This window comes from Nodosilinea sp. LEGE 07298, from assembly GCF_015207265.1.
In the GTDB taxonomy this organism is placed as follows: domain Bacteria; phylum Cyanobacteriota; class Cyanobacteriia; order Phormidesmidales; family Phormidesmidaceae; genus Nodosilinea.
The window spans coordinates 1-57671 of sequence record NZ_JADEXE010000006.1 but is presented as its reverse complement, the minus strand read 5'-3'; the positions used below and the strand labels follow the sequence as shown (position 1 = coordinate 57671).

The window sequence follows — 57671 nt, the reverse complement described above, 5'->3', positions numbered from 1 at the left end:
GATCAACCTCAATAGTGTCCGGCGTATAACCCTCACCCCGTAAGGCTTTGATGCCCTTTGACTCTAAAAAGCGTCCGGCGTTCCGCTGTTGCTTGCCGACACACTCAGCCGCTTGGGTTTGGCTCATCCGGTAGCTGCCATCGGGCATCTGAAACCCCGCAATCGCAACCGGGCCAATCGCAGCAGCCTGGGGACTGTTGCTGGAGCACTTCCCCCTGTGGGCCTCATCCGTCCGCCCTATGGTGCCGGTGCTGGCCGGTGAAGGAACAACCTCAGGGCTATCCAAAGCAAAGCACTGCGATCGCTCCTTATACTCCAAGGTCGATTGCGTGTTCTATGGTGAACAAACCAGCTTTGAGGACACTCGCTATGGCGACTAACGAAACCTGGATCATCTACAGAGCAGACGGGTTGAGTGCCCCTGGATGGGAGGAGCGCAAACTGCTGCCCGCTGGAGGGCTCACCTCTATCCTGGCGGAGGAGCATGATTACTCCGACTCAATGCCCACCGTTGGTGAGCGGGTGCGAGAGTACGCCAACCTGGCCGACCCCGGCAACGGTGTCACCCACGGCAAGGATGGGGACTGGGTCGTGGCTGAGGTGCAGCAGTTCAACAGCCCTGACACCGACACCAGGATTGTCGTCTGTGTGTGCAGCTACCAGCCCATTGAGGCCCAATGGCAGGAGTTGCGACGCGGTGCTCCTATTACGGCTGAGTCCCTCGCTGCGGTGGCCACCTAGCGCGATCGCACCCTTACTCTCACATCCCCCTACAGAACCCCCATGGACACCGCTGGCCCATGGGGGTTCTGTGTCGATACCCCTGATTAGCCCTATGGACACCCGTGCAACGTCAGCCGCCACTGCCCGGAGGCTTTTTTATTCTCGACAAGCATTTTAGTTCATCTGTACTATACTGCTCTAACGAGTTCCACTCCGAGGTTCAAATCCTTAGCACACGCGGCTTTTACAGGTGCTCTACCGCTGTTGCGCTGAAGGACGTTTTCCATTGTTTATCGTCACTGTCCCCGCTGGGTTCCCCTCCCCAGCGGAAGACTATGCTGAGGGGCCTCTCGACCTAAACCGCTATCTCATCCACCATCCTGCCGCGACCTTCTTCGTGCGGGTCAAGGGCGACTCGATGATCGGGGCGGGTATCTTCTGTGGTGATCTGCTGATTGTGGATCGGGCGCTGATGCCTAACCACGGCAACGTGGTCATTGCTGTGGTCAATGGCGACCTGACGGTGAAGCGTTTTCATCAAGAGTCCGGGCAGATCCTGCTGATGCCTGAGAATCCAGACTATGCCCCTATCGTGATTGACTGCGATACTGACTGGCCCATCTGGGGCGTGGTCACCCAGCCCTGTCAAGGTGGCCAAGCTATTCCCGAAACGCCTATAGGTTAAGGGATTTGGCCACAACTACCAGGGAGTGAACTCCTTGGCTCACAGCGAAAGTCTGCTTTAGCAGACTGGGGCAGCCAGCCCAAAATCCTCTTAAGAGGATTTCGGCTTTGAACCTTGGACTTTTAGTCCTAGGCCCAGCGGTAAATCCAGGGGATCGGCCCCTGAATCAGCCCCACCTTGACAGGGCTGGGCGTGGTCACCCTACGGCCTAGCCCTCAGGCACCGCAGCCGATCAGCCACGGGCTCATCCTGGGCACCGCTATCCAACTCGCCTACGGTTGGTGGCCTGCGCTCCTCCTGGGCTGGGCTACCTAGGTGCGTGGGAGGCAGTGGCCGCGTTCACGAAGTGTCCCCAGAGGGGAATCGCACGGGTGCCCTAGCCGCTGACCTGGGCCACCTGGCGCTAGATATCTAAATCAATGCAACGCAACTTTGGGCCAGGTGGCGATCGCGCTCCTGTCGCGACCTGGCCCCCTCGGTGGCCCCGCCTCAAATCGGCAGCGCTTTGCCGTTTTGAGGCGGCTCTAGCGGCGGTGGAGCTAACAACGACTAGCATGGAGGTAGCACGAGGTGGTGAGCCATGACAGTTGCTGTTGACAAGCCCCAAACCTTTACGCATTCCAGTCTCACCTGGGAGCAATTTAAGGCGCTGCAAGCGGCCTTTGCCGACTCTCCAGGGGTGCGTGTGTCTTACTACCAGGGAGAGGTAGAGCTATTGTCTGTATCCCCAGAGCACGGCATTATCGCGGGCAATTTGGGCTTCTTGCTAGAGCTATGGCTGCTAGAGCAGGGTATCGACTTCATTGCCACCGAGGATATGACTGTGGAGCAGGAAGGCATTGTCAGTGCCCAGGGTGATAAATCATATTGCTTTGGCGATCGCACTGAACGCCCTGATCTTTCTATTGAGGTAGTTATCAAAGGTGAGGGGCAAACCAAGCTGAAACGGTATGCAGCCCTGGGGGTTCCTGAGGTGTGGTTCTGGCAAAACGGCCAGATTGTTGTCTACCAGCTTGTGGGACACACTTATCAACTCGCTGATGCTAGCCAGTTTGCAGCGGGCATAAACTTGAAGACCCTGGCAGACTGCGCCGCCATAGAGAGCCGTACCCAGGCGTTGCAAGAATTCAGGAGAGGGGGGAATTGACATCTCGACGGAGAATCATGCTGCGTTGGCGCTCTTTTTGGGACGGCCCCTGCTGGTGCTGGTCGCCTGGCCCAGGGGCAGGGGTCAAGGACACCACTGACTAGACCCGGTAGCAGGCCGTGGCAGAACGGTGCGGCTCCCTCCCCTGTGGGCCTCCCCCTGCCCTTAATATGGTGCGTCGGCGGCAGGAGTTGTTGTCGATGCCGATGCCAACCCCTTGTGCTGACCTGGCTCTGATTCGGCAGCTGCTCGGCATCGCCGAGGTCAGGACGGTTCTAGAGCTGCGCGGGGTGGCCTGCTTGCCCCTGGAGCTATGCCCTCAACCCCGAAAGAGCTGTTGTGTCTCTCGCGGCTTTGGGCGGCCTGTCGCGTCTCTCGCTGAGCTGAAGCAGGCGATCGCTTCCTACGGGGCCACAGCTGCGGCTAAGCTCAGGCGCGATCGACAGGTGGCTCAGACCATGCAGGTGTTCATCACGACTAACCGCTTTCACCCCCAGGAACCGCAGTATGACAATTCAGAGCAGTAAAAAGCCCCCGGCACAGACCAGGGACTGAGGTGAAATTCCATGGGGCTATTCTACCCATCACCCATGCCCCTAACCTCCTCCAGTCCGGGCTACGCCTAACTCAACTAGCAAAAAACTCCAGGTTGACCGATATAGATTTATTGACTGCTATAATTAAGCCTTGTAGATGATGCCGCTCACTAACGTACCGTTCCGACAACAGCTATGGCCTCTCTATCCCAAACCTTCGACACCACCCGTGCCGAAATCGTCGCCGCGATGGAGGCGCGCATCGATAAGGGCGATCGCACGAAGTTGACCAAGAAAGAACTGGAGGAGTTGATCGCTATCCTCGTGGCCAAGCTGGTGGAGATGAATGCCCTTGGCACTGACACGAAGGCGGCAATCGATCACCTCTGTGCGGCGGAACAGGAGCTTTTGGAGAGGACCTATCCCCGCAGCAGTATCAATTCGGTCTATTTCCCTCGCTATACGAAAGCGATTAAGGCCGCGATTGAGGCGGGGCGTATTACCCTCAATGGCAAAAACTCGTACCCTCGGCGGTGGGCGAAGCGCAATCCGCTGCCAGGGGAGCCCAGCAGCGGTTCTGAGGCGCGACACTATGCCTTAGACGGGTTCACCTACCCGATTGAGGTGCAGGCCCAGCTCAGAGCCGCTACCACCCAAAATGCCAATGCTCGACAGGACGATCGTCAACCCGTCGACCTCGATGCCTATATGGGCAAAGTTAATGTCCTGTTGGCCTCGAATGACCCGATCGACTTGATCATTGCGATCGCTGCCGTCACCGGACGACGACACACGGAGGTCGTTAGCCTCGGGCAGCTCCAACCTCATGTGGGCGAGATGGCTCAGCTGATTCCCCAGGGGCATCCTTACTTACTGCGCTTTACCGGGCAGCAGAAGGCCGCTAAGGCGGCCTATGACTTGCTAACGCTGGTGCCTGCCCAGGATGTTTTGCTGGCGATTGAAAAACTCAGGGCCACCGCTGACATTCATGACCTGGATGGGGTCGCCTCGGAGGATCCCAGGATGGAGGCGCTCAATGCTCGCGTGAATCGGCGGGTGGTCAAGGTGCTCGGTGAGGTGCTGCCGACGCCTCAAGGGTTTACCAATATTTCGATCCATCGCTGCCGGGCGGTCTATGTGCCGATCTCACTCCATTTCTTTTGCCCGGCCAATATGGCGGAGCAACGCCTGGCTCAGCATCTCCTCGGCCACGTCCTGCTCGATGATACGACCACCGGCAATGCGTCGGTGACGGGGCATTACTACCAGTATTATCTCACTCGAAATGGGAAGCCGCTCACGGCTCGCGGGGTGAAGCTGGCCGCGAGTGGCCCGATTCCCTTGCCGCCTGATGAGCTGGATGCACCGGTTGAACAATCCTCGATAGAAACCCAAGGAGCGCTGATTGTGGCTGATTCTCTTCCTGCAAAAACAACGTCTAGTCCGCAGGTGAATGGGGCTGGGGAGGGTGACCCGGTGTGGGCGACAATTTCATCTCAGGCGGCAACAATTTCAACTCAGGCTCAAACCATCTCGGCGCAGGCGGCGACGATTGACCGGCTGGCTCGCTCTGGCGGCGGGAATGGCGATGACTCGGAATTCAAGGCGTTGAAGGTTGAACATGCGCGGCTATTGGCAATGCTGGATGAGTTGAGGGCGATCGCTGATGACCCTAATCAGCTTCAAGCCGCTCAGCGCTTCTTTGCTTTCAACTTTGACCTTGAGGGGGAGGGCAATGGGGCTGAGCCAGCGGTGGGGGCACCGGCTGCGTCTAGACCAGCTCGGGCTGAGGAGGAGGACAATGGCCACGACAAGGCCCAAGGCACTAAGCCCTATCAACGTGGGGTGAGGCTGCTTGAGATCGCTCAACTATGGGCTCAGGAACATCCTGATGCGACGGTTAAGTTCTCCGGGGCCTTACTTAAGGCGGTGGGCGTTCATGCCGCCGCCATTAAAGCCATTACCTCTGATCTTGAGGATGACATTGAGGCCTTCAATAAGTCCCTCGGGGATGATTCCCTCAAAACCCACAACAAGGGGAGAACCGAGCCCTTCCTCAAATTCGCAGCCGAAAAACTCCAAAATGAAGGTCTCTATCAACCCCGTAGCTAAACCACAGCTTCGCTATCAAATCAGGTGTCATCCTCATTGCCGTCATCATCCAGTTTAACTAAGTGAATGTGCTTATAGCCCAGCTTAATTTTGAACACGTCGCCCGTCTTCAGCCCCATCTCTTGGGTATAGGCTGCGCCAATCACAATCTGGCCATTCTTGTGCACCGTTAGGGTGTAGGACGCTTCTCGGCCCCGACCATCTGAACCCTTCTGGGGTTCAAGCTGAATGCCTTTAGCGGACAACAGGGCATCGTAAAACTCAGATAGGTTCACACGGGTCTGACCATCTTTGCTGACGGTGTAATACCCGCATTCCTTAGCGAGTTCCCGCTTGCTCCGGCCATCATTCTCTTTGACCTTGGCTAGAAGATCTTTGCCAACCAACACGTCTTTCTCTTTTACTGCCATATCTTAGAACGCCCAAAAAATATAGGTCAAAATCCTAAACAATCCACAGGAAATGATTCCAGAGGCTTTTAAAATTTCTTACCTACTTTATCTAATAACTTGAATAAAAAGTCAGAGGTTCTCATCCTCTATAGCTCAGATGGCGCGTTGCTCTAATCATCCTCGACGATCCCCAGCCAAATTTCGATGCGCTCCAGTCGGCGATCTACCGTTCCGCCACTAGCGCGGACGTCGGTAAGGGCTGTCTGAAACCCGCTGCCTCGAAAAATCAGGTACTGAAGCACTCCCATCACTGCTGCACCCAGCAATAACCATACTACCGCCGCTCTCCATTGCCCGAGTTCAGTCCAGATCGACGTTCCGCTTCCGCTTCTTTGGCTGGCGCTGCGCTGAATCAAACGACGCAGCGCCTGCAATTCCGCCTTGACCTCGGTTGCGCTCTGCGGATCGTTGTTCAGCTGGTGCACCTGGCTCCCGAGTTTCTCCATCTCCACTATCAAGCTGGGCAGTGATGTGGCTAAGGTCGTGAATGGCCCTTCCGCCCGCTTCAACATCACTTCTGATGACACCAAGTATTGACTGAACCTGACCAAGTGTTCGCCGAGTGTCCTGTAGCCGCTGCTCACCTCGGATGTCTCTTGGGTGCGCACCTCCAGCAGCCGCGATAGGCTCTGCGTGATCTCCTGCCATTGATCCAAACTCACACGAATGTGGGCAACGTCCTGCTGGTGAACTCGCTCTAGGGCTTCCATCCGCAGCAGCAGTTCATGCAGAACGGTTTCAATACTGGCGATATCCTCAACGCTGTGCTGCCCCATTTACGCCGCCTCAACCATAGGGGTTGGTAGACCAAGCAATGGCCCTGCAGACTCGATCTGAGCCCGACTACGCCGAACAAACGACCGTGCCAACAGCTTGTCACCTAAGGGCAGGCTGTCAAGGGATGTGAAGGGGGTGTAGCTGGCTTGGATGGCCTTGAAGGTGGTATCGGCTAGTCGAGGCAACTCAATTTCTACCCCGCCATACTTCTTGACTCGCTTTCGTTCTTTCGACTCCTCCCATAACGAAAATGAGTCTTTCACGCCTTCAGTGGCAAAATACTGGTTCTTAACCACCACCCAGCGAACCGTGTCACCGCAAAAGTCGAGCATTCGGCTCATTGACTCTATCGGCGCGTAGCTGGCGCTGATCACGCTGATGAGCGTCACGCCATACCCCATCTCGCCACAGGCCGGAATCAGGTCGAAGACATCAATTTGCTCCCGCAATCGGGTGCTTGAGGCGGCGGGCATGTCCAAAATCACCACGTCTGCGGGGCAGCGATGGGCTAAGGCTGGCAGACGACTGGCCACGGATGGATCCACTTCCCCTGACAGCAGCGTTACCAGTTTTTTGCCGCCATCTAGCGACAGGCAATCCACGGTCGGCACTGCAAAGCGTTCTGGATCCGCGTGGAATGATGAAAACTCTGGGTTCTCCTGGTCGGAGTCGATACCCACTACTTTTGCCTCAGCTTGATCTAAGGTCGCATAAAGCAACCGGGCAAACAGGGTTTTACCCGTTCCACCCTTCGCACCATTGATAATATTGACCGTTCTATTTGACATGGAATAAGCCCTCTAAACAGCAGGTTAACTCTCTACAAGTGAACAGGCGGTATGAAGCCAGGTCGCCGTGGCACCTGAAATCCTCCTTCTTCAGCCGCCGCTTTTTTTCTGCCTTTACGGGGAACAGCAACAGTGTCTTTTGGTATGTCAGCAGCAGCCTCTAGCTTAATCGCTTCAGCTTCAACTACATCAACAGATTCAACTACAGGCAGTGGCTTGGCTACACTTGGCTTTCTCTTACTCCTCTTCCTTTTCTTACCACTAGTGGCAGCCTTGATTGCGTAGTAGTAACGTTCCAGGGTAGATGGACTAATAGAAATCTTTTGACCTGTGACAGCCTCAAACGAATTTACTACTTGAGTGGTAACAACCTTCCAGTCACTCTTATTCCTCCTAAGTAGTGCAATCGAATTAAAACACGTATCAACAACCTCATAGGCTGTCATAGCACTACTCAAGTCTTGCTGCGAATTGGCAAGAATATGTTCATTGATTTTTTCCTTGAGTGGCTCGTCTACAGCCATAAGAACACCTTTGGTTACTTAAAAGTCATTGGGCAAATGTTTACACTGTTTATCAGTGGGGCTTTCATCCTCTATTTAGTATCCTACCAGCAAGTCTTCCGGTTACTAGTGGACTTCTATTCAGTGTCTTTCCTGCAAGCTTTTCATCATCTATTCAGTGTTTCTCAGTAGGGTTTTCATCATCTATTGAATGTCTCTCCGGCAAGCTTTCCGGTTATTGGTGGCATCCTATTCAGTACCTCTCGGTAGACTTTCAGTTATTGGTGGCCTGCTATTCAGTGTCATCCAGCAAAGATTTCATCATGTATTCAGTATCTCCTCAGCAAGATTTTCAATTATTGATGGACATCTATTCAGTGTCTCTCAGTAGAGTTTTCCGGTTTTGGTGGCCTTTTACTCAGTATCATCCAGCAAAGGTTTCATCATCTATTCGGTGCCTCTCGGTAGACTTTCCAGCTATTGGTGGCTTTCTATTCAGTGTCATCCAGCAAAGGCTTCATCATCTACTCGGTGTCTCCTCGGCAAGATTTTCAATTATTGATGGACATCTATTCAGTGCCTCTCAGTAGAGTTTTCCGGTTTGGGTGGCCTTCTACTCAGTGTCATCCAGCAAAGGTTTCTCATCTATTAGGTGCCTCCTCGGCAGGATTTTCAATTATTGATGGACATCTATTCAGTGCCTCTCGGCAGGGTTTTCATCATCTATTCAGTTTTATCCAGAAAAGATTGCATTACCTATTCAGTGCCTCTCGGTAGACTTTCCAGTTATGGGTGGCCTTTTATTCAGTTTTATCCAGCAAAGATTTCATCATCTATTCAGTGACTCTCAATAATCTTTCATCATCCATTCAGCTTCTCGCAATAAGATTTTTATTGGCAAGTAGTGATTACACAATCACCTTTTTGTTCATTTATACTGACAACAGCAACAGAGCATTTCCTTCCATGATTTGCATGATCATGATCTGGAGGACTACCTTTCTAAACTTGCTTTTGATCGTAGCTTGCGAATATCTCCCCAATATTTTGCCCCAACTTCTTTGGGCAAAGATTTATTAACCACCCTTATGCCAGTCATGTCTATCTCACGCCCTAAACGCATCGTTGTCTACGTTTCTGAGGCTGAGGCCAAGGCCATCAAGCAGGCGGCTAAGCCAACCAAATCGGCAAGCTTCCTCCGCAGGCTGGGCCTATGCCCCCCACCCGTGTTAGTGTCCCATCGAGATCTCTACAGCCACCTCAGCCGATTGAATAAGGCATTGGCTGACCTGGGGGAACGGTATGCCGCCACAGCACCCGACTCTCTCCTCCAAGACTTGAGAGAGCTACACCAGTCGAACCTTGAAATACAGCGCACCTTAACCCCCGTCATTCAAGGCGAGGACAATTATGATCATCAAGATGGTTAAAGGCAGCAACGCCCACGGGCTTTGTTCTTATCTGCTCGACCCGGACAAGGTCAGTAGCGCCAAACCCATCATCATCTCCAACATGGCTTGGAGCACCCCAAAGGATTTAGCTTGTGAATTTGATTGGATCGTCTCTCGCCCTCGGATTCGCCAGGTAAAGCAGACCATGGCTCACCTGATGGTTAGTCTCCCACCGGACGAACACGTTGATACCCACCAGATAGCCCTTATCTCCTTGAAAATCTTAGACAGCATGGGCCACGGGGGCTGCCCCTTCTTTGTCACCGAACATCACGACAAGGAATCGGCCAATGGCGTGCAGCATTGGCACATTGCTACCACCGCCATTGACTTAGAAGGAAATCGCGTCAATGACAGCTTTACCAGGCTTAACCTTCAACGTCTTGCTCGACAGCTAGAGCAGGAGATGGGCCTCAAACCTCTCGCTGTTGCCCCACCAAGCCAGCGCCGTAACCTTACTACTGGGGAATGTCGGCGCAAAGAACGCACGGGCGAAACCTTGCCCAAGGAAATGCTCTGGGATGAGATTGACCGTGTTACAAATGACCGCTCCACTTTGGCTATGCTGGTAACCCGGCTCAAAGCGAGGGGGATTGAGGTTCACCTGCGAAACGCTTCAGCTCCTAGAGATGGGCCTGCCTTTATCGGTATTTCCTATTCTGTTGATGGCCATTCTTTTGCCGGTCGCCGCCTGGGGCCTGCCTACTCTATCAATGGTCTTCAAAAGCACCGACAGATTGAGTATCGCTCCGACCAAGATGTCGTGCTGACTCAAGTAATGGCGATGAATCAGGCCCAGTGTCAGCAGCTCCTCACTGGTTATGAAGCGCTTCAGCAGCTCTGGAAGGAACGTTACGCTCATTATTCTAAGGTCGCCCAAGGTGGCTCTGGTGAGCCCCAGGGGAGACAACTCGATGCCGACGTTGCCCGGCTGGCTGCCTCAGAAGGAGAATCCACTCTCTCCGTTGTGGGGATACTCCGGCAGGGGCAAACGGCGCAAGCCCAACGCCTGAACCAGGGCCACTATGCGGCGCTAGAGTACTGCCAAGCCATCACTCATCAACTGACTCACGGCCAGAGTGCCCCTATATTTCAGTCAACACGAAAAGCCCTAGATATTGAGCTTTAGCTAAAGCTTCAATGGCTGGCAGCACGCTGCCGAGCTTTCTGAGCTTACCTCGAAAAAGGAACCCCCTGATTCATCAGGGCGCATAACCTTGTGTCGCCTATTCGGATCAGAGCATTTTTCTCCTCAGAACTGAGGCCTTCCAAGAGCGGCAGGTCTTTCATGCCAAAAGTCTACCACCCTCGCTCATTCGCCGGTATCCGTCAACCTAATTGAGAAATTACTGGCTTTTTATGACTTTTCCTTGCTTGCAAAACGGCTAAATCATCAAGAAACCAATGATTTTGCCGTCACCCAGCTTCAAAGAAAAAATCATGACTTTTCACGCTTTTTTCTTGTTGTCATATGAAAACAAAGATTCTACATTTTCAATCACAGGCAAGATCGAGTCATTGAAAAAGCAATGCTTATTCACTCTTGCTCAAGAAATCAAATTTACGGAGCGAAAGAACTCAACAAAAAGCATTATTGGAAAGGCATTTGCTGCTTGAAAAGTTTAAGTACTCCATTGTCAAAGCTGTGTTTTAAAATCGCTTCATTAAATTTATCTTCAATGAATTGCTCCGATCATTAGTTCCAAGAAATTGATTATTAATTAGTTGAAAGCTTGAACCTCGAATTTTGTTATGAAGTCTTGAAAATTACGGCTTCAAACTAGTGACTTTTGCCAAAAAAGTATCTTTGAAAGGCACGTTTCATCGATACTCATGCATTCAATATTTACTCAAATGCAAAAAATGATGCTCACAAAAACTTCGGATCTCAGCCTTCTTCAATCTTTTTATGGTACCGAAATTTTCCCTATCCCAGACGTTTTAAATATACAAGGACAGCGGTGCCTGAATGGGTCTGTATCAATTGAGGGAAATAAAGTATCTTCTGTCACTATGATCGCGGCATCTTTGCTCACTACTGAACCTGTCATTTTGAAACACTCGCCAGACATGCTAGATCACCTAGTGCTTTGTCAGTGTTTAGCACAAATGGGTGCTGATGTGACTTATATGGAACAAACACTGCAACTCTCGTGCCGCCAAGTCCATCTAGAAAATTCACTGCCTGTCGAGACGTTCAACTCTGTACACGGAACGATTTACTTGCTGCCAACGCTCCTCATACGGCATGGCTGGGTACAGCTCCCTAGAAATCAAGGTGGATGCAATATCGGTGTGCGTCCCATAGAGCCGATGGTTGAAGTTTTGCAAATGCTAGGTGCCAAAGTTGTTTTAGGAGAAACAATCGAAGCCTCTGTTCCATCCAGTGGACTGAAAGGTTGCCATATCCAACTCAACTTGTGTTATGGAGTGAAAAACAACAAATTTATCTCTAGTGCTACGAAAACAGCCTTATTAGCAGGTGTCTTGGCTAATGGCGAAACTGTTATCGAAGGTGCTTACTGGGGGCGTTTCATCATAGACCTTTGCTCTTTTCTGCGCTCAATGGGAGCACAAATTGAAGGTGAAGGAACACGCTGTATTCGTATTCAAGGGGTTACATCCCTCCACGGAACCCATTTCACTGTACCGAGTGATCCTCAAGTATTGAGTACCTACATCGGTGCTGTTGCTGTTACAGGTGGACAAGTTCACTTTCAACAGGCATCGCTTACAGGTATGGATGTTGAGGTAGCAGCCTTTCGCTCTATGGGAATCAGCATTGAGCAGAATGCAGATACTATAGTCGTCATCTGCAAGGAGCGTCTTCGTCCTGTCGTCTTGACGACCGAGACACTACCCACTGATGTTGGCCCAATCTTTGCTGTGCTGATGTCGCTTGCAGACGGGCCTAGCAGTTTAGAAGAGGTAATTTGGGAGCATCGCTTTGGCTATGCCTCACAATTGAGGTACATGGGTGGTCTAAACAATGAGCATCAAAGGACGCTCTATTGCACAGGCGTTCCAACATTACGTGCCGCGCCTGTTCATGCGCCTGATCTGCGATCTGCTGCTGCCTTAGTCTTGGCAGGGCTATCTGCTCAAGGGACAACCCAGATCACTGGCACAAGCCATTTGGTTCGTGGTTACGCGAATTTACCGCAAAAGCTCAATGCTCTTGGCGCAAACATTCAACCTGTTTTTGGAGATTTGGCATGAAAGTTCTTGTAATCTGGCCTCCAGATATCCCTACGTATTTTAATGCTGGTCACCACAATACGCTTTGGGAAACTAGTAACTATTTACGGAAGTTACCTTATATTTCCGAAGTGCGAACTGTTGATGCTGGAGTGCTCAGTTGGACTTGGGCGGCAGTAGCACGAGAACTGGTTCGGGAGCCTGATGTTCTAGCTATTCATAATGAATTTGATACAATTCAGGGAATAAAGACGCTTATTGCTTACTGCCGTGAAATTTCACCGCAAACTCGCATCATTACCTTTGGTCGGGCTAGTAGTAGCATCCCTGGATTTTTTCAGCGCTATGAAATCGATGCCATCGTTGCGTCTGGCGATTGGGAGGTAGGGATTGCACAATTTACTGAATGGTTATCCGGTCTGCGTCAGCAACAGGATCTCACTGGCTTGCTCCTACGAACTCCTTCTTCAGGGGGGTACATTAACACGGGACAAGGTATTTACCTGCCTGCTGAAGAGTGGGCGTTTCCCAATCCGCCAGAGGTTCCTTGGCACCAATACAACCGTCTCTATCAGGATGCCACTCTAGAATTTAGTGGGTTATCAGGGCAGCGCGAATTACCCATAACAATCTCACGCGGCTGTCCGATGGGGTGTTCCTACTGCCTGGTTCCGCCAGCACAAGGACTGAAAGAGCGCCGTCGGAGCGTGGCTTCAATCTTGGCTTACGCTGATCAAGCTCGACAATTCTATGAGTTTGACTACATCTCAACCTACTCTCCCACTTTTACACTCAAGCGTGATTGGGTTTTAAACTTTGCTAAAGCCATTGAAACCCATCCCGCTGGATATGCTTGGAAAACTTGTACCACGCTTCATCATTTAGATGAAGCCTTGGTTGATGCGATGGCACGCTCACGTTGTCTGCGAATTAGTGTTGGGTTAGAAACTTTAGATGCAGGAGCTATTGCGCTCTTGCCAAAAGCAAAGCGTACAACAGAAAATCGTCTGCAAGAGGTGGCGCGTTGGTGTCGCGAACGTGGAGTTGAATTGAATTGTTTTGTCATGCTAGGGATGCCAGGTCAAACTCAAGAAGGCGTTGCCTACACCTTTAAACTTGTGCGGGAAGTTGGTGCCCGTCTGCGACCTACAGCTTACACTCCATATCATGAACTTCGGGCTGATATGGATGAAGAAACTTTCTTATCGCAGTGCCGCCAGATCGTTAGTAGTGAGATTGTTGAGGGATTAAGCCGTCGTGACTTTTACCGTCTTGAATTTGGTGATCGGGAAACTGTACTTTCCGAATTAGTCTCCGCTGTCACAACTTAAAGGAGGGTCTAAACAATTCTCCATTTTAGCTTCTATCCTTTAGTGACAGAAACTCCTGAAACCCTTATGGATAAAGGATTTTCGCCGACACAGCAGATTTGGGTCTTCTTAAGAGATCGAACGAAGTAATGGGTTTCAGAGTCTATTTTGACCGCCTGGATCGTCCATCATGAGACTCAAAAAAGCTTTTTTCACCACTAAGGCTTCTGCCCTTTCAGAATTCTGCCCACTTTGAAATACCAATCATCAAATCAAGGAAAGGGTATACTGCTGGTTTTGTTAGCTTCTGTCATGCTATCAATGCAAAATGTTGTTGCTAAAGTGATCTTGAGGGAGCAATACCTCTTTGGACACTTTCAAGTCGGCGGTTGGATTGCTCCGACTTTAGGCAACTCGCTTCTTGTTCTCATGATGCGAATGTTGCTGATGGTTCCCCTATTAGCTTTTTTCGTAGGGCCAAGGTTGTATCCGCTTCTCTGGCGAGATTTAATTCAACTGACTCAGGTGAATCGACTCGGTTTACTGGGTCGGATTGTCGGTAGTGGGATCTTTTTATTTTTGTCGCAATGCTTCATGTATGTTGCACTTGGCAATATACCAGCAGGTATTGCAATCACCATGTTTTTTACTTATCCCACAGTTACTTTACTGCTAACTTGGCTACTGTTTGGTGAGCGTCCGAACTGGAGTACAGGTCTAGGAATGATTGTCCTATATTGTGGATGTTTTCTCTCAATTCCTGCTCCTGAGAGTCTAAAAACCGCTAATCTTTTGCTTGGTGTAGGAACAGCAGTGACAGCAGGAATAGCGTTTTCAGTAAATGTTGTTTTAACTCAAACTTGCTCTCAAAGATTTAATTTTCATCCTGTTCCATTTAGTTTGGCAAACATTTTGACAACCCTTCTTCTGTCCATTTCTAGTGTCGTGACTTTTAACTATATACCCATAATTGTCAAGCTTTTCCCAATCGCCAAATTTACTGTTGCTCCTGGCATGTGGATCTCATTATGGATCAGCGTTTTAATTTTGGCATTAGTTACGGTTGCCGGTTACTTATTAAATAACTACGGAATTCTTCTTATTGGTGCTTCTTTTTCATCTACTATTGGGTCAACTGGACCTATTTTCACCTCTACCCTTGCTTGGTTTTTTCTTGGAGAGATACTACGAATTCATCAAGTAATTGGAATGTTAATTGTATCTATTTCAGTTGCTTTAATTAGCTTCCAAAGGATTAACGTTCAAACTCAATAATTAAATTTTGACAGTCAATATGATTGTTTTTGAGAAATGGTTTACAGGATGGCTAAAGCTATATAGCTATCGTTTAGCTGTCTTGTTAATAAGAAATTTTTAGTTTTCGTGGAGATCTATCTATGAAATATATCCTTGAAACTACTCCTGTTTACAGATCAATATTTACAGGCTTTGGTGTTTGGTGCCATAGAAATTTTCCCCATGCAGATAGCTGGAATTATCATTTGAGCCCTGCGACTTTAAACGAAATTTACAATGCGGTGCAAGAGGTTCGTCAAACTGGTAGAAATCTCGAGAGTGTCATAGAGGAAAGTTTTTCAATTCCATCCTTTGAAGAGGAAGCTATTAAAGTACTGCAAGAGCTTAAAACTGGTTGTGGCTTTTTAGTTTTGCAAGGATTGCCTGCTGAGAAATACACTGATGATGAAATATGCATGGTGTATTGGAGCCTTAGCAATTTTCTAGGAACAGTGTTAGTGCAAAATATTCAAGGGGATCGGCTGTACTCAGTTTTTGATAAGGGATACAGCCAGGATGACTTAATATCTAAATCTGGAGTGCGTGGTACCCAAAGTAGAGCACCTCTTGCCCCTCATACCGATTCAGCACCTCTGTTTCGGAATCAATCTGTTGACGTTGTTGGCATGTTTGTTCTTAAACCGGCGAAGACTGGTGGTGACTCCCTACTAATTAGTGCTAAAACATTGCATAACATTATTCTGGAGAAATCTCCAGAACTATTGGAGCGTCTTTATCAATCTTACTACTTTGATCGTAGGGCTGAGTTGCAGCCTGGAGAGACTCCAGAAACATTGCTTGCTCCAATTTTTTCATACAAAAATTGTTTAAGCGTTCGCTATTCAAAAATTCGTATTTTCAAGGGCTATGAAGCAGAAAATTTGCCTATAGATTCTGTTACGCTGGAATCTATAGGAGTGATTGAATATCTTATAAAACAGGATAAAATTGCTATAAGTCTTCAGCTAAACCGTGGTGAAATGTTACTCGTCAATAACTACTCTATCTTGCATGGTAGAACTGCTTTTGAGGATGATCCACAGCCTGAAAAAAAGCGTAGGCTAATGCGGATCTGGTTGTCTTCAACCTTTTAAAGGGCTAATTGAATTTTCAATAAAAAGTGCCGACATGACTTCCACCTCCCAAACGTCGCTTAATCCTCACATTTTTTCTCAAAATCCCTACCGTTGTAAACTAGATTTTGGGCAATGGGGCACGGTTCAGGCTTTAGCAAGAAATGATATTGTCGTCATTGTAGATACGCTCAGTTTTTCTACAACTGTTGTGACTGCTGTGTCACATGGGGGGCTAGTTTACCCCTGCTCTATCACTGAGGATTCTGTAGTGCTTGCACAACGATTGGGAGCTGAAGTGGCAGTCAGACGCAGCGAAGTTCCTCATAAAGGACGTTTTTCCCTATCTCCCCTAACTTATGTAGAAATAACAGCAGGCACAAAGATTGTTATCCCCTCTCCCAATGGAGGAACTTGTAGCAGCTTCGCTCAAACTGCTCCTTGCCTTTTTATTGGGTCGTTTGTAAATGCAAAAGCGATCGCTAACGCTATTTCCCAAATGTTGAAGACAACTGATTTATGTGTAACGATCATTTGCTGTGGGGAACGAGAGTCAGCTTTATCTGACTATGGAGAAACGAGAATGGCAATTGAAGACTATTTAGGCGCAGGAGCTATTTTCTCCTACTTAGAATATGAAAAGTCTCCTGAGGCTTATGTCTGTGAAGGCGCTTTCTTCCATGTCTGTAAACAATTAGAAGCTATACTGTTAGACTGTGGTACTGGCAGAAAACTTTGCGAATTAGGCTTTGCTGCTGATATACAACATGCCTCACAGTTAAACTTGTATAACAGCGTTCCTAGAATGGGAGTTGAGGGTTTTTTGGGGTGATTTCCTTAAGCTATGTAAACCTCTGCGCGAGTCAGTGTGAGTAAAAAACCTAAACAGCCAGCAGTTTTTCAAGCTATTGTTTTTGGTGATTCGATTGCTCCCAGAACTTTTAGAGTCGATTTTTGAGCATCTGTCAAACCTGTAACATCTGTAATATTCATCTGTTCGTAAGGTCTGACAGACTTGAAAATCTTAATGCACTCACCAGTTGCTATATTCCAAATCTGAAGTGATTCATCTTGGCTCACAGTGGCAAGAAGTTGAGTACTGGAGTTGTAAGCAATTGAACGTGCTGAATCTGTAAGAATATCAAGAGTCTTAAAGCAATTTTCAGTGCTGATATTCCACACCCTCACGCTTTGATCAGCACTGCCGCTAATAAGCGTATCTTTATCAGCGCCAAAAGCAACGAATCGAACCTGATCTGTGTGGTTTGTCAATGTTTTGAAGCATTTGCCTGTGCTGACGTTCCAAAGTTTTATGACATGGTCGCCGCTACCACTGGCGAGGGTTTGACCATCGGGACTGAATGTGACTGACCAAACTCGACTAGTATGTCCTTGCAATGTTTGCTGTACTTCTCCAGTGTGGACATTCCAAAGCCTTACTGTATCATCCTCACTGCCACTGGCAAGAGTCTGTCCGTCTGGGCTGAATGTGACTGACCAAACTTGACCAGTATGTCCTTGCAATGTTTGTTGTACTTCTCCTGTATAGACATTCCAAAGCTTTACTGTACTATCCTCACTACCACTGGCAAGAGTCTGTCCATCTGGGCTAAACACAACTGCGCGGATACGATTGGTATGACCCACGAAGGTTTTAAGACATTCTCCAGTCCGAACATTCCAAAACTTAATAACATGATCTCCGCCACCACTAGCTATAGTTTGACCATCTGGGCTGAAAGCGACAGACCAAACCCAATTCATATGCCCTCGTAAGGTTCTGCAACATTCCCCTGTGTATACGTGCCAAAGTTTGACTGTATATTCCTCACCACCACTGACAAGGGTTTGACCATCTGGGCTGAAAGCAATAGACCGCAGCCAGTTAGTATGTCCTAAGAGTGTCTTATAACACTCTCCTGTGTTAGCATTCCAAAGTTTGACAGTGTGGTCACTACTACTAGCCAAGGTTTGACCATCTGAGCTAAAAGCAATAGACCGCAACCAGTTAGTATGTCCCAAGAGTGTCTTATAACACTCTCCTGTGTTAACGTTCCAAAGCTTCATTGTTTGATCGTCACTGCCACTAGCTAGGGTTTGACTATCTGGGCTGAAGCTGACTGACCACACCTGACCGGTATGTTTGTGTAATGTCCGTTTGCATTCACCAGAGCGAACATCCCAGAGTTTGATAGTTTGATCCTCACTAGCACTAGCCAGGGTTTGGCCATCTGGGCTGAAGCTGACTGAGCGAACACGACGACAATGTCCCAAGAGTGTCTTATAGCACTCTCCTGTGTTAGCATTCCAAAGCTTCACGGTTTGATCGTCACTGCCACTAGCTAGGGTTTGACTATCTGGGCTGAAGCTGACTGACCACACCTGACCGGTATGTTTGTGTAATGTCCGTTTGCATTCACCAGAGCGAACATCCCAGAGTTTGATAGTTTGATCCTCACTAGCACTAGCCAGGGTTTGGCCATCTGGGCTGAAGCTGACTGAGCGAACACGACGACAATGTCCCAAGAGTGTCTTATAGCACTCTCCTGTGTTAGCATTCCAAAGCTTCACGGTTTGATCGTCACTGCCACTAGCTAGGGTTTGACTATCTGGGCTGAAGCTGACTGACCACACCTGACCGGTATGTTTGTGTAATGTCCGTTTGCATTCACCAGAGCGAACATCCCAGAGTTTGATAGTTTGATCCTCACTGCCACTAGCTAGGGTTTGACCGTCTGGGCTGAAGCTGACTGACCACACTTGACCAATGTGTTCGCGTAGAATTGCCCGGCATTGCCCTGTCAAAATATTCCACAAGCGTACCGTTTTATCTTCACTACCGCTGGCGATCATTTGACTATCTGGACTAAAATTAATTGTCCAAACCCAATTTGTATGTCCTTGGCAAATTAGCAGTTTTTTTCTGCTGCTCGGCTGCCAAATGCAAATCTTCCCATCAGTAGCTCCAGTCGCCAAACATTCTCCATTTGGACTAAAATCGACTGACAGGACAACACTCAAAATTTCATTAAAAATAGATTTATCAAAATTACATCGAGAGAAGTTAACATTATGTAAATTTGTTCCTTGAAGATAAGCTTGCCAAATTGCTAATCCGGAAAAATCATAGTTATGTAAATCAACTCCTAGCTGTTGCAATAGGCTGATGATGTTACTGGCTGCGTAGCTTGCTGACAAAGAAACATCTTCTTTAAGCTTTAAAAGTATTTCACATAGTTTTTTTTCAATTTCGGATTCAAATCCCATTAACGATTTTAACTTATTAATAATAGGTTTTATAATGATACTTTTCTGACTTTCCCGAATATAATCTTTAGATTGAGCCTTAACAAGAGCATACCTCGCCAGCATAAAAATTTTATCAGTTCTAATTTCTTCACAAATTTGTTCGGCAAGGATTTCAATAACGTATTCCATAATTACAGGTTGAAGTGTGTAACCCAACAAATTTCTTTCGATTAAGGAACGACGGTTGATCGAAGATATCGCTTCTAATAAATTTGACTTCGAGGTTATTAAAATAGTATCTTCTCGTAAAGTGTCCATTGAGATCGCTTCGCAATTAATGGCAAGCCAAAACATGACATCTTTTTCAGCTTCTGATAGACGATTGAACTGCTGATCTAGTAAATCTCTAACACTATCAAAAACTATTGTGTTTTGTGATAAAAACTCGGATACGCTGCTATTGAAAAGCTCTTTAATAGTTGTTGAAGCTATTTTTAGTAAAAGTGGATTTCCAGCGTAATTACTTATCAGCAATTTCCATTCTTCTTCTGAGCTTGTAAAGGAGCCTTTTGATTTTAAAATTTCATATCCTTCTTGTTCACTTACACCCTTTAATTGTAATGTACGAATAGGTAAAGCTTCTCCTTCAAAGGCTGAAAACTCTAATGGCTTCTCTCGGCTTGTTAATATCAAACAGCTTTTGTGGAAAGTTTCTCCTACTCTTTTTATGAGTTCGTTAAAACCTTCGTATCTTTCCCGATAGTAACCTGATTGCTCTCCAATCTGGAGAATTGCTTCTAAATTATCAAGTATTATTAGACATCGATAACTACGTAGATAATCAATAAGTCTTGTCATCCTTTTGTGCAGATTGTCCGGAAGATTTACTTCTGTTTCATTGCCATTTGATAAACAACATATTAAATCTGTCACAACATCTTTCACGGGCGGAGCATTGCGTAACGATCTCCAAATAATATATTCAAATTTGTCTTTTATCTGCAATGCAAATTTTACAGAAAGTGTTGTTTTGCCAACTCCTCCCATTCCTAATATTGCTATTAAACGGCACTGTTCATCTAAACTCCATTTCTGAAGAGCTTTAAGCTCTTCTGCTCTCCCATAAAAAATAGAAGCATCAACAGCTTCTCCCCAATCACAGCGAGTTGAAATATCTATACTTGCGTGGTTTAAAGCTTCAGCTTCTTCTTTGGGAAAATCAAATTTTTGTTCTTGTCGATTATCAATATTATTCTGCAACCCTGCTTTTGCATCAGTCGTCATTTCTGTTTGCAGTGGTTGTGTATGATTATTAGACTGTTGAGATGTTTTCCTGAAAACAGATTTAAGATTATTTTTAGTGACTCTCGTCTTCACAGCTTTAGAAATTAATTGCCATAGTTTATAGCCAACATCTCGAATATAGGCAGCATCATAACCTGTGCTTTCTGCTATCTCTTGATAGGTTTTCCCTTGCCAGGACTGTAGAAATACTTGCTCTTGAACATCGGTTAAACATACTGTTGATAAAATTGTATCCAAAACTACTAATGGTTCTTCACTCATGGTTCCTCTCTGTTTTTTATTCATTTAATAGTTTAGTCAAGACAGCCATGTCTCTTCAACAGTGTTTTCTAGTCATATCAGCGCATCTACTACTTTAGTAAGTTGCAAAATATACTGGTTTACTCAGTACAGGGACAAAAGTTGTATTGCCTGATCAAATTCAGTAACCCGGAGGGCGAGATCGCAGAAGGTGCGACGCAGAAAGTCACAGCCGTGGCGGAAGAGACTTTTGGCCCGGCGCTCATGGGCTTTGAGCGTAATGGGGTGCTGCTGGTGTTGCCAGAGTCCGGTGAGCATGGCCCAACAGAACGCCAACGCCAGCAGAGCTATCAACTTGCTGAGGCGCTCAGCATTGCGGAAGTGGGTCGATTCGAGGTTGAACCCTCGGGTTTTGAGCGCGGCAAACAAGGTATCGATGCCCCATCTCAAGCGGTAATCTGCCAGTGCTCTTGAGGGCGGTGGCCGGTCGCCACAATCAGCAACTCACCATTGTCCAAGCGGGTGGCGACGACGTAGACGCGACGACCCCATACCCATCGTTTGCCCGAGAGTACCCGAGACTCACCGACCTTTAGGTTTGCAAAGACCCGTTCGCCCCGCTGTCGCCGTTTGCCCTTCCGCCTGAGGCGGTCGCTGTGACGCAGCCTCAGGCGGAAGGGCATGACCTTGGGCAAGAGTAAAAAGCTACACCACGCTTTGCCCACAAACTCTCGGTCGCCGGTTAGGCAGTGAACCTGGGCATCGGGGAAGAGGCGCTCAAAGCGCTCCAGTAACGCCATCCGTTCGTCACTGCTACTATTGCCACGCTTGTCTAGCAGCGTCCATAGCCCACTGTGACAACAATAGATGAGACAGCTTAGCCAGTCCCAATTAGAGTAGAAGGAACGGTTATTCCGCATGTCAGACTCTATGCCATCGCAGCTCTTAAATCCTGAAAGCAATGGAAAAGCCGCCCGCCCAGATCCTGAAGTTCTAGAAAAACCTGTCCGCCGTAAATTCACCGCCGCGTATAAACTCGCCATGGTTGAAGCGGCAGATCGTTGCACCGAACTGGGCGAAATCGGAGCCTTACTGCGACGAGAAGGGCTGTACTCATCGCAGTTGAGTACCTGGCGCAACCAGCGACAACAGGGGCAACTGCAGGCGCTGGCTGATGATAAGCGGGGCTGCAAAGCCACCATTCCGCATCCGGTTCAACAAGAGCTGGCGCAATTGCGCCGAGAGAATCAACAGCTGCGCCATAAAATGCAGCAGGCCGAACTGATCATCGATATCCAAAAAAAGGCTCTTGGCCACTTTTGGTGATGTGTAAAACTGGCACCTTTTGCGGTTCTCGAATTACAGCCGTTTAGCTGGTCAAAATGAACCGCTTCTCCAGCAACTCCAAGTTGGCTCGCCCAAACATCTGCCGTTTCAGCATTTTGAGCCGATTATTCTGCCCCTCTACCGGTCCATTGCTAACCTCTAATGTCATCCCGGCTTTGACCGCGTCATAATCCTCCTCCAGACCTTTGGCGAAGCTTTGAAACGCCTTGATTGAGCTGGTCTTAGCCGCCTGCAGCCAATCATCCAGCTGACTGGGAAGCCGCTGCCGAACGAGATCAATAAAGCCTTGGGCCAGCGAGATAGCCCCCGATAACTCGGGCTGTTGAGCGAGCTGCTCTAATAAGCTATCGTCTTCAGCTGTCCGGGTTTCTGGTCGCTGTAAGATCAGCCATGCTGCTCGACGAGCACTTAGGGGCTTTTGAGGAGAGGTTGAAAGGGGAGGGGCTGGCCCCCGACCCGACAAATCGTTAAGAGAGTCCGGGCTAGGTAGGCCCGAAGCCGGTAATTGACGCAGCTGATGGGTATAGCGGGCCAGGGTCGAGTAACTTCCCGGATAGCCCTGCTGTTGGATCAGGTGAAAGAGAGCTTTGGTCTGCTGCTGTCCCCGGTTCCATTGATCCTGAATGTAGGGTTTATAGGCGTCCATCCCACTGCCCTGTTGCCGAATAGTGGGTTGTCGTTCAGGAAAGGTTGACGCGGCCAAATACTTGTAGACCGTCCGTTTGCCAAGACCAAGATGGTGAGCGATGTCTTTAATGGCGTATCCTTGCTGCCGTAAGGCATGGGTTTGCTCATACGTCTCCAAACGATGAGCTCGGTTGAGCGCTTTGGGAGACTGTGGATCCTCAGGTAGGTCTGAGGAATGCGGAACCTCGAGACCATCCGCCTGACGCTGGTCTTTTTCAACCTGCTTGAGGACTGAGTAGTGTCCCTTAAACGCTGTTTCCAACGTCTCTTCGAGATTGTGCAACAGATGAAAGCGGTCTGCCACTTGAATTGCTTCCGGTGCACCTTGGCTCATCCCTCGCTTGTACGTCTTGGAACGATCCCGAGATAAGACTTCAACGCCAGGATGCTCTTTGAGCCAAGTTTCAAGGGTTTCTGCCGTGCGATCTGGCAGTAGCGCAATCGGCTGGTGCTGCTCAAGATCCACCAAAATCGTGCCATAGTTGTGCCCCTTGCGTAGGGCAAAATCGTCTACCCCTAAGATCTTTGGGGTCATTAGTTGCGGTAACGGCAGGCTCGCAATGACTCGCAGCATTGAGTTACGACTATGCCTATAGCCAACCTGTTCGCTCAGTCGAGCCCCAGCGGCACCCCCCAACGCTAGGGCGATGGCTTTGAGATGATTAACATAACGAATGGTGCGCCTGGCCCAAGGGGCCACGATTCCGGGTAAGCGTTCGGTAAAAATCCGTCGAGGACAGGTGTCATTGAGGCAGAAAACCTTACAGACTGTCAGCACTATCGTCAGACTGAATTGGACAACAGGCAAGTCTTTCAAGGTTCTGTCGTAGTGGCTATGGATACGGTGACTCGGGCGATGACAGAGAGGACACTGGGCTACGGTCTGGGTAGAGGCAAGGTAAACCGTGACCTGCTGGGTGGCCGTATCCAAATCCCAGTGCTGCAAGCTCAACTCAGTTTGGCTGGGGAGTAGATGTGAGATGAGGTCCATAGGGTTAACAAACGCGAGAATGGATCCCCCTATTGTCTATAGCTCTCCCTAGATGCATCACCAAAAGTGGCCAAGAGCCCGAAGTTCATGCGATTTTGCAACCGTATCGTCAACTACGCCTATTACCAAGCCGAGGGCATCTCCATTGGTTCGGGTGAGATTGAGTCAACCGTTAAGCAAATTGGGCGTCGCCTGAAAATTTCGGGTGCGCAGTGGGACGAAGACAATGTGCAACAAGTGCTGCATCAGCGGTGCGCGTATCTCAATGGCTACTTCTCAAGGTGAGTCTTGCAAGACTGGGATGCACCCTGGCAGTCGGCCAGGAGGTCGTCCAGCATATCGTCGATGCGGTTCGGTTCTTTCTTCTTGCGTACCATGCTGCGGTCTCCTGAAATATCGGGATTCTAGACCGCTTACACAAAATTCTGATCAGTCTCTAATTGTTGAAAGATAAGGGGCAGCTATCCTTAAATTGCCCCTTCTATAATTCTCAAAGTGGCGGCACTGGGAATCAAACTCAGTTCAAGTAGGTAGGTAAGCATAATTAATTGCGAGAAGGGATTTGGGAGCTCGCCCTTAGGGATGAGGCTTCACCCCCTTCACCCCCGCCAACCTCTTCAGCTTAATTACACCCAGTTACTTAGGTACTTACGAAACTACTTTGCCCACTGTTGTTACTGTGTCAGTTAGTTCCGCAATATGTTGTAACTCGGTATAGGCCAGTTGCCAAATTTGACCATCCCAACTTGCCCTTTATTTCCATCTTGCGGTATAGTCCAACTGGTTACAGATAGTGAGTTCATTTTCATGGAAACCTCGGGGAGAGAATTTAAAATTTATCACTCCTCACTGTCACAATCCTTTGTTCATGCAATAACGCCATAGGGGACTAATGATAAATCCAAGAATAAATAGAGATCAGAGCAACTTCGGGACGGCGGTTCAATCTATTCCTCTCAAGGCTTCTTGGTTTCAACAGCTTGATCTGGCTGCAATTGCACAGCAATATTCAACACCTCTTTACATCACGAATCGAACTCACATCCTGAGTAATCTCCAGGCATTTAAGGACATTCTAGGAGAGAATAAATATATATATTTCCCAGTTAAGGTTAACCCATGCCTTACAACCTTCAAAATACTTGCTCAGCAAGGATGTGGTGCTGACTGTGCATCATCTCGTGAGGTTCAGTTAGCTCGCTTAGCTGGAATACCAACCTCTCAATTAAGTTACTATTCCCCAGCGCCCGATCTAAACCTGGCTGTCACTCTACTTCAGGACAGTGGCAGTGTCATCATTGATTCGATATCAAAGTTGGCACTACTCGAAGAAAAATTAGGCAATGTCCCTTTTTCTGGCAAGCTATTTTTGCGAGTTAACCCTCCACTCTATAAAAGCTATGGTGCAGAAGCAGATTACCAAAAATATACCTCACATGGAAGTCTAACAAGTCAATTTGGCATCCCCACCGAGGAAGTTCTATCATTTCTTAACTCTACAAAGTTGCCATTCTCTGGACTGCATGTTCATGTGGGAACTCAAATGGACAATGTTGAGGTATTTCAAGAATGCGTAGATGTTTTACATGAATTATGCGATGTGATCCACGCTTTCACTAATCACATCATCTCAGATCTCAACCTGGGAGGGGGACTAGGTCTCGCAAATCAGGAGGAAGATCATTTCCCTTCAATTTCCGACTTAGGTGATGCCTTAAAAAGTAGATTTCGGCCTGAATTCACCTACAAAATGGAACCAGGCAATGCCTTATTTGGTAATGCTACTGTACTCTTGACAAGAGTTGTAACCCGTAAATCGACCCGAGGCAAGGGCTGGGCAATTGTAGATGTTGGCTCTGATCAACTCTTAAAAGTCACTCTGGCTGGATTTGCCCAAGATATCTATCGTGCTGATGGAACACTGCTCCCCAAATCAGGGACGGACAGTATTGCTGGACCTCTTTGCTTTGCTGGAGATGTGCTACTTCCTGAAACAGATCTTACAGAAGTAAAAGAAGGCGATTTGCTATTGTTATCCAACGCTGGTGCTTATTGCCGTTCAATTGGAAATCACTTCAATGGATATTCAGAACCGGGTACTCTGATGGTAGATGAGAGCCATGAAATAGGCTTGGTCTATGCCCATGAAGATCCCTATTGGGAACCCATCATTCAAAGTTTTCAGCCTCAATATATACCTCACTCTCTAGAAGAGTCAGATCCTCTACCTCAAACATTCAGTGAACAACAAGTTGAGAATATCCGAAGTGTTTACCTGAATAAACAATGTGGCAATGATATCTATTCATTTCATGACTTTACAAGGGTTGCCAATGGCCATTATGAGATGAAGGTTGAGGTTGATTCAGCAGTTGCTTTTATCTCTCTCCCCACAGTTACAAGAATTGTTTCTGATGCTGCTGTCGCAGTCACTATCGATAGCCTGGGGCTAAAGGAGAAAAATATTTCCGTCTGGGGAAATCGTTGCACCATTTCCCTAAACGGTATTTTGCGTTCGAAACGGCGACATCTTCTCAACCTCTATCTCACACCGATGATAAGTTCACCATCTTCCAAAAACCATGAGCTTATCGCCTACTGGCAACTAGGAGAGGGCGTTGGCCACGGGAATTTTTTAGTAGTTTTTTAGATCTACATTAACTGAAAGAGTATCTTCCCAATCCATAGGTCTGGGAAGATACTCTGTACGACAAATTTGTGAGTCATGGAAGCGTGCTAGATAGACCTTCCCAAGCGGGTATCTAACAGTAAATTTTTGGCACATATTGTGCAGGTCATCGAAATGACAACAATTACCACAGGTATTATTTTTATTATTCATCTCTACCTCGAGAATTGATCTTTGGCTATTTAGCACGTAATACCAATCCAATGTGAAGACGAGCAGTAACGCTCAGGCTGGAGCCCTTTCATTGTCAGGGCTTTCAAGCGCTGGGTTATGCTCATCCTCATATAGAATTGGTATAACCCTACCTACAAATGTGATAGGTTCAGATGTATAATCAGAAATTCTTCAATTTCGTCAACTTTAAACTTCGTCGCCCAGTCAATGATTTTTTGTAGAAATTGAGCATTTTCTGGCTGAGTTTGGGAAATCAGCTCAACATATTGGATCAGCTTTTTTAATCGTCCTGACTGAACCAACTCCCAACAATGCTTCAAAGTATCAATGGGTGGTATATTCGTTTTCTCTGAATATGCATCAGAGTCAAAAGGACTAACACATACGTTTTGTGCTGTGAAGTCAACTAAGCAAGCCTCTCCTGCCAGAGTACTAAGCAATTTCGTCTGATTTTCTATGATGGTCAAATCGAGTGTAAACGAAAAGATACTGCCCGCTCCCACACGGCTTTCAACCTGAATAGAGCTGCCCATCGCAGACAATATTCGCTGACTAATATTGAGTCCTAATCCTGTTCCCTCTGCTTTTCGCCCTAAATCGCCAACTTGTTCGAACGCATGGAAAATTCGTTCCGTGTCCTGGGAGGATATTCCAACCCCAGTATCGACAACAGCAAATTGGATTCTGGCAACGGGACTGCGCAAATGTCTTGTCTCTAAGTTCTTTTCTACCATCACCGACAAGGTCACTTGGCCAGCATCTGTAAACTTAATAGCATTGCTCAAAAGATTTAGTAGAACCTGACGAAGGCGTTTGGCATCTACAGAGACTTTTATCGGTAATTCTGGAGAAAACTCTCTCCTTAAAAATATTTTTTTTTGACTTGACTGTATTTGACACATATCAGCGATTTCATTTAGAAATAAAGATAAATTTACTGATACAGGTGAAATAGTTAAGTGACCGGTCTCAGTTTTTGAAAAGTCTAGGATGTCGTTAATCAGAGTAAGCAGATGATTCGCACACTGATGAATGACCTCAATGCCTCGAGCTTCGTTTGATTCGGGAACAGAAGTTCGCTGGAGGATCTGGGTATAGCCTAGTATTCCGTTAAGAGGTGTTCGTAGCTCATGGCTCATATTTGCAAGAAACATACTCTTTGCACGATTCGCTTGATTAGCCTCATCTTGAGCTTTTAGTAGTTCCTTCGTTTGCCTTATAAGGACTTCATTAGCCTCTTTAAGATTTTCCTCAGCATTATTACGAGAAATTGCCCCTCCAAAACTATGAGCGATCGCCTCTAAAACAGCCACCTCACTTCGGGTCCAATAATGACCATTCTGGCAGTCATCATACCCCATAAAACCCCAACATTCTTCCTGGATCATGATAGGTACAACCACAAGCGAAAGAATGTTTTGCGGTTTGAGGATTGCTTGTTCCACCTCAGGAAATGTACAAATCATTCCAGAAATAGATTGTCCTACTGATAATATTTCATGCCAACGAGGACAAACATCTAAAAAGGGAAGATTCTGCAATTCAGGATTATCAATTTGCGGAGTGATTCCATACTTAACCCATTCCCATTTCTGACTCATAAGTGGGACTTTGGTCGTAGGATGGAAATGTAATCTAAATACATAAACACGGTCAACCTGGGTTGCATTACCCAAAATTGCAAGGGATGACAGAATCGATTCTTCATAATTTTTGATTGTCAAAAGTGAACGTGTGGCCTCTGAAACTCCCACTAATAAACGTTCGGAAAATGCAAGTTCATCTTCAATTACGTTGCAAGGCATGATTATTCCCAAGCTTAGCCACTTATATCAGTAATTTCTCCCTAACCAGCCTCCTACCGCCAGATAGATTATGCACACATCAACTGGTTAGCTTGATCTTTCAGGCATTCATCAATTTCAAGCTTGGTCAAAGGCTTAGAAAATAAGTACCCTTGCGCTTTATTGCAATTTAGCGTTTTGAGGTGCTCCAGCTGTTCTAGAGTCTCTAACCCTTCGGCAACAACACTCATATTGAGAATATAAGCCAAACCAATGATAGTTTTGACAATTTCTTGACTTTGGATATCGTTTTCAATACGACTAATAAAAGAACGATCAATTTTGAGTTCATTCAAAGGAAAACAGTGAAGATAACTCAATGAGGAATATCCTGTCCCAAAATCATCTAGACTAAGCTTGATTCCCCGTTCTGAAAGACTATTGAATAGGGTTAATAGAGGCTCATGGTTATCCATGAGGAGACTCTCGGTGATTTCCAGTATCAATTGATGTCCAGGAATTTCATTGACATTCAAGATTTCATCCAGAGTGTCAATAAAACCAGGACTTTGGAGTTGCCTGCCAGAGAGGTTAACACTCATGGTATAAGTAGACACTTCTGGAAAACGAGTTTTCCACTGTTTTAATTGAGAGCAGGCTTGCCAGAGAACCTGCTCTCCTAAACTAACGATTAGGCTACTTTCTTCAGCGATAGGAATGAAGATTTCTGGAGCAATATATCCTCTCTGGGGGTGCTTCCATCGAGCTAGAGCTTCGAATCCGATCATGCGCTGAGTTTGTAGATTCACAATGGGCTGATATTGGAGTGTAATTTCCTGGCGATTCAGTGCTATCCTTAAATCGCGTTCAAGTTCGAGATGACGGACGGTTTCAACATGCATGGAATGTTTAAAGAGCTGAGAACAAGACTTCCCCCCTTTTTTTGCCTGATACATTGCGATATCAGCATCTCGTAGAAGTTCTTCGGCATTGGAGTAGTTTGAGCTAGCGATTACAACTCCTATACTTGCGGATGTAAAAAGCATCTGATCTTCAATCTCAAATGCTTCGTTCAATTGGGAGTGAATGCGTTCTAAAATAGTAATGGTATCTTCCGGATTTGAAAGATTCTTCAGAAGAACAGTGAATTCATCTCCTCCAAGTCGAGCTATGAGATCAAAAGGGCGCAGGGACTGTTGTAAGCGCTTAGCAACCTGTTGCAATAGTTGATCGCCAATATAGTGGCCAAGGCTATCATTAATACTCTTAAAACGGTTTAAATCGATAAATAAGACCGCAAAATTTTCGCTAGGAAATTTTTTGATAGAATTTAGAAGTTGATTAACTTGGCAAATGAAATTATTGCGATTGGCTAATCCAGTCAAGTTGTCATGGTTGGCTTCATGAATCAACTGATTTTCAACACATTTTTGATCGCTTATATCAATTATAATCCCATCGACTCGAGCCGCTTGCCTCTCAGTGTAGTTACCATCTATTTGGGCTCGGATTTTAAGCCATCGTATATTTCCAGTTGTGTTAAAAATTCTATATTCAAGACTGATAGAGGATTGTGTCTTAAGAAGCTGAAACGCTTGCTTCAGGAGGGCTTTATCCTCGGGATGCACCATATCAAACCAGAGGTGGGGCGCAGCAATTAGCTCGTTGGCGGAATAACCAAAAATTTTTTTTGCTGCGAGATTGAGAAATATAAATTGGGATAAATCAAGTGTTGCAGACCATACGACTTCTTCCAAGGAGTTAAGAATTCTTTCTATCCGCGCTTCACTCTCACGGAGATGCATCTCCGTTTGTTTCAAACGGAGATGTGTTTTAACTCTGGCAAGTAATTCTTGTTCTTGAAAGGGTTTTGTAATGTAGTCCACTGCTCCTAGCTCAAAACCCTTGACCTTATTGCTAGTATCTGCCAATGCCGTCATAAAGATGATTGGAATTGAAGCCCATTCAGAGTTCTTTTTAATCAGTTGGCAGGTTTCATAGCCATCAATCCCAGCCATCATGATATCAAGAAGGATGAGGTCAGGGGGACTGTGTTGGATTTGCCGAATTGCTCGTTCTCCAGATAAGGCGATCGCAACCTCGTACCCGGCATCATTCAATGTTTTGGACATCACCTCTAGGTTGGTGAGGTTATCATCGACAATTAAGATTAGCTGAGGACTAGTCGGTTGCATCATAATTGCCTCTTATCATCTGCAATTACCAGTTTTAGGTGGCTGAATGTTGTCAATAAGTTCTGGGTATCAGTTATGTGGATGACGGTGATTGAGTGTCACTCCTATGCAGCTGTCGATAGCCAAATGACATCGTGACAGGTTTGGAATCGCTGACGCATCGTGGCTCGGTATTTGGTTGTCTAAATAGACTCTTCAGAAGGTACGAATAATTTGTGACTTATGCACAAATAAGTCCGTGAATCCCCCGAAAAAGCTAGAGACTAGACTCGAAGAGGAATTTGGGCACTAGCTTTTAACAAGCTAGCTTTTGGATTCGAAAATCCCCTTCAGTAGGATTACGGAATTAAATCAGTAAGGGAGCACGCTGGTTGACTGACAAAAGCTGAGTTCAGGCAGGTAGATACCTTGCTGTGCTGTAGTTTCAGGGAATGAAAGGAAGAAGAGGGAGCCAGCGTTCTAAGCTTAGATACCACTCAAAACAACGATCGCTGTGAAAAAAACTCCCCCTCTACAATGCCCTGAACGATTGGCACTGGGCTGTTAAGAGGTGATGAACTGAAAACCTTGCATTGTGAGGAGTTCGCGGGTCGAGAGTGGATGCTCACAATAGCCCATGAGCATCGCAGGTGTCGTCTTCTGGCCCAGTCCCCAATGTGGTCGCACCCAGTTAAGGATCAAGCGTTGGACGTTCAAAGCCCGCTGTAACCCCTGCACTCGTTTGGCGTAAAGATTCTGTCGTCTACGATAGGCACTTGCCCGTCGTCGCAATGCACTATTTTGCGCCTCGTTATGGTTAGCATGTACCTCACTCCCTGCACTGATGGCCGTGAAGGGATGTTCCGCTTTGACCAACGCTACTCGTCGCTCGTGCGGATATTTGCCGATGGCCACGCTGAGATCTCGCAGAACTTTGACGGCAATCTCTTCTCAGAAGAGGGCTCCCCTCAGCAGTCCACATGCCTACAAGCATCTCCGTCAGGGTGCTGACTAAGCAGTCCACATAATTCACAAGCAAAGGAAATGACCTTGCCTCGAGAAAGTGGACATTCCCGAAGAGTCGATAACGAAGGAGAACGTTCAGATAACCCAAAAACCGCGCAGGACATTTACAAACGAGCAAAAAGCAGAGGCTGTTCGCATTGTGGGCCAATCGGGTAAACCGGTCAGCCAGGTTGCTCAGGAGATGGGTTTGACCGAGAGTGCGCTACGCAAGTGGGTGAAACAAGCCCAAATTGATCGCTCTGGTGACAACACCAAAGGGGCGTTGACCTCTGCTGAACGTCAAGAATTAACTACGCTGCGTCGAGACCTAAAACGGGTGCGAATGGAGCGCGATTTCTTAAAAAAAGCCGCGACCTTCTTTGCTCGGGAAAGCTCAGATCGTACGCGCTAATCCAGAAGGAGAAGGCGAATTAGCCAATTGCCCTAATGTGCCGAGTCTTGAAGCAGTCCAGGAGTGGCTATCACGCTTGGTGCCACCGCCTCGCTTCCCGTAGAACCCAGGAGAATGCGATCTTGTCTGACCAGATTCAACGCATTTATGACACCAGTCGCCAAAGCTATGGTTCCCCTCGGATTCAATCGGCCCTGGTGGCTCAAGGCTGGAGCGTCAGCCGTCAACGGGTGGTGCGGTTAATGGCTAAACTTGGCATCAGCGCTCGGTTACGGCGCAAATTCCAGGTGACAACCGATTCTCAGCATGCCTGGCCCATCGCTGAGAATCACTTGGGCAGAGCCTTTACAACGGCGGAACCCGACCGGGTGTGGGTGGCTGACATGACCTACATTTGGACCACCGAAAGCTGGCTGTACCTGGCGGTCATCATCGATCTATTTTCTAGACGCGTCGTCGGATGATCGATGGCCGAGCACATGCGCACAGAGGTTGTATTGACGGCTTTAGAGGCTGCATTAGGGCAGCGACAACCGGCTCCATCTGGGTTGCTGTTTCATTCTGACCGAGGCTCTCAGTATGCCAGTGGTGATTATCAATTAGCGCTTCAGCAAGCTGCGATAATGGGCAGCATGAGCCGTCGAGGTAATTGTTGGGATAATGCGGTGGCTGAAAGTTTCTTTGGCACCCTCAAAACAGAATTGATTCATCCTAAAATTTTCTCAACGCATGCCCTTGCCCGCACCGTTATTGCTGAATGGACTGAGGTTTTCTATAACCGACAGCGGTTACATTCGATCCTCAGATACCTTTCCCCAGTGCAGTTTGAAGATAACTATTGGCTCTCTCTAGAGGGCTTGAAGGCCGCTCAAGTTACCTGTCTACTTTCTTGAGTCAAGATCACCTCTTTCTCCTCAGAACTGAGGCTTTCTAACGGCGGCAGGTCTGTCATGGCAAAAGTTTACCACCCTCCCTCATTCGCCGGTACCCGTCAACCCAATTGAGCAATTACTAAGGTTTTTGCGGTGGCAGCAGGGGGGCAATCTGCTGCCACTGTCGTTCGCTCATCTCACCCTGACGAGGGGCTTCCTAAGGTGGAAGAATCACAGCAGCTTAAGAGTTCGCTTGTACTGATGCCATTCTGCCAAATGGGTTTAAGACACGCCTTAGTGCGGTTGCCCTTTTCTAAGATTAAGGTTGACAATCCCTTTGTGATGACGGCGGTGACCTCTGCGGAGTCAAACACAGTAGTCAAATTTATTATTGATCTGAGCCACAGCCTAGGTTCGAGCTGCACCGCCGAGGGGGTTGAAGAAGCCGAAACCCTCGCCTATCTAAATCATATTGGCTACGACTTAGCTCCAGGGTTACTACATAGCTCGGCCCCTGGCAGGCGATGACGTTTGGACCTGGCTCGCCTCCCGACCCAGCTAGATCTATTGGGTCTAAGGCGTTATGCCCTTCGGGACGGCTTAGCCCCAGCTCTAGCCCACACTGGTTAAAAATTGAAGCTATTCCGTGCTCTGTTACACGCGATATGAACTGTGAAGATAACGGGTGTGTGTCGGATTGCCCTCTTAATTTGTAAGGGCACTATAAAGCAACAGTGCAGTCTCACATATTTGCAAACAAGTCGTCATACTGGCCCAGGATGCATGATACGACCGACGACGCTGAACGGCTGGCGGCGGTGCAGCTATACCACATTTTAGATACGCCGCCGGATGGTACCTTAGATCGCATCACGGCAATCGCCGCTTGCCTGTTTCAGGTCCCGATTGCGTTGGTTACGGTGGTTGATCGAGATCGCATCTGGTTCAAGTCGCGCTACGGGGTGGAAATCAATCAGATCAACCGCGAACCTGGTCTCTGTGCCTCAGTCCTTTTCCACAGCGAGGTTTATACCATTGCCAACGCCCTCGAAGATCCCCGCACCCAGGCCCACACTCTGGTGGTGAGCGAGTTCGACCTGAGGTTTTATGCCGCTGCCCCGTTGATTACCCCCGACGGTTACACTCTGGGCACCCTCTTCGTCATCGATCGCCAGCCCCGCCAGCTCACCGCTGACGAAGCCCATACGCTCAAAGATTTAGCTGCCGTGGTGATGGACGAACTGGAGCTGCAGCGGTCAGCCCGCCAGCTGGTGACCACTACCGCCGCCCAGCAGGCTGCCATCGAAAACCTCTATAACGGGGCTCTCTGCGGCTATCACTCTTTAGATACCAACGGGGTCTTTATTGCAATCAGTGACACCGAGCTGGGCTGGCTGGGCTATGACCACGAGGCGGTAGTGGGCCAGCTGCGATTTACCAATGTGCTTACCCCGGCCAGCCGGGCCATCTTTGCCGCCAACTTTCTACAATTTAAGCGACGGGGCCGGGTTGACAACCTGGAGTTTGAGCTGGTGCGGGCCGATAGCACGACCCAGTGGATTTTGGTCAACGCCACCGCCGAGTACGACGACCAGGGCAAAAATGTATGCAGCCGCTTGACGGCGTACAACATTGGCGATCGCAAGCGCACCGAGATTGCCCTGCAGCAGCTCAATCAATCCCTAGAGGCCAAGATGGTCGATCACATCGCCGAGCTAGAGGCTAGCAACCAGGCCCTACACCTGAGCAACTTGCGCTTTCGCACCGCCTTTGACTACGCCAACATTGGCATGGCCCTAGTCAGCCGAGAGGGGCAATGGCTAGAGGTGAATCGCTCGCTGTGTAAAATCACGGGCTATGGCGAAGCCGAACTGCTCGCCACCACATTTCAGGCCATCACCCACCCCGATGACCTAGACACCGAGCTAGATCTGATGAGGCAGCTGCTCAGTCAGGACATTTGCCACTACCACCTCGAAAAGCGCTATCGCCACAAGCAGGGCCACTGGATTTGGGTCATGCTCAGCGTGTCGACTGTGGTTAATGAGCAGCAGGTGCCGCTCTGTTTTGTAGCTCAAATTCAGGATATCAACGAGCGCGAACAGTCAGAACTGGCCCTGCACAAAAGCCAGACCATGCTGCTAGAGGCTCAGAAGCTCGGCCACATTGGCAGTTGGGAATACGACGTGACCACCCAAAAAGTGACCTGGTCTGACGAAAAGTTTCGCATTTTGGGGCGCGACTCCACTCTAGGCGAACCCAGCTTTGACGAGCTGCTGCGGCTCTACCATCCCGAGGATGGCGACCGGCTGCGCCAAGCGCATGAGCGCGCCCTGACCACGGGCGAGCCCTACAGTATGCGGCTCAAATGCACCCGTGGCGATGGGGCAATTCGCTATCTCGACAACCGGGGTCAGGCAGAATGTAATGCCCAGGGTGAGATCGTGCGCCTGTACGGCATTGTCCAGGACATTACCGAGCGGGTGCAGGCCGAGGTCGAGCTGCGAGAGATGAGCAGCGCCCTGGCCCATGCCGTGGAAGGCATCTCCCGCTTAGATCAAGCCGGTCACTATACCAACGTCAATCAGGCCTATGCCACCATGGTGGGCTACACTCCAGACGAACTCGTTGGACAGCCCTGGGAGATTACCGTCCATCCTGATGATCTAGAACGAGTCGCTTTGGCCTACAAACATATGCTGGCTGAGGGCAAGGCCAATATTGAAGCTCGGGGAGTCCGCAAGGATGGCTCAATTTTCCATAAGCAGCTGTTTATGGTGATCACTTACGACGACCAGCAGCAGAGCCAGGGGCACTACTGCTTTATGAAAGATATCAGTGAAAAAATGCGGCTTGAGGCCAAGCGCAAGCAGTCTGAAATTGCTCTACAGCAGGAATTAGAGCGTCTGTCTAAGATTGTAGAGACCCAGCTAGAGGTGACGCTGGTCCATCCCCACCTAGAGCTGGTGATGGAGGTGATCGTCGAACGAGCTTTGCAGCTCACCCGTGCCGATGGGGCCGCCGTGGAACTGTTAGAGGGCCAAGAACTGGTGTGCCAGGCTACCAGCGGCCTAGCACAGGCTCATAGGGGCTGGCGGCTGCCGATAGCTGATAGCCTAAGCGGGCGCTGCCTGAAGGAGAGCCAGGCGCTGTACTGTGCCGATCGCGATCGCGATCGGCGGGTCAATCGTTCCTTGTCCGAAACCCTGGGGCTGCGATCAATGGTGGTAGTGCCCCTCACCGCTCAAACCGAGCCAGTCGGCGTGATCAAGGTGTTTTCAACCCAGGCCTACGCCTTTACCGAGTCAGATAGGCAAACCCTACAGCTGATGGCGGGTCTGCTGGTGGCCAGCCTGCACCTGGCAAAAGAGTTTGAAACTAAAACCACCCTGCTGCAAGACTTGCAAGACAGCGAGGAGCGCTACTGTTCGGTGGTGGCGGCCCTCTCCGAAGGGGTGGCCGTAGTGCGGGCCGATGGCACCCTGCTCACCTGCAACGCCAGCGCGGCCGGGATTGTGGGACGGCAAATCTCGCAGCTCGTGGGGCGATTGCTGGCTGATATTCCCCTAACCTTCATCCAAGACGATGGTTCCCCCTGCCCCGATGACGACCACCCGGCGTGGATCACCCTGAGAACTGGGCAGTCGGTCAACAATCGGGTGCTGGGCCTAGTCAAACCCCACGGCACCACCTGGATTTCCTGCAACACTCGCCCCTTGCAGCATCCAGATGCCCTCCTGCCCTACGCGGTGGTGCTATCGTTTACCGATATTACCGAGCTAAGGCGTTCGGAGGTGGCGGCTCTGCGGCGGCGGGCCGAGCAGGAGAGGTTGCTCAGCGAGATTGCCCAGCGTATTCGCCAAACCCTTGATCTAGATACAGTTCTCACCACCACCGTGAACGAGGTACAGCAGTTTTTGCGCATCGACCGAGTAATGATCTATCAGTTCGAGAGCGATGGCAGCGGCATGGTGATTGCCGAGGCGGTCACGGCGGGGTTGCCCTCCCTTCTGGGGCGAAAGCTTCAGACCACCGTCAATGCCACCGACCTGGCAGGCTATCTGCGAGGCGAGGTTAGAGCCTGCGCCAGCATCCAGACCGAGGAGACGGTGCCCTGCCCGATGGATCACCTCACCCAGGCTCAGGCCAAGGTGATTGTGCCCATTGTGCAGAGCAATAGCCTGTGGGGTATACTGCTGGCCTACCACGGCCAGAGCCCCCATTCCTGGGAAGCCTCTGAGCTAGATGTGCTCAAGCGATTGGCCATCCAGCTGGCGATCGCAATTCAGCAGTCGCAGCTATACCAGCACCTTCAGATCGCAAACCGCCAGCTCGAACACTTGGCCACCCACGATAGCCTCACCCAGTTGGCTAACCGCCGCAGCTTTGATGTTCACCTCCAGCAGGAGTGGGCTCGCCTGCTGCGAGTTCAGTCTTCCCTGAGCCTGATTTTGTGCGATATCGACTACTTCAAACGCTACAACGACACCTACGGTCACCCGGCGGGGGATGTGTGTTTGCAGCAGGTGGCCCAAGCCCTAGAGCAGGTGGCCAAGCGCCCCGCCGACCTTGTAGCCCGCTACGGCGGCGAAGAGTTTGCCATCGTGCTGCCCAACACCAGCCAGGCCGGGGCTGAGGTGATCGCCTATACCATTCAGCAGGTCCTTACCGAGCTAGCTCTTTACCATGGGGCCTCGCCACTGGGCCAGCGCATTACCCTCAGCCTGGGCATTGCCAGTGTCGTTCCAACGGCGGGTCAGAAAGCTCAAACCTTGATCGACCAGGCTGATGCCGCCCTCTACAGCGCCAAGCAGCAGGGGCGCGATCGCTACCAGATCTTTGTCGCCGAGCTGGGCTCCCAATCGGGCGCTGGTCTGTTAACCGATGGGAGCTAGAATACTGGCAGTGCAACGAGATTACGTGATGGATTGTCCTCACTGTCAGAGCCAACAGGTTGCCAAAAACGGGCGAGAGTCTCGTTCAGACGGCACTCTCGTACAGCGGTATCGCTGTCAAGATTGCGGCAAACAATGGTCAAGCAAATTGGTCGGCAGGCGAAGATTTCGGGAGTTCAGTGGGATGAGGACAATGTGCAACAGGTGCTGCGGCAGCGGTGTGCGTATCTCAATAGCTACTTCTCCAAACTGAGTCTTGCAAGACTGGGATGCACTCACACCTCAGTATCCTCTTACCGTTGCTCCCCCTGAAATTGTCCAGCCTGAGTGAGCGCGATCGCCAATTGGTTGCTCCCCTCAATGCTAGTGTCCGCCGAGGCAACAGTCTGGTGCAGCAAATCCTATCTTTTGCCCGAGGCTTGGCGGGCGAGCTCACTCAAATTCAGCTCGGGCATGTACTGAGCAAAGTGTGGCAAATTTGCCGAAGCACGTTTCCCAACTTCCATTGATATTGCTCTCAGAACTAATGTCGCCTTTTGTGGATGGTGAACGCCGAGGCTAATCAGCTGCACCAGGTGCTTGTGAATCTCTGCGTCAATGCCTGTGAGGCCATGCCCGACGGCGGTAGGCTGATTCTCCAGGCGGAGAACATCGAACTGACGCCAGACCAGCTTTATCATCAGACCGATGCGTTGCCCGGTATCTATGTGAAGATCAGGGCAAGCTTGTGTTAGTGATCTGTAGCCCCTCAGAACTCTTGTTGGCCATGGCAAAAGACGATTCCTCTGCTTTCCCGGATTTGTTCGGTGGGCACGCAATTTTACAATGGACTCAGCCAGTGCCGTGGGTAGCGGCGAGTCTGAGTGTAGGGCTGGGGCTGCTGGTGCTGAGCGCTTGGCATACCCACACCATGGCGATTATCCAGTGGCCAGCAGGGTCACCGCCAATTCGCTACAATGCGGCGATTTTGATGGTCTTGCTAGGGCTGGCGCTGCTAAGTTGGCTGGGGAGACGACGCACTTGGGCTTTGGGCCTGAGTGGAGCGGTGGTGGTCCTTAGTGGGCTCACCCTGGTGCAGTACCTAACCGGGATCAACCTTGGCATTGACCAACTGTTGATGCACGACTACATCACAACAGAACTCTATGCCCCCGGTCAGATCGACCCTCGGGCCATTCAGACACCCATCCAAAACCTGTTTATTCGAGTCGAGCAACCTTTTCCGGGGCGTCCGTCGCCCAATGCAACCCTGGGCTTTTTATTCCTGGGGCTGTCGGTACTGGGCCTGGCGCTTGCCGCTCGCCAACCGCCTCAGTCTCCAACGGACCGTCTGCCGTGGGTACCTGTCCTGGCCGCTACCCTGGCCGCTGGGGTAGTCGGCTCCAACCTGATCGTGCTGCTGGGTTATGTGACCCGGCTGGGGACCGCCTACACCTGGCGCTTTTTAACCGGTATGGCCGTTCCCACTGCCCTGGCGCTGCTGGGACTGGGACTAGGTATCATGCTGGCATTGCTGCACCGCCAGCCCTACCATGGCCAGCCGCGCTGGCTGGCGGGCAGCGTAGGGTTTGGTGTGGCCACCGCCAGCCTGCTGTTGTGGGAAGCGCTAATTAGCTGGAGCTACAGCCTGCAGAGTCAACTGACAGGGCCGTTGGCCCAGCAGGTCAATACGCTGCTGCTGCCCGCAGCCAATATCGTGCTGTTGGCGGGCCTAACATCAGCACTGCTAGTAACAGGAGTGCTCCACCTGTACCGCCGCTCCCAGGTCCAGGCCCAGCAGCTTAACCAGCTCAACCAGGCGCTAACCCAGGCGCGATCGCTGCTTGACACCATCCTCGAATCCACCGCCGACGGCATTTTAGTCATGGATTCCGACTGGCATGTCTGCTACTTTAACAGCCGCTTCCTGCGACAGTGGGGCATTCCGCCCGATCTGGAGGAGGAGGTCACCCGCAACGGCGGCACCACTAACGCTTACCACTTTGTACTCAGCCAGACCAAAGACCCCGAAGCGTTTAATGCCGCTACTCAGCGCATGATGGCGGATTTGAACCAGAAAACCTTTGACCGGATTGAGCTGACCAGTGGCCGCATTCTAGAGCGCCACGGACGTCCCCACCGGGTGGGCGATCGCACCGTGGGCAAAGTACTGACCTACCACGATGTCACTGAACGCCATCGGGCCGAAGTAGCCCTACGCGATAGCGAAGCGCGCTATCGGTCGGTGGTGGCCGCCCTGGCGGAAGGGGTAGTGCTGCAAGATATCAGCGGGGCCATTCAAACCTGCAACGCCCGTGCCGAAGAGATTCTGGGCCTAACGCTAGACCAGATGCAGGGCCGCACCTCTATCGACCCCTGCTGGCGCAGCGTCTATGAAGACGGTCGCCCCTTCCCCGGCGATCAGCACCCCGCCATGGTCACTCTGCGCACCGGGCAGCCCTGCCGCAATGTTGTTATGGGCGTCCACAAACCTAACGGTGCCCTCACCTGGATTTCCATCAATGTCGAGCCTATGGTTTGCCCTGGCGACACCCAGCCCTATGCCGTGGTCAGCTCCTTTGCCGATATCACCCAGCGGCGGCAGATGGAAGAAGCCCTGTTCCACGAAAAAGAACTGGCCCAGGTCACCCTTCACTCCATTGGCGACGCGGTGATCACCACCGACATGGCCGGTCGCATCGAATACTGCAACCCGGTCGCCCAAGCCCTTACCGGATGGAGTCAGGCGGAGTCCCGCGGCCTCCTCCTCAGCAACGTATTCACCATCGTTCACGAAGAGACCCGCGAACCCGCCCCCAACCCGGTGGAAATAGCCTTGCGGGAGAACCGCGTTGTCGAACTGATGCCGAACACGGTGCTGCTGTCCCGCGACGGACGTGAGATTGGCGTGGATGATTCTGCTGCCCCCATCCGCGATCGCCAGGGCCAGACCGTGGGTGCCGTAATGGTGTTCCACGACGTTACCCAGTCCCGGCAGCTTACCCGGCAGGTCACCTGGCAAGCTATCCACGACCCGCTCACCGGGCTGGTCAACCGCCGCGAGTTTGAGCGCCGCCTGCACCAGGCGATCGCTAGCGTCCAGACCAATGAGGGCATCCACGTCCTGTGCTACCTCGATCTTGACCAGTTTAAAATTGTCAACGACACCTGTGGCCACAACGCTGGCGACGAACTGCTGCGCCAGGTCACCAACCTGTTGCAAGGGCATATTCGCAAAACCGACACCCTGGCCCGTCTAGGGGGTGACGAGTTTGGGGTGTTACTGCACCAGTGCGATCTTGATCAGGCACTGCGGGTGGCCAATAGCCTGAAGGATGCGGTGCAAGACTTCCGCTTCGCCTGGGCGGGCAACACCTTCACCGTCGGCGTTAGCATTGGTGTGGTGCCCATCAACCGCCACAGTGACACCCTAGAGAACGTGTTAGTGGCTGCCGACACCGCCTGCTACACCGCCAAAAACAACGGACGCAACCGCGTCCATGCCGTTCACCTTGACGATCAAACCTTGCTCCAGCAGCAGGGAGAATTTCGCTGGGCCGCCCGCCTGATCCAAGCCTTAGCCGACCATCGGTTTTGCCTCTTTGCCCAGCCTATCGTGCCCACTCAGTCGGGGCCGGTCAAAGAATACCACTACGAGGTTCTGCTGCGCCTGCGGGACGAAACCGGCCAGATGATCCCGCCCCTGGCCTTTCTGCCAGCAGCTGAGCGCTACGGGCTGATGGCCAAGATCGATCGCTGGGTAGTCAGCACCTTGTTTCAGCACTGGCCCTCGCGCCCCCCCAAAGGAGAACCTGACCCGACGATACCCACGGTCTATGCGATCAATCTCTCTGGGGCCAGCCTCAACGACGACGCCATGGTGGACTTTCTGCGTCAGCAGTTGATGCTGCACGCCGTGCCGCCCCAGCAAGTGTGCTTTGAAGTTACCGAAACGGTGGCGATCGCTAACCTCTCCAAAGCCAGCGACTTTATCCGCCAGTTGAGGGCGTTGGGCTGCCGCTTTGCCCTTGATGACTTTGGCAGCGGCATGTCGTCCTTTGCTTATCTGAAAACCTTGCCCATGGACTACCTCAAAATCGATGGTGGCTTTGTCAAGGACATTCTCGATGACCGCGTTGACTACGCCATGGTCGACGCTATCAGCACCATTGGCCGTGTTATGGGACTCCAGACCATCGCCGAATACGTTGAAAACACCGCCATTCTAAATTGCATCACGGGCATCGGTGTGGACTTTGCCCAGGGCTATGGCATTGGGCATCCCCAACCGCTGATATGCACCCATGATCCATCGTGAAGTCTTATCTTTCACTGCCTGAAAAAAGTCAGGCTTTATTGCAGTTCTGATTGAGGTTCTAAATGTTTGGTTCAGCAGCCCCAGCGACGGGAGTGGATATGTTCTCAATTGGTGCAAATACTACGCTATCCCTGGCGGAGTTAAATACTCCTAAACTTCACGGCTTTAAGCAATGATTGAATAGTTGTTTGCACGCGCAACTAACTGATTTAGCCTACCCCACACCTAATCCCATAGGAGGCCCTGACGTAGCTGAGTGGCAATTGCCCAGCACAGGGTTGGACAAATTTTGGAACGTTTCACAAAAGAGCTGCCGCCTTATGGCGCTCGCCAACCGTGAACAGAAAGGTGATAGGCAAGTTGTTTCCCTCGCAGTACAGATGGATTTTGGTGCTAAAGCCACCCTGGGAACGCCCTAAAGCCTCCCGAATTTGCACCTGATTAACGACAGGGATAACCGAGTCTGGCTCTAGGCCCCTGGAACACGCCCTAGCATTCTTGCGCTTGGGGCTGCACTAGCGTCGCTATCATTCTCACCAAGAGGTCTGGTTCGATGGGTTTGGCCAGGTGCAGCTGAAAGCCAGCGGCCAGGGCCTGCTGCTGATTGATGTCGCCTGCATAGGCCGTCAAGGCGATCGCGGGCATATTGCCGCCCTGGTCGTGCAACCTTTTGCGAATCTGCTGAATCAGCCCGTAGCCATCCATTTCTGGCATGCCGATATCGCACAGCAACAGGTCGGGCACAGACTGGTTTAGCAGGCTGAGGGCCTGCAGGGCTGAGGCCGCCGTTGTCACCTGTGCCCCCGCCTGGGTGAGAATGAAGGACGCCAGCTCTCGCATATCGGCCTCGTCGTCTACCACCAAGATCTGTAGCCCGGTTAAGTCGGTTGCTCTGTTGAAGGGTTCAGCGGGAGGGGGTTGATCCTGCCTTTCCAGGTTGAGAGGTAGCCGAACCGTAAAGGTTGCGCCTAAATTTTGTCCTGGGCTGTCTGCCCAAACTAGCCCACCGTGCAGTTCAGTGAGTTGACGCACGATGGCCAACCCCAAACCGAGGCCGCCAAACTGTCGGGTGGTAGTACCATCTTCTTGACGGAAATAGTCAAACACGTGGGGCAAAAAGTCTGGATGGATCCCTTTGCCGGTGTCTCTTACCTGAATTTGAGCATAGGTGTCAACTTGCTCTAGGGTGACGGCGACCTGCCCACCTGCTGGGGTGAACTTAACCGCGTTGGAGAGCAGGTTCCAAATTACCTGCTGGAGTCGGTTGGTGTCGCCTAAAACCTGGCCCGCGATCGCCTCCAGCGTGGTTTGAATGTGAATCCGTTTAGCTTCAGCCGCCAGGCGCACGATCTCAGTCGCCGCTTCAATGGTTGTGACTAAATTGACCGGGGCGATGTTCAACGTCAGTTTGCCCTGCAAAATACGCGAAACATCGAGCAAGTCTTCGATTAGCTGGGCCTGGAGTTGGGCGTTGCGCTCAATGGTTTCTAACGCCTGGTCGGTTTTGGTCGCATCCATTTTCCTGCTGCGCAAGAGTCTGGCCCAGCCCAAAATCGGGTTCAAAGGCGACCTGAGCTCGTGGGACAAGATCGCCAAAAACTCGTCTTTGATGCGGTTGGCGGCTTCTGCCTTCGTGCGATCGCGCTGAGCCGCCTGGTAGAGCTGAGCATTTTCGATCGCTAGCGAAGCCCGGTGCGCCAGCTCTTCGGCTAGCTGCAAATCGGCAGCGGTGTAGCGGCGGCCCGATTCCGCCGAGATGAACGAGATCACGCCGATCACCCGGTCTTGGCTACGCAGCGGCACCGTCATCACTGAGCTAAAGCCCACCTGTCTCAAAATCTCTAAATGCTCAGGGTCTTTGGCGGCATGAACCAACAGTCTGTCCGGAATTTCTGGCACAAAGTCTGATTGACCGGTGCGCAGAGTCAGGGCGGCACCGCGCTCTGCATTGGTATCTAGGGGATACCTGTCTCGAATCTGATAAGCCCACTCCAGCTTAGCCGGGTCAACGTGCGCCACGGCAATTTGGTCAATCGTGCCATTCTCTTCTACGATGTGGACGGTACACCAGTCGGCCAATGTCGGTACGGTGAGCTGGGCAACTTGCTCTAGGGTCGTTTGGTAGTCTAGAGACGATGCCAGCACAGCACTAGCCTCAGAAAGGTACTGCTGGGCGTGCTCCAGCTTGACGCGATCCGTGACATCGACAACATAGGCTAACAGTCGTTCTACCCGCTGATTTGAGTCAACCGTTGGCAGATAGTAAACGTTGTAGTAGCCAGGGCGGCGATCGTCACGCCCAGGGGCATGAATGGCCAAATTAGTCGAGATAAACGGCTGACCGGTGGCATAAATTTGGCGAATGACTTCGACAACGGCGGGATCGCTTTGACCAAATAGCTCTGCCACCGAGTTACCCAGGTGGTGGTCACGGGGTAATCCATTGATCTCAGCCAGGGCGTCGTTGATGGCAACAAAGCGCTGATCACCATCCAATAGCGCCAGCCCAATCGGGGAAGTGTCAACGATGGTAGCCAATTGCTGTTGGGCCGCTTCGGCCTGGGCCCGGGCAACGCGTTCCCGCTCTAGCCATTGTTCGCGCTCCTGCTCGGCGCGTTTGCGATCGGTGACATCCAGCACCAGAGACAAGGTGGAGGTCATTCGCCCTGACCCGTCTTTAAGACTGGGGTTGTACCACTCGCAGTGGACAACGGCAGCAGTTTTTAGTATGAGAACGATTCTCGCGGGTGAGGAGGCTTCCAATGTCAAACTTATCGTTTTGCCGTCCTTAGATCGCTCCATAGACGAGATTATTGCCTCAAAAATGCCCGGAAAAGCCATATTGAGAATTGCTGGACTGGCTCTATTGGAGTCAACGCTTAGGCAAGCACCCTGAACTCCCGACCCGAGTTGCGGTCTTACTAAAACGACAGTCAGGGAAGTGCCCGGCCTATGGTCTTTATTTCAGGGCAGAAGACCGGATGGAGGTAGACCATGTCCTACCCCTCTGCCAGGGAGGGGGCAGCCGATACTCTAACCTGCAACTTTTGCACCGACACTGTCACGACAACAAAACGCTAAGCGATTTGAGGAGGTCTGCCTTGTCAAGGCATTGCATTGTTGAGGAGCTAGATGAGGGGAAACTCTCACGTCTGGTTCTGAAGACGAGCCGTTGAGGCGACTCGGCGGCTTAGTTTAACAGGCCCAGTTCGACCTTGGCGTGGGGATTCAGGCAGGAGAGGAGCCGTATGAGGGGAAACTCTCACGCACGGTTCCGAAGGCAGGCGGGTCTTTGTGGAAGGGCTTGCCTAGCTAAAACTTTAGGGACTAATTGGCACCTTCGGCGGCTTTTTCCTGGCCTAGATTCCGTTTTCGTTCACGGCGTTTATTAGCATCATTGCCTTTGTGGGGATTGTGGTCAACAATGCGATCGTCATGGTGGACACCATGAATACCTACCGCCAAGACGGCATGACGGTGCAAAAAGCCGCCGCCCACGGCGTGTCCGATCGCCTGCGCCCGATTCTCACCACCAGCATTACCACCAGCATTGGCCTGATTCCCCTGGCCTTCAGCTCGCCACGGTGGATGCCCCTCTGTAGCACCATCATCTTTGGCCTGATCACCGCCACCGGTATTGCCCTGATTGTGATTCCCTGTCTGTATTTGCAGTTCACGCCCAAGCTGGAAGGGCGGGTCTGAGGGACATTGTGTTGAGGGGATAAGCAGCAGTCCAATCATCCTGACACCCCAGCACTTGCCCTTAAGCCATCGACCGACAGGGTTTGTCAGCTGAGGATGGGTACTCTATACCCAAGCGTGGGTCACCCCTCTACCACCCCAGGCGGTTTGTCTTCAAACGTTGTGGAGACAAGATGACTGAAGTCTTAGCTGTTCTAATCGTTGACGAGACTGAAGATGATGCGCTGCTGACCGTTGAGAGCCTGCGTGGGGATGGCCTGGCGATGACCTGGGCGCGGGTGCAAACCGCCGCAGACCTGCGTCCCATGCTCTCGACTCGCCGCTGGGATGCCATTATTGCTGACCACAGCCTACCGGGGATTGATGCCCTAACAGCGCTGGCCATCGTGCGCGAGCAGGGGTTAGAGCTGCCCTTTATCGTTGTCTCTGGCACCTCTGGCGAACAGCAGGCCGTGGCCCTGATGAAAGCCGGTGCCCAGGACTACATCGGGAAAGGCAATCTGGCTCGCCTGCCCGAGGTCGTGCGTCGCGAGGTGCGAGCAGCCCAAAATCGTCTGAGCGAGGCCCGATTGCAAAGGCTGGTGGAGACCCAGCCGGGTACCCTGTTTACGGCTGTTTTGCGGGTCAATGGCGATCGCGCGTTTACCTACCTGAGCAGCACCGGAGTCAACCTCTTCGAGGTTCCCATTGAAACTGCCCTGGCCGACTTTAGCGCCCTGGCCGCCCTATTGCACCCGGAGGATAGGACAGGGGTAGATGCGGCCATTGCCCACAGTGCAGCCACCCTGACTCCCTTGCGCCACGAAGGGCGTATAGTCACCCCCTCGGGCCAGACCAAATGGGTGCAGGTCCATGGCCAACCCGAGCGCCTGCCCAATGGCGATGTGCAGTGGTTTGGCACGGTGCTGGAGGTGACCGACCGCAAACAGGCTGAGCTGACTGTAACCCGCCAGCGCGACCTCAACCACCTGATGATGGCGGTGACCCAGCGCTTTGTGGAGGTGAGAGCTGCCCAGTTTGACACCGAGGTAATCCGCACCCTAACCCAAATTGGAGCCTACATTCAGGCCGACCACGGCCAGGTGGTGGCCCTGCCTGACGCCGCTGCCCCGCCAGAAGCAACAATGCGAGCCACTCACCAATGGTACCGCCCCAACTGCCCGGTGGTGCGCCAGATTCCCGCTGCCATTTCGATGGCGGCGTTGCCGTGGGCGACGGCGGCGCTACGGCGGCGGGAGGTGATCAACGTGCCCCAGGTGGGGGCGCTGCCCGCCGACTGCGCCACCGATCGCATCAGTTGGCAGAGGTTGGATGTCGGAGCCGTGCTGTCTGTGCCCCTGATTCAACAGACTCGGGTAGTCGGTTACGTGGGATTTCTCACCCTGGGCCGACCCACCGCCTGGGATGACGACACTCAGCAGATGGTGCAGGTGCTGGCCCAGACCATTGCCTCTGCCCAGGATCGGCTTCAGGCTGAGCGTCTGCTAACCCGCCGCGAGGCCCAGAGCTGGGCCATGCTCTCGGTCATGCCCGATCTGCTGATTCGGGTAGGGGCTGATGGCCGATACCGCGAAGTGCTGAGCCAAAATCACCCCTTGGATATTGTTCTTCCCTCTCAGAGCCGGATTGGCCGCCACGTGTCGGAGTTTTTTCCCGCCGATCTGGCCGATCTCAAGATGCAGGCCATCCGTCAGGCTCTGGCGACCCACGAGGTGCAAACCTACGAGCAGCAAATTTCGGTGGGCGATCGCCTCCAGCACGAAGAACTGCGGGCGGTGCGGTGTGCTGACGATGAGGTGCTGTTTTTAATTCGCGACATCAGCGAGCGCAAACAGGGCGAAGCCGAACGCCAGCGCACGGAGCTGGCCCTCCAGCAGAACGAAGCCCACCAGCGGGCGCTCTTGAAGGCCCTGCCCGATCTACTGGTGCGGTTGAGTAAAGATGGCATTTACCTAGAGTTTGCCGCCAGCCCCACATTCCATGTGGTCGGCCCTCTGTCAGATTTGGTCGGCACCCATGTGACCGAGTCGTTGCCCCCAGTGGCGGCCCAGCAGCGCCTCGATGCGATCGCCCAAGCCCTGGCCACTAAAGCCATCCAGTTTTATGAGCAAGATCTGTCCACAGCAGAGACATTTCAGATTGAAGAAGTGCGGGTGGTGCCCTACCGAGACGATGAGGTACTAGCCCTGGTACGCGACATCAGCGATCGCAAACAGTCCGAACGTCAGCTCAAGGAACTCAATCAATCGTTGGCGCAACAGGTAGTCGAGCGCACCGCTGCCCTGGAGGAGCGCGAAGCCCGCTATCGGGGCCTGATGGAGGGGGCCAGCGACGCCATCGTGGTGGCCGATATGGAGGGCCACATCCTAGAGGTGAATCGCCGGACAGAGGAGTTGTTTGGCCGCTCCCGCGATCAGTTGATCCAGATGCACCAGTCCCAATTGCATTCGCCAGACCACCAGACAGAGCTGATCGCCTTCTTTCAGGAGTCTATTGGTCTCCCCCATTTTCAGGCTTTGAATATCCCCATCTTGCATGCCGATGGCCGACATATTCCGGTAGATATTACCTCGACGGCCATCGACTTGGGGGCGACCCGAGTGACGCAAAGCATTTTTCGCGATGTTAGCGATCGCCAGCGGCTGGAAGAAACTCTGCGCCTGCGGGAACGGGCGATCGCCGCCAGCCACAACGGCATTGTGATTACCGATGCCCGCCAACCCAGCAACCCGATCATCTACGTCAACCCCGCCTTTGAGCGCATGACTGGCTTTTCTGCGGCCGAAGCCATGGGGCATAACTGCCGCTTCTTGCAGAGTAATCAATTGGAGCAGCCTAGCCTGGATACTCTGCGTCAAGCTATTGCTGCTGGCGAAGACTGTACCGTAGAGCTGATTAACTACCGCAAGAATGGCGAGCCATTTTGGAACCACCTCAGCGTTTCGCCCATTTATGACCCCGAGGGCCAGCTCACCCATTTTGTTGGCATTCAGACCGATATTAGCGATCGCAAGCGGGCGGAGGCCCAGCTGCACCAGCATATGCACGACCTAGAAGAAGCCCGCCACGCCGCCGAGGCGGCCAATCAGGCCAAGGGCGAATTTCTCGCCAACATGAGCCACGAATTGCGTACCCCCCTCAACGCCATTTTGGGCATGACTGAGGGGCTGCAAGCGCAGGTGTTTGGCGCTATCAACGAGCGACAGATCAATGCCCTCACCACCGTCGAGACCAGCGCCTCCCACCTGCTGGCGCTGATCAACGACATTCTCGATATGGCCAAAATTGAGTCGGGCCAGATCACCCTGCACCTAACCCCGACGGCGATCGCGCCCCTGTGCCATGCAAGCCTGACCTTTGTGCAGCAGCAGGCCGACAAAAAACGCATTCAGCTCATAGATGGCATTCCCCCCAATTTGCCTGACCTGGTGATCGATGAGCGGCGCGTGCGCCAGATTTTGATCAATCTGCTCGCCAACGCGGTCAAATTTACCCCCGAGGGAGGGCGCGTTAGCCTGACGGTCGCGTTAGAGTTGTGCCAAAACGGTGACGAGCTCCGAGCCGTGATGCGGTTGACCGTCAAGGATACGGGCATTGGCATTGCCCCCGACGACCAGCAAAGACTGTTTCAACCCTTCGTTCAGATCGACAGCGCCCTCAACCGCCAGTACGAGGGCACAGGGTTAGGCCTAACCCTGGTAAAACAGTTCACCGAGCTCCACGGCGGCCAGGTGGGGTTGACCAGTGAGGTCGGGGTCGGCAGCCGCTTCACCATCGACCTGCCCTACGCGCTTGGGGCAGATCGATGGTCAGCTAGTGGGGGTACCGCCGTCGCCAGTGCCCCAGAGTCCCCGACTATCCCTGACCAAAAGCCCCTAATTCTGCTGGCAAGCGACCAGGAGGCCACGATCAGCACCGTAGTTAACTACCTGACCGCTAAGGGCTACCGCCTGCTGGTGTCCCGCGAGGGCGAAGCGGCTATAGCTATGGCCCAGACCGAAAATCCCGATCTGATCGTGATCGATATGCAGCTGCCGGGGGGAGATGGCCTGGAGGCGATTTGCCGCCTCCGCGACGAGCCGCACCTGGCCGATCGGCCGATCATTGCACTCGCTGCCGTCGGCACGGCGAGCGATCGCGATCCCTGCCTGATGGCAGGAGCGAACCAGCACCTGGGCAAACCGCTTAAGCTCAGGCAGCTGGTCGCCGCCATTCAGCACCTGCTCAACCCCCTCGCGACCTCCAGCCCCTAACTCACCAGCAGACCTATGCCATCCGCCTCTATTCTGATCGTTGACGACGACCCCAACAACTTTGATGTCATCGACACCCTGCTCGACGCCGAGGGTTATCAGCTGCACTACGCCAGCACCGGGGAAGCGGCGATCGCCGCCCTCGACCACCTGGAACCTGACCTGATTTTGCTCGACGTGATGATGCCCGGCCTCAATGGGTTTGAGGTTTGCCACTGGCTCAAGTCTTCGCCTACCTGGGCCACCCTGCCGATCATTATGGTGACGGCCCTGAGCGAAAAACAGGATCTCGCCCGCTGCTTTAGCGCCGGGGCCAACGACTTTATCAGCAAGCCGATCCACCGGCTAGAGCTGATCGCTAGGGTGCGATCACTGCTGATACTGCGGGAGCAGTATCAGCAGCTAGAAACCTTTAACGCCCAGCTCGAAGTCAAGGTGCTCAAGCGTACGGCCCAACTCCAGGCGATCATTTCCCATGATGCCCTAACCCAGTTGCCCAGCCGGGCCGCCCTAAACCAGACCCTGGCGGAGCTACTTCAGGCTGAGAATTCGGCCTTTGCGGTAATTTACCTCGACTGCGACCAGTTCAAGCTGATCAACGGTTCCTTTGGCTACGCCCTCAGCAACCAGCTGCTCAGGGCGATCGCAGCGCGGCTCCAGCAGCTAGTGCCCAGCGACGGTCTACTGGCCTGTCTGGGGGGCAACGAGTTCTGTATTTTGCTGCGCCAGACCAGCGGTATAGAGCGCGTCAAATGGCTCATTCAGACCGTTTTAGACAGCTTTAAGACCCCCTTTTCGGTGTCAGGGGTGAATATTTTTATCACCGCCTGTCTGGGGGTTGTTCTCGGCCACAGCGACTACTCCAGCCCCGAGCAACTGCTTCAAGATGCTGGCATTGCCCTGTACCGGGCCAAGCAGCAGGGAGTCGGCAGCTACCAATTTTTTGACCCGCAAATGCACCAAACCATGGTCGATCGCCTGGCCCTTGAAAATGACCTCAAGCGCGCCCTCGACCGTCAGGAATTTGTAGTGTATTACCAGCCCATTGTCCACCTCAAAACCCTCAAAATTGCCGGGCTAGAGGCGCTGGTGCGCTGGCAGCACCCCACCCGTGGCCTGGTCGCCCCCGGCGAGTTTATTCCTCTAATGGAAACCACCGGGCTGGTGGTGCCGGTGGGCTTGCTCGTTCTCAAGCTGGCCTGTCAACAGCTTCACCGCTGGCAGCAACAGGGCTGGACCGATCTGACCATGAGCGTCAACCTGTCGGTGCGGCAGTTTGCCTGCCCCACCCTGCTCGACGATATTGACCAAATTTTGGCGGCCACCGGCATCGACCCCGCTCGGCTAAAGCTCGAAATTACCGAAAGCGCCATTATGGACAATGCCGAAACCGCCATTGTCCTGGTAGAAGCCCTGCGATCGCGGCAGATTCAGATCAGCATTGACGACTTTGGCACGGGCTATTCATCTCTGGGCTATCTGCACCAGTTTTCGGTCAATGACCTCAAAATTGATCGTTCGTTTACTAGCCAAATCCAAGTCCTGACCTCTAAATACAAGGTCGTCGATACCATTATTACCCTGGGCAAGCAGCTAGGCTTGACCGTTACAGCCGAGGGTATCGAGACTCAACCCCAGCTAGAGCGGCTGCAACAGCTCGACTGCGAAATGGGGCAGGGCTATCTATTTTCTAAACCTCTCCCGGCAGCGGACATTGAGGCCCGATTTCTCAGCGGCAGAGATGCCCCCTCAGGCTGGCGGCCCAAGCAGGTGCCAATTGCTCTGCGGCTAGCTCTCTCTGAGCCTCCTTTCTAGTACTCGAAGGCTGAAATATGACCACTATTCTGGATCGCCTGGCTCCCTAGCTCCCCTGCTCCCTCACGATTGGCAATAGTCGTCCCACTTATGCCGCAGTCTACTAGCTTGAAAGCTCAGTGGGGACGGTTGCAAATCTGATTGGGAATACTAAGGTTAAACATCAATTAAATTCTAAATCCTAACTTCAAAAATTCGCTGAGGGGCGGTTGCCACAAGACAGAGTTAGTGTGGTCTTTAATCGCCTGTGGTCTCTAAATACAGAACATCCAATGGAGCTAAATCTGACGTGGATGACTTAACAGGTTTGGTGCAGCAGCTACAGGCAGAAAACGCCCGTTTGCAGCAGCAGGTGGCGACCCTGCGGCAGGTCAATCAAAGCCTGCAGGCTGAGCTAGAGCGATCGCAACCCCCTCCCAATCTCCATCAGATAGAGACTGATCTCAGCGACAGCGAAGCGACTAACCAGGCGATTCTCAGGGCAATGCCTGACCTGCTCATGCGAATAGGGCGCGACGGCACCTGCTTTAACTTTTTGCCCCCCAGTTCTGACGATTCGAGCGTTTTTCTACCCGTTGAGCACCATCTAGCGGAGATATTGCCCCCCGACCTACTGGCAAACCAGCTGCGGCATATTGAGCAGGCCTTGACCACAGGCGCGTTGCAGGTGTGGGAGCAGCAGCTGGTCAAGCAGGGGCAGCTGTGCCACGAAGAGGTGCGCCTGGTGCCGTGCAGTAGCGATGAGTGCCTGGTCATCGTGCGCGACATCACCCAGCGCCAGCAGATGGCGCTAGAGCTAGAGGTCAAAATTGAGGAACTGGATCGGTTCTTCTCGATGTCGGTAGACCTGCTGTGCATTGCCGACACTGATGGCTATTTTCGTCGTCTCAATAGCGCCTGGGAAAAGACTCTGGGCTATAGACTGGCTGACCTAGAAAACACTCCCTTCATTAGCTATGTCCATCTTGATGACGTCGCCGCCACCATCGAAGCGGTTTCAGCCCTAGCCAACCACCAAGAAATTGTCTCATTCACCAACCGCTATCGCTGCCTAGACGGCACCTATCGCTGGCTAGAGTGGCGAGCGGTGCCGATGGATGGGCTGATCTACGCCGTTGCTCGAGATGTGACCGACAGCCGGGAGATGACCTTACAGCTACAGACGACCAAGGAACAGCTAGAGCTGGTGCTGGAGGCCTCCTCAGAGGGGTTCTCAGACTGGAACCTGACCACCGATGAGATCTATTTCTCGCCCCAGTGGAAAGCCCTGCTGGGCTACGCTGACCACGAACTGGAGAACTCCATCGAGATGTTGAACTCAACTGTTTTTGAGGAAGACAGATTGGCCGGATTGCAGCTGGTGGACGACTACAACAGCGGCAAAGTTGACACTCTGAGTACCGTGTATCGCCACCGCCACAAAGACGGGTCTACGGTGCATATTTTCACCCGCATGATTCATCTCAAAGATGCTGAGAGCCAGGTGGTACGCATGGTGGGTAGCCACCTCGATATCACCGCTACGATAGACATGCAGCAGGCGCTGCAAACCTCAGAAATGCAGCTGAGTGGTGTCTTAAACAGCTCTATAGACGGTATTATGGCCTTTCAGGCTGTGCGCAATGACAGCGACGCCATTGTCGATTTTGAGTGGCTGCTCAGCAACCCCTCGGCCTGCGCCGTGGTGGGGCACACCGCAGAGTATCTGGTGGGTAAACGGCTGCTGGATGAGCTACCCGGAAACAAGACCGATGGGCTGTTTGACCTCTACGTGCAGGTGGTCGAAACCGGAGAACCCGTGGAGCGACAGTTTCACTACAGCCACGACGGCATCGACACCTGGTTTGAGGCTATTGCCGTCAAGCTAGGCGATGGCTTTGCGGTCACCTTTCGCGATATTACGGCGCTCAAACAGTCCAGGCAGGTGCTTCAAGAAGTCAATCAGCAGCTCGAAAGCCGTGTCGATGAACTCAAGCAGCGCAATGATGAAATGCAGCGCTTGGGGGAGATGAGCGACTTTTTGCAGGCCTGTTTGACGGTAGATGAAGCCTACCAGGCTTTAGGCACTCTGCTGGCACCGTTGTTTGTTGGCAGTAGCGGTGCCATTTTTATGCTCAACTCGTCGCGCGATCGCATGGAAATTGTCACCACCTGGGGGCCTGAGCTAGACTCGCAGCCCGTGTTTAGCTCCTTTAGCCCCTCAGATTGCTGGGCCTTGCGCCGGGGGCGATCGCACCAGGTCGGCCCCAATAGTCTGGGACTGCGCTGCCACCATGCTGAGGCGGCGGCGGTAGACAGCACCACCCTTTGCCTGCCCCTATTGGCCCAGGGCGAAACCCTGGGGTTGTTTTATCTCAGTGCCCGTGAGATAAAACAGCCCACCCAGCAGCTGGCCCGCGCCGTAGCCGAGCAAGTGGCGCTGGCCTTGGCCAACCTGCATTTGCGCGAAACCCTGCAATACCAGAGCATGCACGACCCGCTCACCGGGTTATATAACCGCCGCTACCTCGAAGAGACCCTGACGCAGGAAATTGAGCGCGCCCAGCGCCAACACCACCCGATTGGGGTGATTATGCTCGATATCGATCACTTCAAGCGGTTTAACGATGTCCATGGCCACGCTGCGGGCGATCGCGTACTAGAAGCTGTGGGCCAGCTGCTGCGCGGCAGCGTACGGGGGTCTGACATTGCCTGCCGCTATGGCGGTGAAGAGATGACCCTAGTGCTGCCTGAGGCACCCCCAGATATCATCCTGGCGCGGGCCGAAGCCATTCGCCACGCCATTGGCCAGCTTCGGGTGAACTACAACGGCATGACGCTGGAACTACTGTCGGCCTCGCTGGGGGTGGCGAGCTTTCCTGCCCACGGGGCCACGGGCATTGACGTGGTTAAAGCCGCTGATGTCGCGCTCTACCAAGCTAAGATTAGGGGACGCAACCAGGTGGTGGTCTACAGCGCCTGCCATGAAAGCAGCTCAGGGCCTAGAGCCTAAAGCCTTATACCGAATCCGAATCACATAACCCCGATTCTCTAACAGTCAACCTGTAGGGGCGTTGGCGTAGCCGAGCCAGAGGCTCTATGGCATTCGCCCTTCTGAATCGGGGGTAACCTGACCTGACCTCTAAAAAGTGGACATTCCCGAAGAGTCGACAACGAAGGAGAATGTTCAGATGACCCAAAAACCGCGAAGGACATTTACAGACGAGCAAAAAGCAGAGGCTGTTCGCATTGTGGGGCAATCGGGTAAATCGGTCAGACAGGTTGCTCAAGCAATGGGCTTGACCAAAAGTGCGCTGCGTAAATGGGTGAAACAAGCTCGAATTGATCGCTCTAGTGACACCAAAGGTTCATTGACCTCTGTTGAACGTCAAGAATTAACGACGCTGCGTCGAGACCTAAAGCGGGTACGGATGGAGCGCGATTTCTTAAAAAAAGCCGCGACCTTCTTTGCTCGGGAAAGCTCAGATCGTACGAGCTAATCCAGAGGGAGAAGGTGAATTTTCCCATTGCCCTGATGTACCGAGTCCTGAAGCAGTCCAACCAGCTAACAAGAGGCTTAAGCTCCTTGCCTGTATCGGATCATCCTGCATACCGCTATAGGTTGGCAAAGACTCGCCCGCCCTGTTGGCGGTGCTTGCCTGAGCGAGAGCTGATACGGTCGCTGTGGCGTAGCCGAAGCCGGAACGGCATAGCCTTCGGCAGCAGCAAGAAACTACACCACTCCTTGCCCACAAACCCTCGGTCTCCTGTCAGGCAGTGAATCTGGGCGTTAGGGAAGACTCGCCCAAAGCGTTCCACCAGGTCTATGCGCTCGTCACTGTTGCTGTTGCCGCGCTTGTCGAGCATTGTCCACATCACCGGGAAAGCCACCCCCTCATGAACAAGCCCGAGCATTAAGATATTGATGTTGAGCGTCCCAAAGCACCAGTTGGTGCGGTCTAGACTCAAGGTCCAGGGCTCAGGAATCTGGGCCCAACTCACCACCGCTCGCGCGATGGCATCGAAATCGACAGCAAAGCCTCGAAAGAAGCGGGTCAGGCGCTTATAGCTGGAGGCACTCTGCGCCTGATTGGCAAAGACCGTCGCTAGTTTGTCTAAGTTCACCTTTTCCACGCGAAATAACGCTACCAGGAACAGCGCTAGAAACCTCAGTCGGGCACCGTGCCAAGGCAGATGGGGGCGCAGAGCAGCTTGAATTCGGCTAATCTCGTTCATGAGAAGGTCGTTGCTGAGAGTGTGGTAATTCCTAGCTCACCTCCTCACCCCTCACTATGTCAAATCCCCTTCAGCTCTAGCTTTCTGCTTTCATTCAAGTTTTGTCCCTGTACCTTGTCTTTGAATAGCCTGAGCCCAGCCTAAAGTACCTGTCCACTTTCTTGAGTCAAGATCAAGGAGGTCCTGGACGTAGCTGAGTGGTAATTGTCCAGCACCGTGTTGGACGGATTTTGGAACGTTTTACGAAAGAGCTGCCAGGAGGGATTGTGATGCTGCTCTGTGGCGCGGGGCAACTATCCTGGCAACTATTCGGCGTGATCGGGAACTACTCCCTATCGCTGGAGCCTCAGCTTTGCTTAGGGAACGGACACCCCACCGTAATCTTGAGATTCGCATCAGCTGAGCCCTTCGTAACATTGCAGGCCCTAGAGTCCGACTGGTCAGCCTTCGATAAACTGCCCTACCCCGCTAGAGCTTTTCCCAGAAGCACCCCCAGCGCATACCCTCAGCTAGTAGAAGGAGATTAGCGGCCATGCATCGCTGACGTCACTGTAGCGGTATTGGGAGGTGAGGCCAGAGCAGGTGTCGGGGCCGATCGCAGCCCTGAACTACTAAACCTTATAGAAAGATTGCGACAACCTGTTGAAGGATGTCGATTTATATATCAGAGTAATGGTTCCATCCGTACTAAAGTTACGATATTTGTAGTATTTGATACATTTGAGTGTAAGCATAGGCACTCTGCTATCTAGACGACGCTACGACGATGGTTGATCTACCAAAACGTTAAGGGGGAGAAAGGATGCCAAATATCGAGGACGATTATGAAGCGGCTCGGTTAGCCGCGTTAGCTCGATATGATCTCCTGGATACGGCCCCAGAAGCTACTTTTAATGATTTAGTTCAACTCGCCACCAAGATCAGCCAAACTCCGATCGCCCTGATGAGTCTGATTGATGACCACCGCCAGTGGTTTAAGGCAAAGGTTGGCCTAACAACAACGGAAACTCCCCGCGAGTGGGCCTTTTGCGCCCATGCGATTTTACAGTCGCAGCCTCTCATTATCGAAAATGCCCTAATCGACGAGCGCTTCGCGCAGAATCCGCTAGTCGTCGGAGAACCTCACATTCGTTTCTACGCTGGCTTTCCCCTCATTACTGCCGATGGTTATCCGCTGGGGACGCTGTGCGTCATTGATCGGCAACCACGCCAACTAGACTCAGAGCAACTTGAAGCGTTGCGCATCCTGAGCCATCAGGTCGTGGCACAACTGGAGCTAAGATATGGGCACCGGGTGCTTAAGCAAACCCTAAAAGACCGCACAGATATTGAGTTTACGTTGGATCAGTCTTCCATTGTGGCGATCGCAGATGCCCAAGGATTAATCCTAGTTCCACCCAAGTTTGTGTCGAGTAAAATAGGGGTAGAGCGCTTAGGAGGCCAACGTGATGGCCAAGCAACGACGGAAGCGTGGAACCGCAGGCGATAAAACGATTTGTCTTCCCATTGCAGAC

35 protein-coding genes and 7 pseudogenes (1 of these 42 running past the window's edge) are annotated in these 57671 nt (G+C 51.6%); 29 read left to right on the top strand and 13 right to left on the bottom strand.

The features are described from left to right. A protein-coding gene (locus IQ273_RS01715; protein ID WP_228052219.1) for a hypothetical protein crosses the window boundary here: on the bottom strand, window positions 1–286 show its start. 359 nt of this gene lie to the left of the window's left edge; 286 of the gene's 645 nt are visible here — the first part of the coding sequence; it begins with the start codon at window positions 284–286; its stop codon lies off the left edge, out of view. Between the two features lie 83 nt (window positions 287–369). On the opposite strand from IQ273_RS01715, the gene IQ273_RS01710 reads away from it, so the two are divergent. From IQ273_RS01710 to IQ273_RS01685, 6 genes are all read left to right on the top strand, one after another. Next, entirely contained in the window at window positions 370–741 is a 372-nt protein-coding gene (locus IQ273_RS01710; protein WP_194021450.1) for a hypothetical protein, read from the top strand. A gap of 268 nt (window positions 742–1009) precedes the next feature. Continuing rightward, window positions 1010–1408, top strand: coding sequence for a LexA family transcriptional regulator (locus IQ273_RS01705; RefSeq protein ID WP_228052218.1), 399 nt, complete (start codon window positions 1010–1012; stop codon window positions 1406–1408). 419 nt (window positions 1409–1827) lie between these two features. After that, a complete protein-coding gene (locus IQ273_RS01700) occupies window positions 1828–1992 on the top strand; it encodes a hypothetical protein (protein WP_194021448.1) in 165 nt (54 codons plus the stop codon). After that, window positions 1989–2555 (top strand): Uma2 family endonuclease, encoded by a 567-nt coding sequence (locus IQ273_RS01695; protein ID WP_194021447.1) that lies wholly within the window; start codon window positions 1989–1991, stop codon window positions 2553–2555. The genes IQ273_RS01700 and IQ273_RS01695 overlap by 4 nt, the downstream gene beginning before the upstream one ends. Before the next feature lie 206 nt (window positions 2556–2761). Then, window positions 2762–3082, top strand: coding sequence for a hypothetical protein (locus tag IQ273_RS01690; protein WP_194021446.1), 321 nt, complete (start codon window positions 2762–2764; stop codon window positions 3080–3082). Window positions 3083–3286: 204 nt separating this feature from the next. Then, complete coding sequence (locus IQ273_RS01685) at window positions 3287–5203, top strand: protelomerase family protein (protein ID WP_194021445.1); 1917 nt, start codon at window positions 3287–3289, stop codon at window positions 5201–5203. 20 nt (window positions 5204–5223) lie between these two features. Here the strand turns inward: IQ273_RS01685 and IQ273_RS01680 are convergent, their stop codons facing one another. The 4 genes from IQ273_RS01680 to IQ273_RS01665 form a co-directional block, all read right to left on the bottom strand. Then, on the bottom strand, window positions 5224–5613 hold the full coding sequence (locus IQ273_RS01680; RefSeq protein ID WP_194021444.1) for an AbrB family transcriptional regulator: 390 nt from the start codon (window positions 5611–5613) through the stop codon (window positions 5224–5226). Window positions 5614–5765: 152 nt separating this feature from the next. After that, window positions 5766–6431: a hypothetical protein gene (locus tag IQ273_RS01675; RefSeq protein WP_194021443.1), complete on the bottom strand. Its 666-nt coding sequence runs from the start codon at window positions 6429–6431 to the stop codon at window positions 5766–5768. Continuing rightward, on the bottom strand, window positions 6432–7220 hold the full coding sequence (locus IQ273_RS01670) for a hypothetical protein (RefSeq protein ID WP_194021442.1): 789 nt from the start codon (window positions 7218–7220) through the stop codon (window positions 6432–6434). It abuts the gene before it with no gap. A 32-nt stretch (window positions 7221–7252) separates the two neighbouring features. Further along, entirely contained in the window at window positions 7253–7744 is a 492-nt protein-coding gene (locus tag IQ273_RS01665) for a hypothetical protein (protein ID WP_194021441.1), read from the bottom strand. Between the two features lie 1076 nt (window positions 7745–8820). On the opposite strand from IQ273_RS01665, the gene IQ273_RS01660 reads away from it, so the two are divergent. From IQ273_RS01660 to IQ273_RS01630, 7 genes are all read left to right on the top strand, one after another. Further along, entirely contained in the window at window positions 8821–9153 is a 333-nt protein-coding gene (locus tag IQ273_RS01660; RefSeq protein WP_194021440.1) for a hypothetical protein, read from the top strand. Continuing rightward, window positions 9134–10303 carry a relaxase/mobilization nuclease domain-containing protein gene (locus tag IQ273_RS01655; RefSeq protein WP_194021439.1) on the top strand — a complete coding sequence of 390 codons (1170 nt, stop codon included), beginning with the start codon at window positions 9134–9136 and terminating at the stop codon, window positions 10301–10303. The genes IQ273_RS01660 and IQ273_RS01655 overlap by 20 nt, the downstream gene beginning before the upstream one ends. 704 nt (window positions 10304–11007) lie before the next feature. After that, window positions 11008–12393, top strand: coding sequence for a UDP-N-acetylglucosamine 1-carboxyvinyltransferase (locus IQ273_RS01650; protein ID WP_194021438.1), 1386 nt, complete (start codon window positions 11008–11010; stop codon window positions 12391–12393). Next, on the top strand, window positions 12390–13703 hold the full coding sequence (locus IQ273_RS01645; RefSeq protein WP_194021437.1) for a radical SAM protein: 1314 nt from the start codon (window positions 12390–12392) through the stop codon (window positions 13701–13703). Before IQ273_RS01650 ends, IQ273_RS01645 begins: the two co-directional genes overlap by 4 nt. A gap of 231 nt (window positions 13704–13934) precedes the next feature. Beyond that, window positions 13935–14957 carry a DMT family transporter gene (locus IQ273_RS01640; protein WP_194021435.1) on the top strand — a complete coding sequence of 341 codons (1023 nt, stop codon included), beginning with the start codon at window positions 13935–13937 and terminating at the stop codon, window positions 14955–14957. A gap of 122 nt (window positions 14958–15079) precedes the next feature. Beyond that, the gene (locus IQ273_RS01635) at window positions 15080–16072 is read left to right on the top strand and encodes a TauD/TfdA family dioxygenase (RefSeq protein WP_194021434.1); all 993 of its coding nucleotides are present in this window, start codon (window positions 15080–15082) and stop codon (window positions 16070–16072) included. Between the two features lie 34 nt (window positions 16073–16106). Beyond that, entirely contained in the window at window positions 16107–16883 is a 777-nt protein-coding gene (locus tag IQ273_RS01630) for a 2-phosphosulfolactate phosphatase (RefSeq protein WP_194021433.1), read from the top strand. A gap of 68 nt (window positions 16884–16951) precedes the next feature. Here the strand turns inward: IQ273_RS01630 and IQ273_RS01625 are convergent, their stop codons facing one another. Together IQ273_RS01625 and IQ273_RS33475 are read right to left on the bottom strand one after the other, a co-directional pair. Continuing rightward, a complete protein-coding gene (locus IQ273_RS01625; protein ID WP_194021431.1) occupies window positions 16952–20866 on the bottom strand; it encodes an NB-ARC domain-containing protein in 3915 nt (1304 codons plus the stop codon). A 123-nt stretch (window positions 20867–20989) separates the two neighbouring features. Continuing rightward, a pseudogene (locus IQ273_RS33475) lies at window positions 20990–21693 on the bottom strand (IS4 family transposase); the annotation flags it as partial. An 82-nt stretch (window positions 21694–21775) separates the two neighbouring features. On the opposite strand from IQ273_RS33475, the gene IQ273_RS01610 reads away from it, so the two are divergent. Then, window positions 21776–22171, top strand: a complete 396-nt coding sequence (locus IQ273_RS01610) for a transposase (protein ID WP_228052217.1) — start codon at window positions 21776–21778, stop codon at window positions 22169–22171. A 43-nt stretch (window positions 22172–22214) separates the two neighbouring features. On the opposite strand, the gene IQ273_RS01605 is transcribed toward IQ273_RS01610, so the two are convergent. Then, a complete protein-coding gene (locus tag IQ273_RS01605; RefSeq protein WP_194021419.1) occupies window positions 22215–23870 on the bottom strand; it encodes an ISL3 family transposase in 1656 nt (551 codons plus the stop codon). Window positions 23871–23969: 99 nt separating this feature from the next. Between IQ273_RS01605 and IQ273_RS01600 the strand changes: the two are divergent. After that, a pseudogene (locus tag IQ273_RS01600) lies at window positions 23970–24155 on the top strand (ISKra4 family transposase); the annotation flags it as partial. Between the two features lie 607 nt (window positions 24156–24762). After that, window positions 24763–26520 (top strand): pyridoxal-dependent decarboxylase, pyridoxal binding domain protein, encoded by a 1758-nt coding sequence (locus tag IQ273_RS01595; RefSeq protein WP_194021417.1) that lies wholly within the window; start codon window positions 24763–24765, stop codon window positions 26518–26520. Window positions 26521–26864: 344 nt separating this feature from the next. Here the strand turns inward: IQ273_RS01595 and IQ273_RS01590 are convergent, their stop codons facing one another. The 3 genes and pseudogenes from IQ273_RS01590 to IQ273_RS01580 form a co-directional block, all read right to left on the bottom strand. Continuing rightward, a complete protein-coding gene (locus IQ273_RS01590) occupies window positions 26865–28538 on the bottom strand; it encodes a GAF domain-containing sensor histidine kinase (protein ID WP_194021415.1) in 1674 nt (557 codons plus the stop codon). A gap of 68 nt (window positions 28539–28606) precedes the next feature. Next, window positions 28607–30715: an EAL domain-containing protein gene (locus IQ273_RS01585; protein WP_194021413.1), complete on the bottom strand. Its 2109-nt coding sequence runs from the start codon at window positions 30713–30715 to the stop codon at window positions 28607–28609. A gap of 540 nt (window positions 30716–31255) precedes the next feature. Then, window positions 31256–31579 (bottom strand): annotated as a pseudogene (locus IQ273_RS01580) (IS1 family transposase); the annotation flags it as partial. Window positions 31580–31796: 217 nt separating this feature from the next. Between IQ273_RS01580 and IQ273_RS01575 the strand changes: the two are divergent. The 6 genes and pseudogenes from IQ273_RS01575 to IQ273_RS01555 all read left to right on the top strand — a co-directional run bounded on the left by IQ273_RS01575 (window position 31797) and on the right by IQ273_RS01555 (window position 42172). Next, a pseudogene (locus tag IQ273_RS01575) lies at window positions 31797–33001 on the top strand (IS3 family transposase). 255 nt (window positions 33002–33256) lie between these two features. Further along, window positions 33257–33508, top strand: coding sequence for an EAL domain-containing protein (locus IQ273_RS01570; protein ID WP_194021411.1), 252 nt, complete (start codon window positions 33257–33259; stop codon window positions 33506–33508). Window positions 33509–33759: 251 nt separating this feature from the next. Next, the gene (locus IQ273_RS01565; protein ID WP_194021410.1) at window positions 33760–37875 is read left to right on the top strand and encodes a PAS domain S-box protein; all 4116 of its coding nucleotides are present in this window, start codon (window positions 33760–33762) and stop codon (window positions 37873–37875) included. Between the two features lie 129 nt (window positions 37876–38004). After that, a pseudogene (locus IQ273_RS35635) lies at window positions 38005–38112 on the top strand (ISKra4 family transposase); the annotation flags it as partial. A 305-nt stretch (window positions 38113–38417) separates the two neighbouring features. Continuing rightward, entirely contained in the window at window positions 38418–38609 is a 192-nt protein-coding gene (locus tag IQ273_RS01560) for a hypothetical protein (RefSeq protein WP_194021409.1), read from the top strand. Window positions 38610–38713: 104 nt separating this feature from the next. Continuing rightward, on the top strand, window positions 38714–42172 hold the full coding sequence (locus IQ273_RS01555) for an EAL domain-containing protein (protein WP_194021407.1): 3459 nt from the start codon (window positions 38714–38716) through the stop codon (window positions 42170–42172). A 489-nt stretch (window positions 42173–42661) separates the two neighbouring features. Here the strand turns inward: IQ273_RS01555 and IQ273_RS01550 are convergent. Then, window positions 42662–44833, bottom strand: a pseudogene (locus IQ273_RS01550) (ATP-binding protein); the annotation flags it as partial. Window positions 44834–45153: 320 nt separating this feature from the next. Between IQ273_RS01550 and IQ273_RS35630 the strand changes: the two are divergent. The 6 genes and pseudogenes from IQ273_RS35630 to IQ273_RS01520 all read left to right on the top strand — a co-directional run bounded on the left by IQ273_RS35630 (window position 45154) and on the right by IQ273_RS01520 (window position 55421). Beyond that, window positions 45154–45348, top strand: a complete 195-nt coding sequence (locus IQ273_RS35630) for an HNH endonuclease signature motif containing protein (RefSeq protein ID WP_228052215.1) — start codon at window positions 45154–45156, stop codon at window positions 45346–45348. 151 nt (window positions 45349–45499) lie between these two features. Further along, window positions 45500–45874 (top strand): annotated as a pseudogene (locus IQ273_RS01540) (efflux RND transporter permease subunit); the annotation flags it as partial. 173 nt (window positions 45875–46047) lie between these two features. Further along, complete coding sequence (locus IQ273_RS01535; RefSeq protein ID WP_194021401.1) at window positions 46048–50127, top strand: PAS domain S-box protein; 4080 nt, start codon at window positions 46048–46050, stop codon at window positions 50125–50127. Between the two features lie 15 nt (window positions 50128–50142). Then, entirely contained in the window at window positions 50143–51942 is a 1800-nt protein-coding gene (locus IQ273_RS01530; RefSeq protein WP_194021399.1) for an EAL domain-containing protein, read from the top strand. Window positions 51943–52231: 289 nt separating this feature from the next. Beyond that, window positions 52232–54934: a diguanylate cyclase gene (locus tag IQ273_RS01525; protein ID WP_194021397.1), complete on the top strand. Its 2703-nt coding sequence runs from the start codon at window positions 52232–52234 to the stop codon at window positions 54932–54934. A 178-nt stretch (window positions 54935–55112) separates the two neighbouring features. Continuing rightward, window positions 55113–55421 (top strand): transposase, encoded by a 309-nt coding sequence (locus IQ273_RS01520; protein WP_194021390.1) that lies wholly within the window; start codon window positions 55113–55115, stop codon window positions 55419–55421. A gap of 115 nt (window positions 55422–55536) precedes the next feature. On the opposite strand, the gene IQ273_RS01515 is transcribed toward IQ273_RS01520, so the two are convergent. Beyond that, window positions 55537–56157, bottom strand: coding sequence for a hypothetical protein (locus tag IQ273_RS01515; RefSeq protein WP_194021389.1), 621 nt, complete (start codon window positions 56155–56157; stop codon window positions 55537–55539). An 802-nt stretch (window positions 56158–56959) separates the two neighbouring features. On the opposite strand from IQ273_RS01515, the gene IQ273_RS01510 reads away from it, so the two are divergent. After that, a complete protein-coding gene (locus IQ273_RS01510) occupies window positions 56960–57646 on the top strand; it encodes a GAF domain-containing protein (RefSeq protein ID WP_194021388.1) in 687 nt (228 codons plus the stop codon). The last annotated feature ends 25 nt before the right edge of the window (window positions 57647–57671 follow it).

What these genes read in the sequence shown, in the direction of transcription:
- IQ273_RS01710 (WP_194021450.1), top strand. Translation starts at nt 370, where the DNA reads ATGGCGACTAACGAAACCTGGATCATCTACAGAGCAGACGGGTTGAGT.
- IQ273_RS01700 (WP_194021448.1), top strand. Translation starts at nt 1,828, where the DNA reads ATGCAACGCAACTTTGGGCCAGGTGGCGATCGCGCTCCTGTCGCGACC.
- IQ273_RS01695 (WP_194021447.1), top strand. Translation starts at nt 1,989, where the DNA reads ATGACAGTTGCTGTTGACAAGCCCCAAACCTTTACGCATTCCAGTCTC.
- IQ273_RS01690 (WP_194021446.1), top strand. Translation starts at nt 2,762, where the DNA reads ATGCCAACCCCTTGTGCTGACCTGGCTCTGATTCGGCAGCTGCTCGGC.
- IQ273_RS01685 (WP_194021445.1), top strand. Translation starts at nt 3,287, where the DNA reads ATGGCCTCTCTATCCCAAACCTTCGACACCACCCGTGCCGAAATCGTC.
- IQ273_RS01680 (WP_194021444.1), bottom strand. Translation starts at nt 5,613, where the DNA reads ATGGCAGTAAAAGAGAAAGACGTGTTGGTTGGCAAAGATCTTCTAGCC.
- IQ273_RS01675 (WP_194021443.1), bottom strand. Translation starts at nt 6,431, where the DNA reads ATGGGGCAGCACAGCGTTGAGGATATCGCCAGTATTGAAACCGTTCTG.
- IQ273_RS01670 (WP_194021442.1), bottom strand. Translation starts at nt 7,220, where the DNA reads ATGTCAAATAGAACGGTCAATATTATCAATGGTGCGAAGGGTGGAACG.
- IQ273_RS01665 (WP_194021441.1), bottom strand. Translation starts at nt 7,744, where the DNA reads ATGGCTGTAGACGAGCCACTCAAGGAAAAAATCAATGAACATATTCTT.
- IQ273_RS01660 (WP_194021440.1), top strand. Translation starts at nt 8,821, where the DNA reads ATGTCTATCTCACGCCCTAAACGCATCGTTGTCTACGTTTCTGAGGCT.
- IQ273_RS01655 (WP_194021439.1), top strand. Translation starts at nt 9,134, where the DNA reads ATGATCATCAAGATGGTTAAAGGCAGCAACGCCCACGGGCTTTGTTCT.
- IQ273_RS01650 (WP_194021438.1), top strand. Translation starts at nt 11,008, where the DNA reads ATGCATTCAATATTTACTCAAATGCAAAAAATGATGCTCACAAAAACT.
- IQ273_RS01645 (WP_194021437.1), top strand. Translation starts at nt 12,390, where the DNA reads ATGAAAGTTCTTGTAATCTGGCCTCCAGATATCCCTACGTATTTTAAT.
- IQ273_RS01635 (WP_194021434.1), top strand. Translation starts at nt 15,080, where the DNA reads ATGAAATATATCCTTGAAACTACTCCTGTTTACAGATCAATATTTACA.
- IQ273_RS01630 (WP_194021433.1), top strand. Translation starts at nt 16,107, where the DNA reads ATGACTTCCACCTCCCAAACGTCGCTTAATCCTCACATTTTTTCTCAA.
- IQ273_RS01625 (WP_194021431.1), bottom strand. Translation starts at nt 20,866, where the DNA reads ATGAGTGAAGAACCATTAGTAGTTTTGGATACAATTTTATCAACAGTA.
- IQ273_RS01610 (WP_228052217.1), top strand. Translation starts at nt 21,776, where the DNA reads ATGCCATCGCAGCTCTTAAATCCTGAAAGCAATGGAAAAGCCGCCCGC.
- IQ273_RS01605 (WP_194021419.1), bottom strand. Translation starts at nt 23,870, where the DNA reads ATGGACCTCATCTCACATCTACTCCCCAGCCAAACTGAGTTGAGCTTG.
- IQ273_RS01595 (WP_194021417.1), top strand. Translation starts at nt 24,763, where the DNA reads ATGATAAATCCAAGAATAAATAGAGATCAGAGCAACTTCGGGACGGCG.
- IQ273_RS01590 (WP_194021415.1), bottom strand. Translation starts at nt 28,538, where the DNA reads ATGCCTTGCAACGTAATTGAAGATGAACTTGCATTTTCCGAACGTTTA.
- IQ273_RS01585 (WP_194021413.1), bottom strand. Translation starts at nt 30,715, where the DNA reads ATGATGCAACCGACTAGTCCTCAGCTAATCTTAATTGTCGATGATAAC.
- IQ273_RS01570 (WP_194021411.1), top strand. Translation starts at nt 33,257, where the DNA reads ATGGGTTTAAGACACGCCTTAGTGCGGTTGCCCTTTTCTAAGATTAAG.
- IQ273_RS01565 (WP_194021410.1), top strand. Translation starts at nt 33,760, where the DNA reads ATGCATGATACGACCGACGACGCTGAACGGCTGGCGGCGGTGCAGCTA.
- IQ273_RS01560 (WP_194021409.1), top strand. Translation starts at nt 38,418, where the DNA reads ATGGTGAACGCCGAGGCTAATCAGCTGCACCAGGTGCTTGTGAATCTC.
- IQ273_RS35630 (WP_228052215.1), top strand. Translation starts at nt 45,154, where the DNA reads ATGGAGGTAGACCATGTCCTACCCCTCTGCCAGGGAGGGGGCAGCCGA.
- IQ273_RS01535 (WP_194021401.1), top strand. Translation starts at nt 46,048, where the DNA reads ATGACTGAAGTCTTAGCTGTTCTAATCGTTGACGAGACTGAAGATGAT.
- IQ273_RS01530 (WP_194021399.1), top strand. Translation starts at nt 50,143, where the DNA reads ATGCCATCCGCCTCTATTCTGATCGTTGACGACGACCCCAACAACTTT.
- IQ273_RS01520 (WP_194021390.1), top strand. Translation starts at nt 55,113, where the DNA reads ATGACCCAAAAACCGCGAAGGACATTTACAGACGAGCAAAAAGCAGAG.
- IQ273_RS01515 (WP_194021389.1), bottom strand. Translation starts at nt 56,157, where the DNA reads ATGAACGAGATTAGCCGAATTCAAGCTGCTCTGCGCCCCCATCTGCCT.
- IQ273_RS01510 (WP_194021388.1), top strand. Translation starts at nt 56,960, where the DNA reads ATGCCAAATATCGAGGACGATTATGAAGCGGCTCGGTTAGCCGCGTTA.